51 protein-coding genes and 4 pseudogenes (1 of these 55 running past the window's edge) are annotated in these 57,671 nt (G+C 58.2%); 24 read left to right on the top strand and 31 right to left on the bottom strand.

Features of this window, described 5'->3' with window-relative positions; translation table 11 throughout:
- The 5 genes from nifE to IVB54_RS33905 all read right to left on the bottom strand — a co-directional run bounded on the left by nifE (window position 1) and on the right by IVB54_RS33905 (window position 7,274).
- Window positions 1-1,635: a nitrogenase iron-molybdenum cofactor biosynthesis protein NifE gene (gene nifE, locus IVB54_RS33885; RefSeq protein ID WP_247480500.1), complete on the bottom strand. Its 1,635-nt coding sequence runs from the start codon at window positions 1,633-1,635 to the stop codon at window positions 1-3.
- A 119-nt stretch (window positions 1,636-1,754) separates the two neighbouring features.
- Window positions 1,755-3,314: a nitrogenase molybdenum-iron protein subunit beta gene (gene nifK, locus IVB54_RS33890; protein ID WP_247299153.1), complete on the bottom strand. Its 1,560-nt coding sequence runs from the start codon at window positions 3,312-3,314 to the stop codon at window positions 1,755-1,757.
- Between the two features lie 80 nt (window positions 3,315-3,394).
- Entirely contained in the window at window positions 3,395-4,897 is a 1,503-nt protein-coding gene (gene nifD, locus IVB54_RS33895) for a nitrogenase molybdenum-iron protein alpha chain (RefSeq protein ID WP_018457672.1), read from the bottom strand.
- Between the two features lie 1,811 nt (window positions 4,898-6,708).
- A complete protein-coding gene (locus tag IVB54_RS33900) occupies window positions 6,709-7,008 on the bottom strand; it encodes a hypothetical protein (protein WP_247531109.1) in 300 nt (99 codons plus the stop codon).
- Window positions 6,981-7,274, bottom strand: a complete 294-nt coding sequence (locus IVB54_RS33905) for a hypothetical protein (RefSeq protein WP_247285925.1) — start codon at window positions 7,272-7,274, stop codon at window positions 6,981-6,983. The genes IVB54_RS33900 and IVB54_RS33905 overlap by 28 nt, the downstream gene beginning before the upstream one ends.
- 2,027 nt (window positions 7,275-9,301) lie before the next feature.
- Here IVB54_RS33905 and IVB54_RS33910 point away from each other — a divergent pair.
- On the top strand, window positions 9,302-10,369 hold the full coding sequence (locus tag IVB54_RS33910; RefSeq protein ID WP_276577062.1) for a cytochrome-c peroxidase: 1,068 nt from the start codon (window positions 9,302-9,304) through the stop codon (window positions 10,367-10,369).
- Between the two features lie 385 nt (window positions 10,370-10,754).
- Here the strand turns inward: IVB54_RS33910 and IVB54_RS33915 are convergent, their stop codons facing one another.
- The 3 genes and pseudogenes from IVB54_RS33915 to IVB54_RS41865 form a co-directional block, all read right to left on the bottom strand.
- A complete protein-coding gene (locus IVB54_RS33915; RefSeq protein ID WP_247776923.1) occupies window positions 10,755-11,042 on the bottom strand; it encodes a DUF6538 domain-containing protein in 288 nt (95 codons plus the stop codon).
- Window positions 11,043-11,761: 719 nt separating this feature from the next.
- Window positions 11,762-12,044 (bottom strand): annotated as a pseudogene (locus IVB54_RS41580) (MFS transporter); the annotation flags it as partial.
- Window positions 12,045-12,263: 219 nt separating this feature from the next.
- Window positions 12,264-12,471, bottom strand: a pseudogene (locus tag IVB54_RS41865) (DNA polymerase IV); the annotation flags it as partial.
- A 595-nt stretch (window positions 12,472-13,066) separates the two neighbouring features.
- Between IVB54_RS41865 and IVB54_RS33935 the strand changes: the two are divergent.
- The 4 genes from IVB54_RS33935 to IVB54_RS33950 all read left to right on the top strand — a co-directional run bounded on the left by IVB54_RS33935 (window position 13,067) and on the right by IVB54_RS33950 (window position 16,474).
- Entirely contained in the window at window positions 13,067-13,972 is a 906-nt protein-coding gene (locus IVB54_RS33935) for a hypothetical protein (RefSeq protein ID WP_247336245.1), read from the top strand.
- A gap of 12 nt (window positions 13,973-13,984) precedes the next feature.
- Window positions 13,985-14,404, top strand: coding sequence for a hypothetical protein (locus IVB54_RS33940; protein ID WP_247336248.1), 420 nt, complete (start codon window positions 13,985-13,987; stop codon window positions 14,402-14,404).
- 585 nt (window positions 14,405-14,989) lie between these two features.
- The gene (locus tag IVB54_RS33945; protein WP_247336252.1) at window positions 14,990-16,177 is read left to right on the top strand and encodes a S8/S53 family peptidase; all 1,188 of its coding nucleotides are present in this window, start codon (window positions 14,990-14,992) and stop codon (window positions 16,175-16,177) included.
- 48 nt (window positions 16,178-16,225) lie between these two features.
- On the top strand, window positions 16,226-16,474 hold the full coding sequence (locus tag IVB54_RS33950; protein ID WP_247336255.1) for a hypothetical protein: 249 nt from the start codon (window positions 16,226-16,228) through the stop codon (window positions 16,472-16,474).
- Window positions 16,475-16,480: 6 nt separating this feature from the next.
- Here IVB54_RS33950 and IVB54_RS33955 read toward each other — a convergent pair whose 3' ends face one another.
- The 5 genes from IVB54_RS33955 to IVB54_RS33975 all read right to left on the bottom strand — a co-directional run bounded on the left by IVB54_RS33955 (window position 16,481) and on the right by IVB54_RS33975 (window position 20,946).
- A complete protein-coding gene (locus IVB54_RS33955) occupies window positions 16,481-16,840 on the bottom strand; it encodes a hypothetical protein (RefSeq protein WP_247336258.1) in 360 nt (119 codons plus the stop codon).
- 143 nt (window positions 16,841-16,983) lie between these two features.
- Window positions 16,984-18,411, bottom strand: a complete 1,428-nt coding sequence (locus tag IVB54_RS33960; RefSeq protein ID WP_247336261.1) for a hypothetical protein — start codon at window positions 18,409-18,411, stop codon at window positions 16,984-16,986.
- Window positions 18,398-19,453 carry a caspase family protein gene (locus tag IVB54_RS33965; RefSeq protein ID WP_247336264.1) on the bottom strand — a complete coding sequence of 352 codons (1,056 nt, stop codon included), beginning with the start codon at window positions 19,451-19,453 and terminating at the stop codon, window positions 18,398-18,400. Before IVB54_RS33965 ends, IVB54_RS33960 begins: the two co-directional genes overlap by 14 nt.
- Window positions 19,453-20,133 carry a M12 family metallopeptidase gene (locus IVB54_RS33970; protein WP_247336266.1) on the bottom strand — a complete coding sequence of 227 codons (681 nt, stop codon included), beginning with the start codon at window positions 20,131-20,133 and terminating at the stop codon, window positions 19,453-19,455. The genes IVB54_RS33965 and IVB54_RS33970 overlap by 1 nt, the downstream gene beginning before the upstream one ends.
- 123 nt (window positions 20,134-20,256) lie before the next feature.
- Window positions 20,257-20,946, bottom strand: a complete 690-nt coding sequence (locus tag IVB54_RS33975; protein WP_247336278.1) for a hypothetical protein — start codon at window positions 20,944-20,946, stop codon at window positions 20,257-20,259.
- A 702-nt stretch (window positions 20,947-21,648) separates the two neighbouring features.
- On the opposite strand from IVB54_RS33975, the gene IVB54_RS33985 reads away from it, so the two are divergent.
- Entirely contained in the window at window positions 21,649-22,089 is a 441-nt protein-coding gene (locus tag IVB54_RS33985) for a tetratricopeptide repeat protein (RefSeq protein WP_247776924.1), read from the top strand.
- Window positions 22,090-22,231: 142 nt separating this feature from the next.
- Here the strand turns inward: IVB54_RS33985 and IVB54_RS33990 are convergent, their stop codons facing one another.
- Genes IVB54_RS33990 through IVB54_RS34015 form a run of 6 tightly spaced genes read right to left on the bottom strand, consistent with a single transcriptional unit; the run spans window position 22,232 to window position 29,458 of the window.
- Entirely contained in the window at window positions 22,232-23,212 is a 981-nt protein-coding gene (locus tag IVB54_RS33990; protein ID WP_247336391.1) for a CHAT domain-containing protein, read from the bottom strand.
- Between the two features lie 26 nt (window positions 23,213-23,238).
- Window positions 23,239-24,801, bottom strand: a complete 1,563-nt coding sequence (locus IVB54_RS33995; RefSeq protein WP_247776925.1) for a hypothetical protein — start codon at window positions 24,799-24,801, stop codon at window positions 23,239-23,241.
- Window positions 24,798-26,576 carry a tetratricopeptide repeat protein gene (locus tag IVB54_RS34000; RefSeq protein ID WP_247336396.1) on the bottom strand — a complete coding sequence of 593 codons (1,779 nt, stop codon included), beginning with the start codon at window positions 26,574-26,576 and terminating at the stop codon, window positions 24,798-24,800. The genes IVB54_RS33995 and IVB54_RS34000 overlap by 4 nt, the downstream gene beginning before the upstream one ends.
- Window positions 26,573-27,103 carry a hypothetical protein gene (locus IVB54_RS34005; RefSeq protein WP_247776926.1) on the bottom strand — a complete coding sequence of 177 codons (531 nt, stop codon included), beginning with the start codon at window positions 27,101-27,103 and terminating at the stop codon, window positions 26,573-26,575. The genes IVB54_RS34000 and IVB54_RS34005 overlap by 4 nt, the downstream gene beginning before the upstream one ends.
- A 43-nt stretch (window positions 27,104-27,146) precedes the next feature.
- Complete coding sequence (locus tag IVB54_RS34010) at window positions 27,147-28,637, bottom strand: caspase family protein (protein WP_247776927.1); 1,491 nt, start codon at window positions 28,635-28,637, stop codon at window positions 27,147-27,149.
- The gene (locus IVB54_RS34015; RefSeq protein WP_247336403.1) at window positions 28,637-29,458 is read right to left on the bottom strand and encodes a hypothetical protein; all 822 of its coding nucleotides are present in this window, start codon (window positions 29,456-29,458) and stop codon (window positions 28,637-28,639) included. Before IVB54_RS34015 ends, IVB54_RS34010 begins: the two co-directional genes overlap by 1 nt.
- An 807-nt stretch (window positions 29,459-30,265) precedes the next feature.
- Between IVB54_RS34015 and IVB54_RS34020 the strand changes: the two genes are divergently transcribed.
- Window positions 30,266-30,427, top strand: coding sequence for a DUF2934 domain-containing protein (locus tag IVB54_RS34020; protein WP_247336405.1), 162 nt, complete (start codon window positions 30,266-30,268; stop codon window positions 30,425-30,427).
- Window positions 30,428-30,658: 231 nt separating this feature from the next.
- Here the strand turns inward: IVB54_RS34020 and IVB54_RS34025 are convergent, their stop codons facing one another.
- The gene (locus IVB54_RS34025; RefSeq protein ID WP_247776928.1) at window positions 30,659-33,001 is read right to left on the bottom strand and encodes a CHAT domain-containing protein; all 2,343 of its coding nucleotides are present in this window, start codon (window positions 32,999-33,001) and stop codon (window positions 30,659-30,661) included.
- Window positions 32,884-34,539 carry a tetratricopeptide repeat protein gene (locus IVB54_RS34030; RefSeq protein WP_247776929.1) on the bottom strand — a complete coding sequence of 552 codons (1,656 nt, stop codon included), beginning with the start codon at window positions 34,537-34,539 and terminating at the stop codon, window positions 32,884-32,886. The genes IVB54_RS34025 and IVB54_RS34030 overlap by 118 nt, the downstream gene beginning before the upstream one ends.
- 487 nt (window positions 34,540-35,026) lie before the next feature.
- Between IVB54_RS34030 and IVB54_RS34035 the strand changes: the two genes are divergently transcribed.
- The 4 genes and pseudogenes from IVB54_RS34035 to IVB54_RS34050 all read left to right on the top strand — a co-directional run bounded on the left by IVB54_RS34035 (window position 35,027) and on the right by IVB54_RS34050 (window position 37,262).
- Window positions 35,027-35,950 carry a Ku protein gene (locus IVB54_RS34035; protein ID WP_247336410.1) on the top strand — a complete coding sequence of 308 codons (924 nt, stop codon included), beginning with the start codon at window positions 35,027-35,029 and terminating at the stop codon, window positions 35,948-35,950.
- A gap of 20 nt (window positions 35,951-35,970) precedes the next feature.
- Window positions 35,971-36,216: a hypothetical protein gene (locus IVB54_RS34040; protein WP_247336413.1), complete on the top strand. Its 246-nt coding sequence runs from the start codon at window positions 35,971-35,973 to the stop codon at window positions 36,214-36,216.
- Between the two features lie 27 nt (window positions 36,217-36,243).
- Window positions 36,244-36,392 (top strand): annotated as a pseudogene (locus tag IVB54_RS34045) (cell envelope biogenesis protein TolA); the annotation flags it as partial.
- A gap of 153 nt (window positions 36,393-36,545) precedes the next feature.
- Complete coding sequence (locus IVB54_RS34050; RefSeq protein ID WP_247776930.1) at window positions 36,546-37,262, top strand: hypothetical protein; 717 nt, start codon at window positions 36,546-36,548, stop codon at window positions 37,260-37,262.
- A gap of 90 nt (window positions 37,263-37,352) precedes the next feature.
- Here IVB54_RS34050 and IVB54_RS34055 read toward each other — a convergent pair whose 3' ends face one another.
- Window positions 37,353-39,425 (bottom strand): AAA family ATPase, encoded by a 2,073-nt coding sequence (locus IVB54_RS34055; RefSeq protein ID WP_247776931.1) that lies wholly within the window; start codon window positions 39,423-39,425, stop codon window positions 37,353-37,355.
- A gap of 174 nt (window positions 39,426-39,599) precedes the next feature.
- Between IVB54_RS34055 and IVB54_RS34060 the strand changes: the two genes are divergently transcribed.
- The 5 genes from IVB54_RS34060 (at window position 39,600) to IVB54_RS34080 (ending at window position 44,871) form a co-directional block, all read left to right on the top strand.
- A complete protein-coding gene (locus tag IVB54_RS34060; RefSeq protein WP_247776932.1) occupies window positions 39,600-40,733 on the top strand; it encodes a hypothetical protein in 1,134 nt (377 codons plus the stop codon).
- 665 nt (window positions 40,734-41,398) lie between these two features.
- Complete coding sequence (locus IVB54_RS34065; protein WP_247336425.1) at window positions 41,399-41,893, top strand: hypothetical protein; 495 nt, start codon at window positions 41,399-41,401, stop codon at window positions 41,891-41,893.
- A gap of 163 nt (window positions 41,894-42,056) precedes the next feature.
- Window positions 42,057-43,250 carry a hypothetical protein gene (locus tag IVB54_RS34070; protein ID WP_247336427.1) on the top strand — a complete coding sequence of 398 codons (1,194 nt, stop codon included), beginning with the start codon at window positions 42,057-42,059 and terminating at the stop codon, window positions 43,248-43,250.
- The gene (locus tag IVB54_RS34075; protein ID WP_247336430.1) at window positions 43,243-43,584 is read left to right on the top strand and encodes a DUF2958 domain-containing protein; all 342 of its coding nucleotides are present in this window, start codon (window positions 43,243-43,245) and stop codon (window positions 43,582-43,584) included. Before IVB54_RS34070 ends, IVB54_RS34075 begins: the two co-directional genes overlap by 8 nt.
- 588 nt (window positions 43,585-44,172) lie before the next feature.
- Entirely contained in the window at window positions 44,173-44,871 is a 699-nt protein-coding gene (locus tag IVB54_RS34080; protein ID WP_247336433.1) for a hypothetical protein, read from the top strand.
- A 398-nt stretch (window positions 44,872-45,269) separates the two neighbouring features.
- Here the strand turns inward: IVB54_RS34080 and IVB54_RS34085 are convergent, their stop codons facing one another.
- The 9 genes from IVB54_RS34085 to IVB54_RS34125 form a co-directional block, all read right to left on the bottom strand.
- Window positions 45,270-45,416: a hypothetical protein gene (locus IVB54_RS34085; RefSeq protein ID WP_247337775.1), complete on the bottom strand. Its 147-nt coding sequence runs from the start codon at window positions 45,414-45,416 to the stop codon at window positions 45,270-45,272.
- 83 nt (window positions 45,417-45,499) lie between these two features.
- Window positions 45,500-45,943, bottom strand: a complete 444-nt coding sequence (locus IVB54_RS34090) for a hypothetical protein (RefSeq protein WP_247337776.1) — start codon at window positions 45,941-45,943, stop codon at window positions 45,500-45,502.
- Window positions 45,918-46,742, bottom strand: a complete 825-nt coding sequence (locus IVB54_RS34095) for a ThiF family adenylyltransferase (protein WP_247337777.1) — start codon at window positions 46,740-46,742, stop codon at window positions 45,918-45,920. Before IVB54_RS34095 ends, IVB54_RS34090 begins: the two co-directional genes overlap by 26 nt.
- A complete protein-coding gene (locus tag IVB54_RS34100; protein WP_247337779.1) occupies window positions 46,739-47,356 on the bottom strand; it encodes a hypothetical protein in 618 nt (205 codons plus the stop codon). The genes IVB54_RS34095 and IVB54_RS34100 overlap by 4 nt, the downstream gene beginning before the upstream one ends.
- Before the next feature lies 1 nt (window position 47,357).
- Window positions 47,358-47,732 carry a hypothetical protein gene (locus IVB54_RS34105; RefSeq protein WP_247337781.1) on the bottom strand — a complete coding sequence of 125 codons (375 nt, stop codon included), beginning with the start codon at window positions 47,730-47,732 and terminating at the stop codon, window positions 47,358-47,360.
- Window positions 47,729-48,040, bottom strand: a complete 312-nt coding sequence (locus IVB54_RS34110; protein ID WP_247337783.1) for a hypothetical protein — start codon at window positions 48,038-48,040, stop codon at window positions 47,729-47,731. The genes IVB54_RS34105 and IVB54_RS34110 overlap by 4 nt, the downstream gene beginning before the upstream one ends.
- Before the next feature lie 118 nt (window positions 48,041-48,158).
- Window positions 48,159-48,863 carry an ImmA/IrrE family metallo-endopeptidase gene (locus IVB54_RS34115; RefSeq protein ID WP_247337785.1) on the bottom strand — a complete coding sequence of 235 codons (705 nt, stop codon included), beginning with the start codon at window positions 48,861-48,863 and terminating at the stop codon, window positions 48,159-48,161.
- 3 nt (window positions 48,864-48,866) lie between these two features.
- Entirely contained in the window at window positions 48,867-49,196 is a 330-nt protein-coding gene (locus IVB54_RS34120) for a helix-turn-helix transcriptional regulator (RefSeq protein ID WP_126261718.1), read from the bottom strand.
- A gap of 160 nt (window positions 49,197-49,356) precedes the next feature.
- On the bottom strand, window positions 49,357-49,593 hold the full coding sequence (locus IVB54_RS34125; RefSeq protein WP_247337786.1) for a helix-turn-helix transcriptional regulator: 237 nt from the start codon (window positions 49,591-49,593) through the stop codon (window positions 49,357-49,359).
- A gap of 130 nt (window positions 49,594-49,723) precedes the next feature.
- Between IVB54_RS34125 and IVB54_RS34130 the strand changes: the two genes are divergently transcribed.
- From IVB54_RS34130 to IVB54_RS34165, 8 genes and pseudogenes are all read left to right on the top strand, one after another.
- A complete protein-coding gene (locus IVB54_RS34130; RefSeq protein WP_247337787.1) occupies window positions 49,724-49,897 on the top strand; it encodes a hypothetical protein in 174 nt (57 codons plus the stop codon).
- A 43-nt stretch (window positions 49,898-49,940) separates the two neighbouring features.
- Window positions 49,941-50,312 (top strand): hypothetical protein, encoded by a 372-nt coding sequence (locus IVB54_RS34135; RefSeq protein ID WP_247337789.1) that lies wholly within the window; start codon window positions 49,941-49,943, stop codon window positions 50,310-50,312.
- Window positions 50,313-50,426: 114 nt separating this feature from the next.
- On the top strand, window positions 50,427-51,179 hold the full coding sequence (locus IVB54_RS34140) for a protein phosphatase 2C domain-containing protein (RefSeq protein WP_247337791.1): 753 nt from the start codon (window positions 50,427-50,429) through the stop codon (window positions 51,177-51,179).
- 358 nt (window positions 51,180-51,537) lie between these two features.
- Window positions 51,538-52,602, top strand: coding sequence for a hypothetical protein (locus IVB54_RS34145; RefSeq protein WP_247337792.1), 1,065 nt, complete (start codon window positions 51,538-51,540; stop codon window positions 52,600-52,602).
- A 256-nt stretch (window positions 52,603-52,858) separates the two neighbouring features.
- A pseudogene (gene istA, locus IVB54_RS34150) lies at window positions 52,859-54,349 on the top strand (IS21 family transposase); the annotation flags it as partial.
- An 8-nt stretch (window positions 54,350-54,357) separates the two neighbouring features.
- Complete coding sequence (istB, locus tag IVB54_RS34155; protein ID WP_346658622.1) at window positions 54,358-55,221, top strand: IS21-like element helper ATPase IstB; 864 nt, start codon at window positions 54,358-54,360, stop codon at window positions 55,219-55,221.
- Between the two features lie 67 nt (window positions 55,222-55,288).
- Window positions 55,289-55,711, top strand: a complete 423-nt coding sequence (locus tag IVB54_RS34160; protein ID WP_247776933.1) for a hypothetical protein — start codon at window positions 55,289-55,291, stop codon at window positions 55,709-55,711.
- A 150-nt stretch (window positions 55,712-55,861) separates the two neighbouring features.
- A protein-coding gene (locus tag IVB54_RS34165) for a PD-(D/E)XK nuclease family protein (protein WP_247776934.1) crosses the window boundary here: on the top strand, window positions 55,862-57,671 show its 5' portion. Its footprint extends 854 nt past the window's final position; the window shows 1,810 of its 2,664 coding nt (coding positions 1-1,810); it begins with the start codon at window positions 55,862-55,864; its stop codon lies off the right edge, out of view.

Below are 57,671 nucleotides of genomic sequence, written 5' to 3' on the forward strand. Positions count from 1 at the left end.
CTACTCCGCCGCCTGCAGCGCAGGGGGCTGCAAATCGGAACGAATGTCCTTACAAGCAACGCACCGTGCGGTGGAATTGGTGCATGGCTTGGCGAGGTTCAGGCCATGCGCCGCAATCGCGCTCTCGCCACCGCTGGCCTCATTTTCATTCGAGAGACTTATCGTATTGACGCCGTTCTTGCTCGCGTCTCGAACTGGATCAGCGGCTTGCGCATACATCTGCGCAACCGTCCTTGCCTGACGCTTTCGGTCGAACTCATCCCATGGCGCGGCTTGGCGGAGCTGATCCCATATCGGATTGTAGAGCGCTTTCTCGATCTCCTCTATGAGCTTGACAATCCCGATATAGCCCATATAGGCGTGGCAGCGCTCCTGGTTGATATCGAGCCACGGCATCGCCGCCTTTAGTGCGACGAATTGCGACTTGCCGCCGGAGAGCATGATGTCGGCTTTTGCGTCCTTTAGCATCTTGTAGATCTCGCGAGGCGACATGTCCTCGATCATGTGGGCGTGCTGGCCCATTAACTCCTTGATACGTTCCTTGTCCTTCTTGGTCGATTTCTTCACGGACGTGCCGACGATCTCGAGCCCGGCCTCTTGCAAAGCGGACACCATCGACCAGGATTTCACGCCACCGGTGATGAGAACAACCCTCTTTGCGGCAAAGCGTGGCTTGAAACGTTCAATCGCAGCCCAGGCTTTGGTCTCTTCGCGTGCGATCAGGGCTTGCGTGCGTTCCATCAGCTCGGCCGGCGCGCCGCGTTCGATCAGCATGCGCGCGATCTGGCGTAGTGAATCGCTGGAATCCTCAATACCGTAGAAAGAGCCTTCAAAAAACGGGATGCCGTAGCGCTGCCTCATCTTGCGTGCGACGTTGATCATTGCCTTTGAGCAGACCATCATCGCGGCTTTGGCTCGGTGCGAATAAGCCACCTCGCGATACTTGCCGTCCCCCGAGATGCACGACAGGATCCGGATTCCGAGCTCATCGAGCAGCGGCTTGACCTGCCAGAGCTCGCCGGACAGGTTGTATTCGCCGATGATGTTGATGTCATACGCAGTGGTGTAATCGGGCTCTCCGGTACCGATGACGTGCTCCAGCAGTGCTTCGCCTGCGAGCTTGTTGCCGAGGTTCTTCGACCCCACAAATCCCGGTGCATTGATGGGAATGACCGGTTTGCCAAGTTTGGCGGAGGCTGCCTTGCAGACCGCATCGATGTCGTCACCGATCATTGCGGGCACGCATGTCTGGTAGACGAAGATGGCCTGCGGGTCGTATTTCTCTGTGATCTCCTTGACTGCCCTGTACAGCCGCTTCTCGCCGCCGAACACGATGTCGGTCTCGCTCATGTCCGTGGTGAAGCTTCTGCGCCAAAGATCGGAGCCGGAGGAGGCGGAACCGCGATTGTCCCAAGAATTGCCCTCACAGGCGATTGGACCATGCACAAGATGGGCGACGTCGGTGAAGGGCTGCAGTGCGACTTTGGCGCCATCGAAGGCACACCCACCGGCGACGCCGCCCGGCTTCAGCTGCTTGGTGCATCCATTCTTGCGCTCGACGTTCGACTTGCTCGCATTCCTGGCGCAGCCCGGTTCGTTAAAGACGTCCTGTATGGTCCTGGGAAGCGAAGTCATGGTGTCTCTTTCGGGGATGTCAAGACATTCGCACAGACCAAGAGGATGGCCCGGCGGAAAACCCGGGATCCCCGCCACAGCGCCGCTGTTCCTGCGGACGATGAGGCGGGGCGCTCGCCTCAACGTATGATGTCGAAGCTGTAGTCTGTCTTGCCAACCGAGCTGGTTTTTCTATCGATCTCATCAAAGATCTTGTCGAGAATCTTGACCAGCACATTCATGCTACCCTGATAGCCCCACACTGGATAACGATGGTGATGATGGCGATCGAAGATGGGAAACCCGATGCGGATTAGCGGCGTTCCGGTGTCACGCTCGAGATACTTGCCGTAGGTGTTACCGATCAGGAAATCGACTGGTTCTGTGAACAGGAGCGAACGCATGTGCCAGAGATCCTTGCCCGGGAAGGCGCGGCAGTTTCTACCGAACGGCGAGCTCGCGAACAGCGCCTGCATCTTCTGCTCCCAGCCCTTACTTCCGTTGGTCGAGAGCACGTGCGTCGGCTCAGCGCCAAGCTCCAGCAAGAATGCGGCAAGGCCATAGCAGAGGTCGGGATCGCCGTAGATCGCGAACTTCTTGCCGTGAACATGCGCGCTAGAGTCAGCCATTGCGTCTACCAGACGCCCGCGCTCCCGCTCCAGCGCATTGGGAATTGCCTTGTTGGTGATACGCGACAGCGTCATCAGGAAATCGTCCGTGGCGCTGACACCCAGAGGGTGATTGAAGGAGACGACCTCCTGGTCGTGCCCCTTGATGAAGGGCAACGTCTTCTCCGTACAATATTGCTGCATGGAAATGGTTGCCTTCGCATGGACTGCGTTCGCGGCATCCTTTAGTGTCGTGCCGCCATCATACATGCGGAACTCGCCGTCGGTGGGGGTATCGAACACATCACTGTTATCCGCGAGGATCGTGTAGCCGATCCCCATCAGCTCGAAGATGCGCTTTATCTCACGGATGTTTCCGACAGTGTAGCCGTCGAAGCCACCGATGAAGTTGATCCAGTTGTTCGCCTTGCGCTGGAGTTTAGGCGCCGTGCCGGCTTTGCCATCCCAGAAATGCTCGAGGATGCCCTTGAGCGCGTTGTCGTAGCCCGTAATGTGACTACCGACGAATGCAGGAGTGTGAGCGAATGGTACGTCGTAGTCCGCGGGGACTGAACCTTTTTCCTTTGATGTTTTGATGAAGGCGTTGAGGTCGTCGCCAATGACTTCCGCCATGCAGGTCGTGGCGACCGCGATCATCTTCGGCTTGTACATGTTGTAGCTGTTGGCAAGCCCGTCGGTCAGGTTGTTGAGCCCCCCGAACACAGCCGCGTCTTCCGTCATGGACGAGGAGACGCACGAAGTCGGCTCCTTGAAGTGCCGCGACAAATGGCTGCGATAATACGCGACGCAACCCTGGGAGCCGTGGACGAACGGCAGTGTGCGCTCGAACCCGAGCGCGGCGAAGACCGCACCTAGCGGCTGGCAAGCCTTCGCCGGATTGACGGTTAGCGCCTCGCGGGCGAAGTTCTTCTCGCGGTATTCGGGCGTCTTGGACCATTCTCCGATACGGTCGACTTCGGCGGGATCGTGCGGATTCTCAAATAGCGCCTTCTTATTGGCCAGCATCTGCTGGTATTCGTCTCCCCGGAAAAGCTCAGAGTGGTCGAGGATGTGTTCGGCGTTCTGTGTCATCATGGCACTCTTCAGGTTCTTGTGTTCGTTCTCCTGCCCTTCCCTCCTCTGCGGAAGAAAGGGCCCGAGCGTCGGCTTTCCTATTCCGCCGCCATGAGGCTCGGCCGCGGAGCGTCCTTCCAAGGTGCGGTGGTCTTCCCCCAGATCGGGGAGTTGATTGCCATGTCCATGTCTCGGGCGAAGATCGCGAAGCCGTCATAACCGTGGTAAGGACCGGAGTAGTCCCAGGAATGCATTTGGCGGAACGGCACGCCCATCTTTTGGAAGACGTATTTTTCCTTGATACCGGAGCCGACGAGGTCGGGCCGGATCTTTTCGACGAAGCGCTCGAATTCGTAACCGGTGACATCGTCGTAGATCAGCGTGCCGTCCTTGACGTAGTGCTGGGCGGTGCGCTGATAGTCGTCGTTGTGACCGAACTCATAGCCTGTGCCGACAACATCCATGCCGAGGTCCTCATACGCGCCGATGACGTGGCGAGGACGTAGGCCGCCGACGAACAGCATTACGGTCTTGCCATCGAGCCGCGGCCGGTATTTCGCGGTCACCGCATCGACCAGCGGCTGATATTTCGCGATGACGCGCTCGGCGCCCTCCTTGATCTTATCATCGAAGAAGCTTGCAATTTTGCGCAGCGACTCCGCGATTTTGGAAGGCCCGAAGAAGTTGTACTCGCACCAGGGAATCCCAAATTTTTCCTCCATGTGCCGTGAGATGTAATTCATCGAGCGATAGCAATGCAATATGTTGAGCTTCGCTTTCGGCGTCGCCTCCAATTCAGCGAGAGATCCATCCCCGGACCACTGGGCGATGACGCGCAGGCCCATTTCTTCGAGCAGGATCCGTGACGACCAGGCGTCGCCGCCGATGTTGTAGTCACCGATGATGGCGACGTCATAGGCGGTCGGCTGAAATTTAGAGCTGGCTTCTGGGGCGCTCTTGTCGAAGATCCAATCTCGAATGGCGTCGTTCGCGATGTGATGGCCGAGCGATTGTGACACGCCACGAAAACCCTCGCACCGCACAGGCACGATGGTTTTGCCGCCATATTCCTTTGACTTTTCTCTGGAGACTGCCTCGATATCGTCACCGATCAAACCAATCGGACATTCGGACTGAATGGTAATGCCCCTGTTGAGAGGAAACAGCTCCTGCAGCTCGTCGATGAGTTTGGTGACCTTTTTATCTCCGCCGAACACGATATCCTTTTCTTGGAAATCGGAAGTGAACTGCAGTGTCACGAACGTGTCGATGCCGGTCGTGCCGACGTAGTAGTTGCGCCGCGAGCCCCATGAGTACTGACCACAGCCGACCGGACCGTGGCTAATGTGGATCATGTCCTTGATCGGCCCCCAGACCACGCCCTTGGAGCCCGCGTAGGCACAGCCGCGGATGGTCATTACGCCCGGAATGGACTTGATATTGGATTTGACGCCACAATCGGACTTCCCCGCCTCGTGAACACTCAGATGCTTGGCGCGCCTTTTGGCAGTCTTCTCTGGGTAGACCTTCAACACCTCATCAATTAGCTGCTTGTTGCGCGCCTTGATCTCTGCGACGCTTTCGGTAGTTGCTCGGCTCATACAAATTTCCTTTCGATTGTCGTCTCAAATGAAGAAGCGGCGCTTTTCCGGTAGACCGACGGATTTCCGATGCGGCGTTGAGGTGTAAAGCGTGCAATCTCCCTGGCCGGTCCTACCGGACGCAACTCCGCGGGGTTCTGGATCATGCCGCAGCGTCGATCAGAATGTTGCAGCTCATCTCGGCTAAGCGCTTGCGAGCGCCGTGTGTGACGCTGTTGATTTGTCGATGGAATCGCTGACCAAGACGCGTCTCGGTGATGTCATGCCTGCCCTCCAGCCTTGGTCATATCGGCATCTTTACTCGCTCGCGTGCCATCAGGGGGCGGCCTGCCCCTCTGCATGTCGATGCAAACGCTAACAGCCGCCTGTTGCACAGGGGTTTGCAACGAGTGTGCCAGCGCTGGTTGAACACAAAAACCCACGTCTGTAGAACTAGATAGCTGGCAGGATGCGGATGTTATAAACCCGACCCTGCGTGGCACCGACAGGCGTACCCGCTAACGCTCTGTCTGAAACAAAACAATCACTTGCGCTCTCCGCCAGCGAGATAGGTAGAGTCTTCCCGCGCCGGCGTCACTCCGGTGCGCAGGTTTGCTTGGCGCCCCCATCGAGCGATCGCAAACACGATCGGCTCGAGAGAGTTCAGCGCACGTAGATGCGCCCATGGTGTTTGCGATCGATACGGAGCAAGTGATGATTGAGCGCTGCAGCACCTCTTCTGGATGACTAAGAGAACTCAGTTGTCAGCAGACGGCGTTGTTTCACTTACAGGCGATCTTTCGGTTCGCTCGTCATTCCAGTTGATCTCGTGGAGACGCGCTCTAAGTGGCGACACCCGATCTCGTGGAGAGCATTGGGGCTGATCGATTCTCAGCCCGCGATAGCCTTAAAGGCGCAAGCTCGTGGCCCTTGGTCATTCGGGGTAAAGAGGTCGGCGTTCTACAATGGCCCGTCCTTGTCATTCGGCAGTCCAGTTGCAGCTCGCTTCAGCATCTCGGTAAGACAGGCCGCGACGCAATTCGGCGCTTCGATCGGGCGCGCGTCGACTTTCTTTTATCACCGCTTGCGGAAGCGTGACGCGGTGAGCCGACGCCGGCACGCGGCACCGAGTGCAGCGACAACGAGGCCTGTCTGATAATGAGCGCGAGGCGCTGCTCCCACTACAGACGGACACCACTAGAGCGGCTCGATCAGCGCGGGCTGCCTTCAAGTGCGCGTTGAGCGTTCATCCTCCGTCAATGAAGCTTCCCATATTCTCTGTTCGGCAAATAGGGCCCGTGGATAGCCTACTTTTATCTACTTCCCGGCGCGAAATTGATGCTTTCCAGCCTTTGGCCAACGGCATGGGACAAAACAAACCCCGCCGGGTGGACGGCGGGGGTCTGAAGCGAGCATGATGGGTGCGAGGTCTACGGAGCGGCTCGGCTACTCATCGTCCGGCCGATGTTGCCGAGGTTGAGATTACACCGAGGGCGACCTAGCGCTGCATTCCGGCGTTATCCTTCTATCAGCATCGATTGAGGCCGTTTCGCCGCTTAACCACGCTGATGCGTCCATCGCGTGCGTCATCTTTGGCCACCGCGGAACCAGCGCTTCTTCTGTTCGCGCTTGCGCTCAGGGCTTTTGCTCGGTCGATTGGGGATGCATACCCCCCAATGCTCTCGCAGCGCCGGCCTCGTTGCTGGCAGAGTAGAATCCGGCGTCAGTCGCCACCAGCCGCGGCACGCCCCCTGGTGGGTTGCGATGGCCGGGATCAACAGATCGCCATTGGGCCGCCGGGCATAGAGTTAGTCGACGATCTTGCAGCTTGATCATTTTGCCGAACTCATTGGGCTTGCCGGCTTGTCCTTACGGATGATCTCGGGCCGGCGGCTCGAACACGCCGAGAACCTTATCTTCCACATGAGTGTCGCCGTGGAAGATGCGCGCCCGGGCTCTTGACGCATCACCCGCAGTACCAGCGGCAACATCCTATCGAGCTCCGCGCGGAGCCCCTCCAGTGCGATCTGCTGCAGAATGTCCGTTGCCTTCTTCACTCCTTTGGATATTTCTGCGTTTGCGGAAATGAAGCGTAAGACACGAGTCACTTCCAAAAAAGAGATTCTGGCCAATCTGTGAACTCCAATTCGAAGCTACGTAGGCCAGTAAGTTTGGTGGTGAATTTAAGGGTCTTCCCTGAAAGGGCTGCCAATGAGCCAGATGCGAACTTGAATACTGTCGTGCCGGAAGTTGCGACCGCAATGCCTTGCTCCCCTTCCATGCTAGAGAAGCCGGTCGCCTCGGAGAGTTGCCCAATTGCAACTCCCTCCAGCGCGCGGTGAAATTCCAGGGACGCTAGGTACGTTCCTTTATCAGCAGCCCACTCGCTGACCGACACTGCTGTAATCCCCGCGTCACGCGAGAGACCATCCGCGATCCGGCAGCCATATTGAACGGTGAGAACGACCCGCTCGCTCCGAACTCCGACCGGCTCTCGATCGGCGGCAGTGATCGTGCACGCGTACCGCCTTGTGTCCGCAACCGCGCTCGCGCTTAGCCCGAGCAGCTCGAGAGCGGAACATAATGCAAAAGCGATAGCGGCTCTTCTCATTCGGCTACACCTAGTCTGGAGTATCGTTCGCCTGCTCTGTACAATCTGACGCTACGGCCGATTCAAGCTTCTTCGATCGCTCTGTCGGATGAAAGCTACTCATGGTGACCGCGGTTTCGCAGAAACGGCGCAATCGGTGTCCCCCAGCCGTGGTCCTGGATGGCGGGCCCGAACGGTTTCATTATCGGCGCTCACCGTGCGCCGCGGGCCAGCACATCGGTGAAAAGGCTGAGGACCGACGCATTTCAGCTCGGCGGCGGCCATGATGGCGCGGCGGTCCGCGGCGACGGAGCCTACGTTTCTGACGCAGGCGCATGCGTTCTATGAGCCGACGCCATTTTGCGCGCCAATGACCTGCGGCTCCCGAATTTTGCTTGACAGTGTCAATGTAAAAGGAAACGTAGTCGCTAGGAGCCGTTCAAAGGCAGATTGCCGCTCAAGCAGGCGATCTTCGAGAACCTTACGCTCGAGATCACTCAGCTCGCATTTAAGCCTTCTTCGACAGCGCCAAATGTCATTCCGCACGTGTCGGATCTCATTCAATCGATCGTCAATCGAAGCCATCGCCGACGCCATATCTAACTTGAACCAGCCATGGACAACTGGTCAATCACGTCCTTCCCTCAGTAAGACGCGGATAAGATCTCACGACCTGGCCACCTGCGGACATGATGTAAAGATCTCCTACCAACATGTCCTCTTGTACGGAAGTCTTTCAACGCAAGAGCACGAAGTGACCATTGCTTCTGCAGAAGTTCAGCTATTTTTGCGACCAGCGCGTAGGATTTCAAAAGCTGCCACTCGGCCGTGAGTGGGTCGAAATGGTTATCTTATCCCAACCCACACGCGGCCCGATCAGGTGTCAGGCCGGCACTTCAGCTGGTGTCGAATGGGAATATCCGAGTAAATCGGACGGTCGTACCGTCAAACTCTAGTCTAGGTAACAGATTTGAGATGGGCAATTGCTATGCCAGCGAACCCCAGGTGGGATTCAAGACAAGCCATGTTCAGGCTTCGGGGCTCGTCTGTTACAAACGAGCGCGATTTCGGAGGCGGCTCGCAAAGAACCGACCCGGATATGAGTCGGCGAGCCTTCATTCGGCAGGGCGAGGCGAAATCGTGAGCGATGCGCACCGCCGGGCGCCTCGGCTCAGTGTCTCGCCGTAGGCCAGCGTTGATCTTTGTACCGCCGTGCCACGTGTGGCCGGCAAGCCTGGCAATCGGATCTCATCACAAAACTTTCTGTGCGATGATGTCTAGCCGGGACTGGCGCTTGTCGCATCTGTGACACTGTATGTATTCATCAAAGCAAGACATCCGACGTTGTTCGGCAGCCCGGACTCGTTTTGTACCTAAATCAGCAGCTTGCATGTCAGATGCAAGACTGGCATGGGGGTTGCTATTGTCCAGCGACACCGTGAGCGCTGAGCGCGACCAGCGGTGCAACACGGATAGATCAACTTCGCTGGAGCGTATTGGCCACCCAATCGCTCAATGGAGAACCGATGCGGCCACCGGACAGATTATCCTTTTTCGGCACGCTTATTGTTGTCAGATCGGCCATCATTCCGAAGGTTGCGGCGCTAGTCTGATCTACCAAGGTCGTGATCTAAGCTCAAAGCGAATTCGCGAATCAAATAACGGCTTAAAGCCTCTTGGGCGAACGCCGGCAGCGAGCACCTCGAAATCGAACATTTGATGCAGCCTCGCTTCACAGGGGCCGGTGCATGCTGCGCCGGCCCGTTGAGGGAACAGAGTGTGGCATCGCTTTCGACTGTTTCCTTCGTATCAATCAGAACTGATGAGGCGGGTGTATGAACAAATCGATCCGGGAGCTTCGGCTTGTGGCTGAAGCATCTGTTTTGGCGATTGGCCTGTTGATGTCGTCAGGAGCTAGCGCGGACGATGATCTGATGAGAACCGCCAGGCAGATCTTCCATCCGATCCCCTCAATCATTCCTGCGGTAAAGGACAATCCAGTCACGCATGAAAAGGTCGAGCTTGGCAAAATTCTGTTCTTCGATCCGCGGCTATCGGCAAGCGAGATCATTAGCTGCAATACGTGCCACAATCTCGGCAGCGGCGGAGTCGATGCCGGTCCGACCTCAGTCGGTCACGGCTGGAAGGTCGGCCTACGTCGGGCCCCAACCGTCTACAACGCGGTGTTCAATTCGGCGCAATTCTGGGACGGACGCGCAGCGGACCTCAAGGCGCAAGCAACTGGCCCTGTGCAGGCGAGTGCCGAAATGAATGCGACTCCGGATCATGTGCTCGACACCTTGAACTCAATGGCCAGTTATGTCGTCTTGTTCAAAAATGCTTTCCCGAACGAGGCGAGACCGGTCAGCTTTGAAAACTTTGCGAAGGCAATCGAGGCTTTTGAAGCCACTCTCATCACACCTGCGGCCCCGTTCGATCAGTATTTGGAGGGCAATACACATGCTCTCGATGATCAGCAGAAGTCAGGGTTGGCGCTGTTTATGGAGAAGGGATGCTCCTCTTGCCACAATGGAATCAATGTCGGTGGACAGGCCTACTTCCAGTTCGGCGTGATGAAGAAGCCGGACGCAACCCTGCTTCCGCAAGCCGATAAGGGCCGATTCGCGGTCACCAAGGCGGTCGGCGACGAATATGTCTTCCGCGCGGCGCCGTTGCGGAACGTTGCTTTGCGAGCCCCTTACTTCCATTCGGGCCAGGTTTGGAGCCTGAAGCAAGCTGTTGCCCTGATGAGTGAAATCCAGCTCGGCGCCAAGCTTAGCGATGGGGAAGAAAACGATATTGTCGCGTTTCTGAATTCGCTTACCGGGCGGCTACCTAAGATCGAGTATCCGGTACTACCCACCCGCACCAACACGACGCCAAAGCCTTCAATAGACAGATAGGATTAACAGCACCGGCCTCATGCCTCGCCGAATAATAATAGATGCGACGCAAGAACCCGGCGTCCCGCAATGACGTCAAAATGAATGATCCCACTCATAACCAGGCAATCGGGTAGGAGGAAGCCTCACGGCTTCCCCTTACCGCGGTTCGTCAGGCACCATTGAGGTGGCGGTGCAATCCAATGAGGGACGGCAGCCCGAGTTGCACGAAGAAGGCGGCGCGATAGGCATCGTTCATGTGGCTTGCCCCGGCATCCCGCCCGTCATCAATCCAGCTTGAGCGCCTTGTGCGCAACCCAGGCGGCCCGCTCACCCGGCTGCTGTTCAAACTGCTCAACCCACGGCTCGTGAACCAGACCAGCCAGCCCTATGATCTGCTTGTGCGTTAGCGGGCTCGGCAGTGTCTGCGTGCCGCCCAGAGCTTCGCGAGTGCGACGCCAGCTTGGTTCTTCCGTATTTCGGCGATTGCGACTTCGCGCGTCTTAAGTGAGAATTTCACCTCAGCGCCAATACGGGCACTCACGACGAACGCGGGGCTGCCCATGCACTGCTCGAACGTCAGCAGTGCTCGGTCATTATCCAGGGCGCGCAGAATATCGGAGGGCGTGCGCGTCCTGAAGCTCCAGAACGAGGAGTCGTTGTCTTTCGATAGATAAGCCATTCGATAGTTCATCGTCGCTGTGTCCCGGTTCTGTGTACCGGTCAGCGGCTCAAATTCCCTGCAAATTAGCGATTTCAATCGCTTGGATATGGTGTGGTGCCCAGGAAAGGACTGGCACTCAATCCGCCAAAAATCGGCAAAAACAGATACTTAACTCCGCAATAAGTCTGGCGCTTGTACCACTCCAATGTGCTCGTGTCGACCTTGTGGTCTCCGGCGAACCTCGCGCACTGACGGGCAGCAAAACTAGGCTGGAGGAGCAGTTTGGCATGACGGCCCCCGGCTCACTTCGTCCGAAGCGCATCGTGTTTGCCCAAAGAGGCCGCGGCCATCCTCGCGAAATCCTCGCCATGGCGTCCATAAACCGGGCGACTTGGCGGACCGGGATACCAGGGCCGGTTGGCTGACTCTCGCTTCGCGGCATTTATTGTGTCGCGGCGGAGCGTGTCGGAGACCAGCCGCGCCCGCTCGGAGGGCGACATGGGACCATAGTTCACGCACCATCCGCAGTGTCAAGCACCGCAAGATATCCGTGCGGCCCGAGAAAGTAAGTCTCCAGACCCGCGATCCCGCCGAGGCCAAAGTGCGGCACGCGAAGGCACTCGCGGAGCTCGAAGCTCGCTGGGCCAATCTGCGGGCTGGACCGAAAGCTCTTACGGAGCGTGACGCGCATCAACTTGCGGCGGTTTCATATGAGCGATGGTTAGAGCAGTACAGGGACAATCCTACGCGATCGACCAGCAGACGTGGGAGAGCGCGAATTGGGCTGCGAACAGGGCCGGTCTGTCCGCGGCGGCTGCCGAGCGGCGCAGCAGGCGCCCGGAGGGCGTCAGGACCGCCGAGTAGCCGATCCCGAGAAGCGTCCACGTCGGCAGAAGCGCGTACCAGAGGCGTCCGTCGCCTCCGGACAGGGTCATGACCGATCCGAAGGCGGCCAGCATTCCCGCCGATGGGAGCATGACTGCGGTCGGGAAACCGGTCGAGCAGGCGAGGCAGCAGGAGCGCCGCCGCCACGAACGTTGTACGCAGTCAGACATGGCTACCGACACGCTCGAGGTGGACTTGGAAAAGTTCGGATTGCTTTGGCAACGAGGGCGGGATTCGGCGCGCAACGTTTAGGCAAGTTCTCGGAGATTTTTGATTTGGGAGAGTTTCTAATGAGGATTGAAGAGAAGTAACTCGAGACGTGGGCGATCCTCGAAGCGCGGCTTCACGAGATGAAGTCCGGACATGCCGCTCCGCGGTGACCGACGGCACGCGGACGCTGAACTTGCGCGCTTCGTAGCTGGCTGCGGCCACCATGCCGCGCTCGCAAAATCTACCGACCGCGACCGGCTTGCCGCTGAGATCCGGATCGTTGCGCTGCTCGACAGATGCGTAGAAGGCATCCATATCCATGGATGATCTTTTGCGGCGGTTTGATTTGATTCGTATCGCTCATGTCAGGCATCGGACGACGGTTTCCTAAACTGTGCACTCGCATCGGAATGCGTCGCTAAATCCCGGGACAATCGTACGGTTTCGGCAAACTCTGCACGATCTAGACATCCCTCTCGGAGATCACCATCTCGGAGATCACCATCGCGCACTTTCCGACGATCGAGCGGCGGCCAGCCTCTTGAACTTCATCAACAAGAGGCGCGAAAAACTGCGTCTCCACGCATGCGTGCAGATGGAAGGCAGCCGCGGGGCGGGCGGATGAATGGTGCCGAGATCGGTGCTGTACGGTATCGAGGCAACCGCCCTGCCCAGCTTTTGCAAAGTTTAAAGCTATCGACATTCGAATGTCGGCCTCGACGCGGCTCCGCGGTTGCGATTGCTGACGAATTGCGCAACAACTGTTGCGTGCCAGCTACAGACTCGCAATCGCTATTGATGCAGTCTCACCAAGTAATTCAGTTTATAGCAACAGAGCCATTCCTCGGGAGAGCGCCGTGCTTTTGCGGATCTTGCCGCTTACAGCGGCCGTTTTTGTCGCCGGATGTGCAATTCGACCGCTACCCGAACACGTATCCGGGGTCACAACGCCAACTATCGTGAAGCAGATCCGCTGCGAAACGCGGCAAGCCATCATCGACCTCACGCTCGGCTGGCTAACGGCGGACGAAAACCTGAAGAATCGCCGTGTCGATCCTCAAGCCCACGCCATCGGGTGGGAGTTCAAAGATAGACGCCGCCCGATCGGTCATTTTGAGCCGAAGCTCTTCCACGGCCATGTCAAGGATGTCGTGGATACGTTCTACACGGCGGGCGTTGCCTACACGTTCGACCTCGAGATGACCGAGGCAAATAATCTCCGTGCGGAATTGAATCTTCTCAAGCCGTTCACGGACTCGAATCTGAAATTTGGCCTGAAGGGCGAGGCCGACCGCTCCCGCAAGAACCAACGCCTCTTCACGCTCACCGATAATTTCGGCGGACTTCTAAAGCTGCCCGAACACTACTGCAGCGGGGAGTCGATCGGACGCAACTACACTCATCTCGTTCCGCCGGACTACATCTACCCGATCACCGGCAATATCGGCGTGAAAGGCTTCCTGGCCGATTTCATCAATATGTCTATCTTTGATAACCTTGGAGGACCAAAGGAAGAGCCGAAGGGTCCCCCAACTCTGGTCGATGCGCTCGAATTCCAGACCATGGTCAGCGGCGGTGTCACGCCGTCACTACTGTTCACGCAGGTCACCCCGGGCCTGCAAGTTGTGGACGCGTCGTTCACTGGGGAGGTTATCCGAACGGATCTGCACAAGATCACCATGGGCGTCGCCGTGACCAAGCCTGGATTGCGCTCCCTTGGACAAGTTCGAGCATACCCAGCGTTTCCGAGCCTGCTGCTCATCAGCGCTCGCCCGAGGACGTCCGCAGAGGCGATCGCCGCCGACGCAGTCAATCAGGCCCTCACGCTCAACCTATTCCGAACCAACATCGTTGTCGCAAGGTAGAGGAGTATCACCATGTCGAAAACGACCAAGAGCGAAGCGAAAAAGACGAGGGCTTCATCTCCGAAGCGAAAGGCCAAACCAGTCGAACCAGTCACCCCTCAGTATGTTCCGGAAAATGCTTCGGTCGTGATGGCACTTCACGACGTGATCAAGGTCTTTAAGATGATCGCGAGCCACGACAAACTCACGGCGTTTACCAGAATAGTCAAGAATAGGGGGGCCGAGGTACGCATCCCGGCGCAAACGGTCAACTTGGTAAAAGATTTCGTTGCCACGAAGGGGCTTCACACAAACGCGGTCGGCAAGCAGATCGTCAATGCCCGCAAGAAAAGGCTGGCGAATACGATATTCAGATCTGCTTCCGTCACCGCCGCTGCAACCGAAGACGGCGATCCCAACCAGTGCGTTATGGGACGTGTGGAGCGCGGATAAGCTGTGATCGCGCGGCGTCAGGCGCCGGCAACAATATCGCGCGCGCGAATTCGAGCTCAAAGCAGGCTGACGATCGAAAGCAGAGTGAACGACACCGCCAAAATCGGCGTGATACATGCCAGCGACCAAGTCTAACCCAGCAACGCCTCAAATTGGAAGTGGGAAGATTTCTGAACACCGTACGTGCTTCCTAGTGGATGTGCGACGTCGGCGCGGATCGCGCCGACTTTGCACATTGTTTGGCGACGAAGCGCGAGCAGGATTTCCGAGAACGGTCGCCGCGCCGTGCGGTTAGTGTTGTTTCGATGAGGGGAAGGCAGTCGTGGAAGAGGAAGACAGAGCGCATGAATCCCCCTCTGGCTCTTCACCGCCTCCGGGCGATCGACGGTGGTGAGTTGCGAATGATCATCATTTCAGCCGTTGAGAATCTCTCCAGCGAACGATCTGGCGCTACCTCGCGAAGGCTTAAACTCTTGCTGTTGCGCAACATGGGTGAATAGCGGGTGATCTCTGCGCAGTGATGTACGAGGGCCTTTCTTTTTTCGGAAGCCGACGGCATTCTCGTGCTTATCAGGAGCGCCCAGCATGGCTGACGATGAGATAGACTTCGCCGTCGAGGACGAGAATGGCAACGGAGTAGCCGCGGAAGTCTTTCTCCGGATCACCCCTGCCGGCGGTCATGCGATCGATCTTACGGGCATGTCGGACCACAGCGGAATGGTGTCTTTCAAGGTGCCGCCGTTCGCGACATTCGAGTGCCTTCTGGTCCGGGCCGTCGGCTTTTGGTCGGCCTACTCGGAGGACATCGAGGATTGCGGCTCGATCACGATGATACGGCTGCCCGATGTCGAAGAACCGGCCTGGTGGCTGGAATGCCTGGGTATCGACACGGGCGATTTTAACCGCGGGGCTAACATTAAGATCGGAGTGGTGGATACCGGTTTCGGCAAGGCTGAAGGCATCCAGCACGTTCGGGAGGTGGTGGGGGCCAAGCAACGGGAGGAAGACGATTACGACGGGGCCGGCCATGGAGAGATCGTCTGTCGGGTCCTTGGGGACCGCAGCGAACGGGCAAGACGATGGATGTCGGTGGCGCCCGGGGCCGAGATATTCTTTGCCGATGCGTCGCACGACGACGATCGGGAGACTATCAGTTCGCTGCGCGCCCAGGTCGCGATCAATCTGCTGGTCAGAGCCGGTGTGGATCTGATCAATCTCAGTTGGGGTGAACCATTCGAAGACGAAGGAGTGCTTGCGGCGATCGAAGCCGCCAGCCGATTGGGGGTCACGATCATCGCCGCTTCGGGCAACGACCCGAACGAACAGCGGGTCTATTTCCCGGCACGACACGAAAGCTGCATCGCTGTTTCCGCTTTCGGGCGATCGGAATGGGGAGAGCCCGGTACGTTGGTGGCCTACGACCGGACGAACAGCAATTCCATCGGCACGTCTCCCTCCGGGGACGAGATCTATTTGTGGTGCAATAATACCTGTGGATCGGAAGTCGATGCGATCGCCCCTGGAGTCGGCATCCTCGTGCAGCGCAACAATCGGATTCATGCAGCAGTGTCAGGTACTTCGTTCGCAGCGCCGCTGGCCTGCGGCACCCTCGCGGTTGCGCTTGGGCAGGACGAGGCGTATTTAAGGATGGCTCGCTCCGAAGATCGAACCCGGTATGCGAGAAGAGCGTTCTTGAAGATGTGCCGATCGGTAGGGTTCGACCGTTTGAGTGAGGGATCCGGCTCCCCCTTCGCTGCTGCAAGAGGGCGTTAAGGCCCTTTTAGGAGAATCGGTTAGCTTGAAGGCGGGTTGGAGGTTTCTATGAAAGAGAAACTTATCGTTTGTCTCAGCTCGGATCTGATGGTCGCCAATTCGCAAGGCGCGCGTCACAACATCCATGAGATGGTCAGGTCCATTCCCAGCATCAAGATCCTGTCCGGCGATCCATCGATTTCCATCAGCCTCGAAATCGATAATCGTTATACCGATCGCCTTCGCGACACTTTGGACGGTCGTTGCACGGTAGGCCCGGAGCGGACGTTCAGGACGCTGGGATATCGTCGCTCTTGATGCGCATCACGGCAGTCGCCTTCCGCTGAAGCCGTCTGTCGCTCGACTGCCCGAGGGCATCGGAAGACCGCTGAGCTCGCTGTAAAGCAATCCGCTGACGAACTGCGTACGCAGGCGGTGGATCGAGTCGGGGCGCTCGATCGCGAATTCCATCTGCCAGGAGATATCGGCCGGCGTCGTCGCTACACCGAACGAATTGAGCGGACTGACTCCTGCCTCATCTTCGACGCCATCGACCACGAGCAGCCGCAGCGACGGCAGCTCGCGGGTCGCGATGCGCAGTCGGCGGCCATCGCAAGCGCTTCCCCGCGCTTGTACCGAATCCGACAGCTGCAGGGCTATCCAGACATCCTCGCCCGCCGCCAAAGGCGCAAGGACGTCCGTCTCGTCGCTGCTTTCGTTCAGGACATGGACCAGGATCGCGCCGCGGTTGGCGTCCAGTCCCTGACCTACGCGTCGCTGGAAGGACAGGGCCCATCCGTCGCCGGTGATCTCGTGGAGGGGCCCCTTCAGGGAAAGAGCTTTCGTAGCATCGTGTCGAGTTTCGACGCGGGAATGCCGAGCACCTTGGTCAGTTCTCCCTTTTCGTCCAGACTCAATTCCGGCATCGAATTCCGAACGGTCGACGCTGTACCGCGAACCACATCTAGACCGTGGGCAAGCGTTCTGAAGGTCGAATTCAATCGAGAGCGGAAGGGATTGGCGGCGTTCGACCTCGCGATGTCCGCGCGAGATCGCGCCGCGAAGAAATCCTGCAGCGTTTCCTCCAGCCTTTTGTCGGCGGCCGTCGTCCCTTCGACGGTGGCCGATCCCTTCCACAGAAGCCAGGGGCTGCCGGGCAGCACGAGGGCCGACAGCCGACCAGCCTCCGACTCCTCGGGAAAGACGTCCTTCTCCACTAGGCTGTGGGCCACGGCAAGATCCCAGCTCGCGCGCAGCATGGGCGGAGACGCGATGTGACGAGGCACCATCGGCGAAGGCGTCGCGCGCGCAAGAAAGAGCGCCCGCACGTCCGGATGGTCGCTACCCAGAATGTTGAGAAGATTTCCGGTCACCGTTTCAAAATCCGCGACGTTGTCCGGCTCGTCGCGAAGCAGAAGATGCGCGCCCAGAAGACCGAGCATGGGGGCGTCGAACTTGGCGCGCAGGATCTGATCGAGCACGTCCGGCGACAGGATCTTCCTCTTCTGGGTGAGCGCATAGCGCGCGACTTCAGCCAACCAGGTCTGCTCGCTGTTCGGATCGAACGACTGTCGGGGCGAGATCGAAATCGCCGCGTCCCCGATGTCGAGCTTCGCCTTGTCTTGCGCCCCTTGGCTCGACGCGCTCCGTTGCAGCAGGAACGCCTGTGTCTGCTGGTTGCTTGTGGCGATGATCGTCCGCGTGACGCCGGCGCGCTGCAGTCGGTACGACCCCGGAGCGACCTCGGCCGACCAGGCCGCTATCGGATCGCCGTCGAACTCCCGCTCGGCGAGTTTGCCGAGGTCCAACTTGAAGCTCGAGGACTCGCTGCTGAACGTCAGGCCTTCCGCCGGGTTGATGGGGGCCGAATGGCCGAGGCGCGACCAGACGCGTGCGACAACCAGTACCGACGCTCCCTTTCCGAGGGTCTGCGTGAAGGTCTCGCTGACCCGACGCGCCATCTCCTGATGGTTGCCGTGCGAGCGGCTCGTGTTTGCGAGCGGGATCGGCGAGTAGAGGTCCGGCGACGCGTCGATCCTGAGTTCCTGATCTCTGTCGAGCGCGACGATCTTCTCCTCGACCGTGGGCCCGACGCGAATTCGGACCTTGTAGATGTCGGAAGGCAGCTCCTTGCTCAGACGCCCTACCGAACGCGCGACCGTGTTCGCGCTGCCGTCGAGCACGGAGATCTCTGCCGGAGCCGAAGCTTCGACGACGAGCGTGTTGAGCTTCGGCGGGTCGCTAGATGGAGACATCTTTAATCACCGGGCTGCCGTCTGCCTTCAAAGCCCCCGTCACCTCGAATGTCTGTTCCGCTGCGCCGTATCTTACCCTGTAGAAGCCTCGTGGCAAAGTCAGCGACCACACCGGCGGTGCCTGATCGACCGACGCGACCGTGGCGAAGCCCGCACCTTCGATCCAAATCTTGGAGTTGGGATTGGCGACTGCGATCGCGACGGGGAAGGCGGCCGCTGCGTTCCAGCCCGGTGGTGCTGCAAGGATGTCGAAAGGGTCGGGATCGTATACTTCAGGGCACTTGGCCACCTCGTCGTCGTCTAGTTCTTCGTCGGAAAGCAGCTTTTTCATGTTGTCCTGCAGGAACAACTTCAGCTGCGCCGTGGTGATCGCGCCCGTCTTCGGATCCCGGGCATCCCCACCGAGTCCTTGCATCAGGGTGGCGGAAAATACGCCGTGCATGCCGTTCTCGAACGGCTTTTCCTTGGAGATTAGGCGGTCCTTCGCCGAAAACGCGTAGAAGCGGCGGCGGGTCTGGCCGAGCGAGGCTTGCTTCTTGCGGAGAAAGGGAGGGGTCAAATCGACGTCCGGGATCGACGTGCGGCATGCGTCCTGAAAAAGGATCACTTCGTCGAACCATCCGCCTTCGTAGAACCTGTTGGCCCATAGCATTGCGGCGATGCTGTGGACGCGTTTCAGGCTGGCGTTTGCCATCAGAACGGCCGACCTGTCCAACGACGGCGAGAACCCGTGACCGGAGAAGAACATCCAGAGGCGGCGGCCGGCTTGATGTCCCGATGCGGCTTGATTGTTCGCTTCGGCTGCGTTGTCGATATCCGTGAAGAAGCGCTCGATCTGCTCTTTCGCAGGCCGCTCATCGTCGGCATTGGCTGACGCGGTGAAAGAAGAGCTGGTCAGCAACAGCGCGTACTTGGTGTCGACTTGGCCGACCGACGTCACCCAGGCATGGAATGCCTTGGCGTCGTTCTCCGCGCCGGCAAGCGCGGAGATCGCTGGGTATCTGTCGATCCCCACCACGAGTGCTCGGTCGGCCAAGGGCATCAGTATTGCTTCTTGATAAACCTCTTGTCCTCCTCGGATAGCTTCGAGTTGAAGCCTACCGAGAAGCCCCCGATCGTCCAGGATTCCGGGATAGGATACATCATGATGGAGTTCTTATCGAGCTTAGTTCCCGCGATCTCGTTGGGGGGATAGGTCTCGAACATGTTGTGCTCGATCGTCGCTTCGTCCCAGTTGTTGGGCGGGCCCGACAAATCCGCGATGACCGCGGGCTTGTTCCACTTGATCGGCTGATCCGGATTTTGGTGCTCGTGGATCAGTCCGAGCGCGTGACCGAACTCGTGGAGAATCACCGCACGCGCCTCGTCGTCGGAGATGCCGGGCGTGAGCCACCCGAAGTTCATGGTCGGCTCGCCTTTCGGGACCTGCCGGCAGGTCGTTCCGATGACGGACCAGGATCCTTCGTACTTGAACGAGATCCGGATGTCGCCACCGGTGGGTACCCACGAGAAGGTCAAGTCGGCCATGCCGGGGGCAATCCACTCCGCCGCGAACCTTCTGACCAGAGCCTTTTGTTCGTCCGTTCCGTCAAGGAAGCTGATTCTTATCTCATCGCCTTTTTGCCATTTGCTGTCCTTGACGAGCGCCGCTCTTTCGTTGCCGTCGGTTGGCGCCTTGTCCTTGAACCAAGCAAAGCACCACCGCTTCGTCTCGTCGGCCATTGCAACCTCCTAATGAAATCTCAGATCGTGTCGTCGACCTCGGGCCGGCCACGTCGAGTGTTGCTAATGGCAACCGGCGCTGTGAGGCCGACCGCACAATGATGACGCACCCTGAGCGGGAAATCAATATAGATTGCGCGGGACCGGTGCGGGGCCGGATGCGGCAACACCGCGCGGCGACCCGAGTGCGCTACCTTGAGGCCCGTGGAAACCCGGCGGGCCCGTGGCTGGCGTCACTTCGCGGCGAATTCGAGCGTGCGGCGTGCGAACCGGTTGCCCTTCAGCAGGAAAATCCACCGTCACCGGCAGCGCACCCTCTTCCGTCGGAACGACGACGAACGTCGCCGTCGCGCCATCGGCTCCGGTTGCCAGCTCGAGGATGCTTTCGGTGGGCAGCTCGATGCGGGCGCGCGGAGCGCCGACGCGTATCGAAAACTTGAGCAGGGATTGCCAGGGGTTCAATTTTTCGAGCGTCGTGTTCTTGTCGCGACCGTCGGCCGCGCGGATGAAACGGCTTAAGGCGACTACGATCTTCAAGGACTGGCCTCGGCCGATCGCGGTGAATTCGGAATGATCGGTCGTGATCTCCGGCACGTAGGGAACGCGCTCGGATGGCAGAAAGCCGGCCACGGTCTGCTGCGGCGAGAGCTCCTTGACCGCGATCGACAACAGCGTGAACGAAGCTCGCCGCTCGTGATCAGAGCCTGCGATCAGGATCGGGACGGCGGCTCGCGCAGCGGGGTACGCGAATCTGCCGGCGTGGCTGACCCTGGCCTCCCATCGTTTCCGTCGCTCCAACGGTAGCCGCGCCACTTGAGCGCGTCTCCGAGGTCGAACGGCGACTGCTCGGCCCACACACACTCGCATCGTCTTTTGCGAGCCTGCTCGAGTAGGATGTCAAGCGACGGCGGTCGGTTAGTTCCAACGCTAGGATCTCGAGGAGAGCGTGGCAATGCCAAGCGCCCTGTGAGCCTGGTGAAAGAAACCAGCACCGTTCAGCAGGTAGCTGACGCGATCCCTCGAAACCCTGCTTTCGCCATTCGATCTCGGTCGCCGACCCCCCAAGCTGCAGCGTTAGACTAGGTCTTCGGGCAGGCATCGCCAATCGAGTCCAGCACATCGTGAAGCTCAGCTAGCGCCACTTCCGATGATGCCCCCGACGGCGGTTCTTGGCGAGCGATCTCGAAGACGCGCCCGCGCGCATAAGAGCAGGAGCCCCGCACCGATTAAGCTCCGCACTCCTGAGCTAAAGCCTGCCACGGGTATAGAACAAATCTTCTGTCACAGCCGGCAAGCGCTCGAAAACAGAAATAGCGGTTGTGTTTGACGCCCCTCTATACAAAACCGGCCGTACGACGCGGCCGCTTTAGAGCAGAACCATCCCGTGAGACGTCCCTAACTGGGTGATCTCAGGGTCACTCGTCCGTAAGCAGGGCCTTACCCGGCGTCACAACCTGTGATAGGTTTATTCACCAGAATTGCGACCGGTTTGAAATTTGACAAAGGATTGTGGTTATGACCAATCAGTCAAATGACGCAGTAAGCAAGTTGGCGGATCTGGTTGGGCGGGGACAAATCGAGGAAGCTCTGAATCAATATCCTGAGCAAGAGCCTGAAATCAGGATGCTACAGCAGATTGCAAGCCTTCCCCCACAGTATGTGCGTTCATTGCTCGAGAAAACGGTTCAGGCCAACGCCAAGCATCAGCAAGCCTTGCGACTTTCAAGGGCTGGAATGCTCCGAGAGGCGGAGGTGGCGTTTGACCAAACTTTACAACTAGTTCCAGAATTCGTTGCCGTCTACATGAATCGCGCGATCTTATACGCAAAGACAGGCCGAGATTCTAAGGCTATAGCCGATCTTCAAACAGCTGTGAGGCTTGCTCCGCGAAGCGAACGAGCGAGGGGCATGCTCGCCCAAGCGCAAGCAGGCGGATGGAACAGGTTTAAGATCTGAGCAGGGCTGTACTCTTCTCGATGGCTTCGGTGGCGAACATTCCGAACGGGGTATGTTGAAATCTTCACCTGGGCTGGGTCGTCTCATCGCGGGCCGCGATCGATACAAGAGCATAACGCTCGCCGACAGCGCACCCTCGATGTTAATTGAGAGATGAACTGCCTATCAGGACAAATGGGCCCCAGAAAAACGCAGAAGCCCACTCCTTGTTTGCTCGGGTCTTGAGTGCAGCTTGGCGAAGTGCGTTCGAGATTGATGACTCGGGTATTGCATCGATGATGCTGTAGAATTCGCTCATCAAGAATGCAGTGGCGCGATCTTCAACCCGCCAGAGACTTGCGACTAAGCTGGAAGCACCAGCGTAGAACAGAGCTCGCGTGAGACCAATCAATTCGTCTCCTTGCTTCAACTCGTTGACACCGGTTTCGCAGCCGCTCAGAACCACCAAGCCAGATCCAAATCGTCCAACTTCAAATATTCGCCTTGCAGTTAGTGTCTTGCCCTCTGCAAGGGCAATACCTGCGTCCAACGGGTCGGTCGCCCCGAGTACGCCATGGCCTGCGAAATGAACGATGGAGGCGCCTACTGCGGCGCTTTCGACTTCCTCTTGAGTCACCCTGTTGCCAAGCATCGGGTTCACTCCGAGGAGGCGCGCAATTTCGACAGCTTCCGCGCTTGCGCTCGGCAGGTCCCCGCGAGAGTCGCCGAACACCACAACTTTTCTCGCGGGCGACTTGGAAACTTCCTTACGGCGCTGGCATAATCGAAGCGTTGAAAGGCTCGGAGCGTAGGCGACCGTATTCCGCTCAATCAGCATGCGGCCGGCCACCTGCAACAGATGTAGAGGTAAGCCATGAAGGAATCCGTGTGGCAAAAGATAGATGAGGTCACCCTCTTCGCTCCATGTCTCTGCCATGGAGACGAGGAAATCCCATTCTCGCCATTCCGACTCTACAGCAGTGAAGCTATCAGCATCGCATACTCGATGCAGGTTAAGCGCGGGCGCCCCCTTGTTCGGATCGAGGGGGTAGGAGACGGCACGAACATTTTCAAACCGAGTTGAAATCCCGAAGACGTGGATCCAAGTGGTTGAGATCATGTAATCGAGGATGAGCGTGTGCATCGTTACCCGCCTCCCTGCGTAGCTCACTAATTTAAATGCTGCCGAGTATCTGACAGTTCGTGCAATAGATCACGGCAGTCGGCATAGACGAGGGGCGTTCCTCGCCTAAGCGCCACATACTCAGGTGCGTATTGCTCCATAGTTAACCAAATTTCATCGAGCTCAGACATGCATGCCGAGAGCGTGGTGGGAGCGCCAAGTATCTTCACAGACGCATCGGCGGCTGGCCGAGTTAAGTCTCGCTGCTTGCCGAGCAAGTAAGACTCCCGGGCGGCCAGCTCCGCTGGAAGGCTCTCGGGCGGCCTTAGGTCTGTACGCGCAAGCAGTTCAATAAGCGTGCGCGACTTTGCACGCTCGACCAGCTCCAACGATTGCTGAAGAAAGCTGTTGTCACATTGCAGATCTGCCACGATTCGACCGAGGTCGACCGCAAAGCCATATATCTCAGTTCGCCCAGCAACGAAGCCAATCTTCGTAGCTTCGCTCGTCTCTTCTCCTCTCAGCGCCTCAAGGTCGGCAACAGCGGCTAGCGCAAAGCGCAGTGCTGGCTCATAATATCCTTGTGCTGCCAGCGCTTGGCTGACGAGGCATTGCCCCCTGAACACACCTTCACGAAAGTTCGCGGCCCGTCCCTCGTCAATTGCGTCTAGCGCTCGCGACAACCCCCTTTCCACGTGTCCTTGCCGAAGTTCGCGGACGGCCTCGATTATCAGGTCGTCCGCGATTTCGAACCGATTCGGGTTGACCCGAGGAAATCCTTCCAGGGCCATAACGGTAGAAGAGGAGGCGGCCTTCTGGCTTGCTTCGGAAAACTTCCCGCGTCGGCCCTCCAGTGCTCGTTCATTGCTAGCGAGAGCCTCGAGCAGGCGCGGGACCAAGTCAGGCTCCCGCAAATCGGCAGGCCACGTCCGAACTGCTTCACGCGCGGCCGAATACGACTTCTCTGCCGCATCAGGCAGGTTAGCAACTGCGAGGACAATACCGATTTCCATCAATACCTGCGCCTGCTCCACTCCCGACAAGCGATCAGCGCTCAACTTCCGAGCCTCTTCTAGCACCTGAAGAGCGCGCTCGAGATCTCTACGTCCGAGCTCCAGTTTGGCAAGCCCCAGCAAGGCATGAAGTACTCCCTGGGTGTTTCCTGATTCGCGCGCTATTGCGCGCGCCTGCTCAAAGCTTTCTTCGGCGAAGCCGAGCTTTCCTTCGATCAATCGGGCAAGACCTGCGTTCACAAGAGCCTGAGATTTCTTTAGCGGGTCTTGCGTAGATTCCGCTGCCTCTGAAAAGGATTTGGCGGCGGAGTCGCGGCGGTTGGCTCGCTGGTCTATCTCGCCTTGCCAATAAGCTAGGTCGGCTCGAAGCTCTGGATCCGACGAAAATCCATGCGCTGCTTTGAGCTCTCCAAGTATCCGCTCAGCTTCGATCAAACGGCCTCCATCGAGATACCCAGCGATAACTTGAAAAAATGCTTGCGCACCGCTTGGCGTAGTGGCCCCAGCCAATTCTAGCAGTCGAGCAGCATCGATCAAATCTAGAACTCCCGGTGCAAGCCCAGGTGTGCCCTTCGAATTTCCTGCATCATCGCTCAAGTGTGCGGCTCCGACATTGTTGCGCGGCCCAGCTTTCGGTCGATGGAAGAAAGCATCTGGTCATCCACGGCTATGGAAGCGGCCCGCCCGAGGACTTCGTGGACCTGCTTTGCCCAGCGCAAATAGCGCCACGCGGAATCCACATTTCCGAGCACCTCATCAACTGTCGCAACATTTGCAACTTGGTTGGCTTGGCTGGCAATGTTACTCGTTTCGATTGCCAAATCCAGCGCGAGTATATGACAGGCCTTCGCTTGCCAAGCGAGCCGAAGAGCGCCTGCAGACATCGCATTGAATACTAGCTCTGGAACTACAATTCCTCTCTTCAATGACCTCGTGCTCTCGCGAACGCTAATCAAGTCAGCCCTCAGAAGCGCCTTCGCTTTCATTCGATAGACGATACCAAGCCCATTTAAGGCTACGATTCTTGGTCCACGTTCTGATTGCCCGGCCATCAACAGACGCAACGCGAGACGATAGAGTGACTGTGCATCATCCCAGTTTTCGCTCTTACGGCTGGCATCGCCCCTGTTGATCGAATCTACGGAAAGTCTTATCTGCGATTCTTCATCCAATTGGCGCAATGCAGATGGCGACCCAATTGCCAACAACCTGCGACTGAAATCCACTAGATGAGAGGCACAAGCCGCCACTCTGCCGATTGGGTCAGCGTCCTTGGGCACCTCGTGTAAAACTACCCCCATGTCTACTTTGGAAGTTCGCTCCTCAGAGGACCATACAGACGGCACTACCGCGTCGCGGGTTAATTTCGGCCAGCCGGATTGCTGTTCAGCCTGAGTTTCTTCTTCTGTCTCCTCCATCAGCAGAAGAGCATCATCGTGGGCCGGATCGATTTTGACCGCTCGCGCAAAGTCACTTATCGCTTCCTCTGGCTGACCACAAAGACGATACGTCTTACCTCTGTTGTACCAAGCGTCGGCAAATGTGGGCGCGCGCTCGATCGCACGACCGAACATTTCGACCGCTTCCCGATACTTGCCTTGACGGCCTGCGACTACCCCCTCATGGTTCCAATCGGAAGCGGATTTCGCCGCCTCTTGGATTTTCTCACTAGTAAGAGTTCTAGGCCTTCTGCGCATCATCTCCCTTGTAGACGCGAGTGGCCGGTCGTATTGCCGCATCAGCTCCGTCAGCCCTTGCACGTGCGCAAGGGTGGCAATGGATTCGCGTCTTGTAGCTCTGAGATGCTCGAACGTCCCAACAAGCTCGACTGTCTCCTGGCCCGGAAGATAGGATGGATCGCGTGCGGCGATCTCGCCAGCGTCATGAATGGCGGCTGGCAGGTCTTCCAGTTCCAAGAAGCATCGCGCGCGATTGCAGTAAGCCGGGACAAAGCCGTCATCTGCTCTCAATGCTTCATTGAAGTGTAGAATGGCTTCTTTAAAGTGACGCGCCTCGGCAAGCATCGAACCGCGATAGTTGCAAATAGTGACGATCTCGCTTGTGCCCCGGCCGTCGACTGAAGCAGGACCGAGCGCTTCAGTTTCCAAGATCTTGAGCATTTCGACAGCGTCGCCCGCTTCGAAAAATGAGGAGCATTCCTGGAATAGAAGCTTAATTCGAAGTAGACGAACCGTCGCTTCCAAAGAGAGGTCATCTAGAGAGGTTCGGATTTCCTCTTCAAACGCACGTAGCAGGTCACTTGCATTGAGCGATGCGGCTTCTCTGACCCAAGCTCGCGAAGCCGCAAAGTCATCGCATGCCAAAGCATTGCGGAGCGACCCGAGACCTGATTTTCCTACCAAATCCGTCATCCGCCACCTTTGCGAAGCGTTGGACTCTGCAGTCGACTTATTAAATCGCCAAGATCTATGTCCGCTGGCAAAGGCCCAAAGGTCATGAACACACCGTCGACGCGGCTGAAGGGAATGCCAGCGGCCAAGCGTGCAGCGACGGGCTCGAGGCGAGCCAGCATTTGGGCCGACGCTTCAGAAACCTGCGTGGTCAGGTTCACGGCGGCTTCGAACGCTGCGCTCAGTCGAGGTGCGCCGCAGACATCGATCTTCAGAAGAGCTTCACATATCTCCTCCATGTCTTGACTTCGGCGATCCGCGCGACTCCAAAGCACGTCAGCCCACAATACCGCACCCTCTACCAGATTGTGCCATTCCATTGTCCTTTTCGGCCATATGCTTGATTGGTCGAACACTCCCCCACGTCGAAGCTTGAACCCTGCGATGGTTGCGGCGAGCGGAGAAAGACCCTGGAGTAAGGCGCCTTCTACCGACGGTGGTAGAAGCAGCAGCCCAGCTCCCTGCTTCAGCGAGAGGCTCTCATCCATTTCTTCAAGCTGCCATAGCTCGCCCCAAAGCTGCGCTGAACGGTCAAGGGCTCTCCTGGTTGGAAGAGGCGCAATTTCCGCGGTGAAAGCTGCCAGGGTTGAGTCGTGGCTTTCGTCGGTGGTGAGGACTAGTTCCAAGCGTAATGGCACCGTACCGTTGTCGAACGGTACGCAGGTAACAAATCTTGGCCATTTGGTCGGCGGGCCACCGGCGCATCCAAAGAGTTGATTCTGACGAAGCTTCCGGGAGCAAGAAGTCCATCGCGACAACTGTCGACAATGGGCGCGTTAGAACGCGCACATCCATGAGTCGCGGCTCTTCTGCAGGCGGTCCTGTCCTAACGATCTGCAGTGATCGAATAAGAGGATCAGTAATCCACTCGTGTCCGAATGCTCGATGAGCCTGCGGCGCGTCCTTTAGGAAGGCTTCAATTGGCTGGTTGACGTGCCTGGGCGCCCCAAAGCGGTCCCGTTTTCGCGCCGTCTGCGCAAACGGCTTAGACGATCGGAGCGAATTGCGCTCCACAGGAGGCTCAGTTGTTGCCGAAAAGGCAGACTTGGGAGCTTCAGCCAGAACAATCTCACCTTCGTAAGGATCGCCGCCAGCTCTAACAAGTTGCCGAAGGGCGGGATTTATCGACGCCAGAAGTTCAGGCGTGCGATTCTTGACATAGATCTCAAGTTTCGAAAAAAACAGCTGACTAACGTTGCTAGTCAGCTGATAAGGGCGCCAATCCGGAGCAACGCCCGTTAATCCCTCCAAGAGAGCTTTCCCGAAAAACGTGCCGTCCGCATCCGGACTGGACGGCTGATATGCAAACGCTCCGGGCGTCGTCGCTTGCAGCCAAACAACAGCGTCTGGCGTTATAGAAAACGTAGCGAGCGGCTTCAAAACAGGATCGCCGACAGGATTGACCTTCATCAAATCTGGTGGCGCGTTGCGACACGCATCAATAAAATAGAAACTAGCACCCAGGTTGTAGGTCTTAAGTGCGTCGCGCATTCCGTTGATTGCTATCAAGTTCTGAAGTCCGGCTTGCCCAGGGCCCGCAAGGAAATCCAGCGGCACGAGGCTCGGCGACGACAGATGCTCAAGCCCATGGCCGGAAAAAACGAAGAAACTCACATTCTGCTTCGCTTTCGCGGGGTCAACGAACAGAAATTCCTTCGACCACGCCTTGATAGCAACTGCCAATTCATCGAAGCTCGGCGTACCGTAGTGCCCGCGAGTCAAGGCCTGGACGGCCGAAGTCTCGCCGCCAGCTTGCGGCGCGAGCAGAACGCGGCAGGACAGGAGCCGTTGTCCCGCGATCTCGTCGCGCTGCAGCACCCAATCGAAAATTTGCGCTGCCGTCTTGGCGGAGACCAACAGTTGGCCCATTCCGTAGTTGCTTTGAGCGCTGGCTGCCAGCGTACCGCCGCTCATGTACGGATAAGCACTAATCCCGATGATTAGAGCGTGGACGCCCGCCTCGCTCGCTGCGACGCCGGGGGCTCGCCACAATCCAGGCGCGCCTATGACAGGCTCAAGCATCACGGTTTCAACACCTTCGCGATTTCCGCGAAAAAGCTTGGACGCGAGAGGTAGCCTGTATGGGCTAGCGCTAATCCGTATCCCGTGTCGTATTCTCGATCCTGAACTCCTTCGAATACCGGCTCCATAATGAAACCTACGAAATCGTTGAGGTCGTAGAAATTTGTCCACGAATCGACTCGGTCAGGCTTCTTCAAGCGCCGCGGCGACCGAGTCGTCATGTCAATTCCCGGGAACTGGCCGAGCTCCGCAAAAAAAGAAACTTGGCTTCCGAACGAAATCCAGTGAGCGATGCGGACGTCTTTAAGCTCGGGGTCATCATCCATGAAGGTGGTCACCGCATCGAAAAGGAGTTGGCCCCCCATTGAATGCGTAAGGACAACGATTGGCTCTCCAGGGGCCTTGCGGACCACGTTTCGAAAACCGTCCAGGACGCGTGTCGGGATTGGCCCGGGAGCCCCCTTGCTCCCTCGAGTGGCCAGGTAACTTAAGATGTCGCCAAGGAAATTTGCAACGAACGCGTTAAGAACCGGTCGCGATTCAGCTAGGAAACTGGAAATGATATCCCCGGGAGCGGACACCGCTCTTCTCACAATTTCGTCCGCGCGGCTGAGCCAATCTTGAAAACCCGCAGCCGTCACTCCTGTCACCTGGGCATCCACCGTCGCAAGCATGCTCATAAGCCTCTCATGATCGGGCAACTGCCCTACGGTCCACATCTTCTCTGTGGTGTCGGCTGCGGCGGGAGCCACCCGCGCCATCTCAACCGGCGTTAATGGGGAACCCGCCGCATCTCGGAGCCCAATGTAGAGATCGGTCAAAACATCCGCTCGTCGCCCTGGGTCAACTGACGATAAATCGAAGGAGGATGCGAGTGGGGTAGCGGGCCCTCCGATGACGGGGCCTGCCGAATTTGACAGTTCGTAACTTGAACCGGCTTGCTGAAGGGTAAGCGGCGCGCTGCGGACCAGAGAGGGATTCGGGGGCGCTGCGCCCATTCTAAGAATCGAAGTCAGGGGGCGCGACTTTAGCGACCATCGAAAGTCGCTAGCAATGTCTCCCCAGAACACTGGGTGATAAACAAGGGGATCCGACCAGTCTACAACGGGACGGACCCAGCGCTTCAAACTTCCAAGGAGTTCTACACCGAAGGAAGGCTCTCTTACATTGACGCCGTGGATATAGATGATCGACATCTGAACCTCCGACCGCAAAAAATACGAGAGATATCGAAGTATATCTGGGGTAGTCGATGCCAGAAAGGACAACTAGGCACTTCAAAGTCCAGGGATCGATTGCGTGATGACCATGGACGGGGGTATGATTCTGCGAACGACAGATGTTGCCAAACCATTCGGATACAGCGGTCGATACGGTTGTGACTTCCAATCGGGAGCATAGCTTAGGCCAACTATAAACGTTTCGATTTTTTTTCCTTGTGACAAATTTCACAAAATCCCGTTCACGACTTAGCTAATGCAGTCGCGGGTGCCGCTATTCCGAAGAAAATCACAACACCGGCGACGCGGCTTCGTGCTCTTATTTCATGCGAGCACATTGAGTCGAGCTTCCGCCTTCAACGTCCGCCACTTAGGGTGCTCTGCGACGCTGCGGAGAAGGAACATTCAATGACCAAACCGACGGAGAAGGAAATCGCCGCTCGAGCATACAAGCTTTGGGAAGAAGCCGGTATGCCTAAGGGCAAGGATGACGAGTTTTGGCACGCCGCCGAGCAGGAACTGCTAAACGGAGACAGGTCTAATCCAATGCGCGCACCGGACGCGCTGTGATTACTTCGGTGTCGGGTTTACCTCGAACTCACGCGCGCTCATCAATAGGGCGGTGACTTCGTTCTGATTCTTGGTCACTTCGATGGGAATTCCCCGCACTGACGGCGCAGATAGGGCCGATCGCTTCCGACCACGACAGCCGCTCGGCGCCACAATCTTCAACTTGACCGCCCCAAGGCGTTCGCACAGGGCGGGCTATATGGCCGCCGTCATTTTCTCACTGGCAGTAAGTCACGCACCTACGTAGGTGAAGGCGGCCCAAAAGTGTGGATGAGCAAACGGCTGTTTTTCCGGAAAAGAGGCAAGCACTGTCCTCATACTCTCGGCTGAGTTGTCGTTCCGAGCTTGCAACACGGAGAACGACTCGCCCACAAACTGACTTATCTCAGAAGCCGTCGCATCTCTGAGCCATCGCTGGGCAGCCCTCATTGCAATCTTCGGTTCGGCGCCGTTATGCCGCCAGACCCAATAAAAGCGAGCCATTAGAATCGCAGTGCTGAGATCCGCAACCGCCCAAAGTGAAGCAATTATGTTTGATGCCCCCGCATACAAGAGAGCTGTCGGAAGGCCTATCATTTCATCCGGAAGCTCTCGGCCCGGGATAGCAGTCTCGCAAGCAGACAGGACCGCAAGCCGAACATTTTCGAGACGAATTTCCAATAGGTTTTGGACTGTTATCTCCTCACTGAAAGCTACAAGGAGGCCGCTCTTTAGCGGTTGAATGATATTAGCGTTAGCGTGGCAAGCGAAGTGGACTACCGCGAACGATGGAAGGGAATTGAGGATCGCGTTACGCGTTGCAGTGCCATGCCGGAGGACGTGATGAGCCGCGAACCCGCTTAGTGCTGTCTCGACCTCGATTGCCGAGTAGACCAATGACTTGGCTTCCACTGGTTGGGGATCTTCGACGACAAGAATATTTCTCGGCGGCCCGTCTTCTCGTGATCGAGCCCCGACGAGAGCACTGGCGTTGGGCAGGTACGTGATACAAATCTTGTCCATCGCATACAGCCGGGCAGTCGGCGTCTCGGGGTCAGGAGTCCACGCCGCGTGGAGCGGCAAGAGCGCAAGTCCGCCAATTGGCACAATGTAAACTGTCGAACCCGGCTCAAAAGCTTCCACCATGTGGCCCATGATCCAACGCCACAAAAGCTGAGTGGCTCGATCGAGTTCAGTCTTCCACTGCTCGAGTCCTCCGTCCACACCGTTAAGCCAACTTTCGTAGGCCTCCCAATATTTTGTGGTCATCTCTTCTAAGGCGCGCCCCGTGAGATCTGGCAACCAGAGCACCTCCGGTGGCGCCCCGCTTGAGCGAATCAGCAAGGCCTGTCCACCCGCGTCCGTTGCTGTAACGTAAACAACAGCGGCGTCGCCAAGCCCGGCACGGATCTCATCCAGCGCTGGAGGTTCCAGGATGTCAGAAAAACCTTCAATCTGTTGGATCTTTTCCCTAACCTCACTCAGAGTTTGCTGCGCCTTCCTCAGTTGCTCGATCGGATAGTTGGCATGAGGTGCGCCAGCTATAGTTTCCAGCCAGGAGCTTTCGGCCGCTAGTCGACGACAGAACGCAATCTCTTCCATGCATTCAAGGAGCGCATCGCCCAAATCTGCGTGGCCTTCCTCCTTCAGCGTCTCAGCCGCCACTCGGCTAAGTTGAAGTTGCATCGTCAGCAGCCGCGCACTTCCAAACTCGAGAAAGGTTAAAGCGCTTGCAAAATCTCCAAGCTTAGATGCCGCGTAAGCGGCTCGTGCAAATACTCCTTGCGTTTCCCGAAGCCACAATTCACTTCCCCGTCGAAGGGTTTGGGTCTGCATGATCCGATGGAGAGCGTCACGGACATGGCCATAAGCCTGAAGAGCTCGGGCCCACGACTCGTTTCGAAATTCCCAATCTCCCCAATCACGAGCTCCAATTAGTGCCGCCTCCACGTGCGCATCCATCGCGGGTTCAAACGAGTGTTCGAGGGTTGCAAGCACGGCGTCATAGTCCCGCTTGTCCCTTGTTAAATTGTAGCGGGCTCGGAGACATGATCCCAAGTTGATCCTTGTTCTAAAGTCCAAGTCATCGCGGGATTTATCTGCAATGAGCCGATTTTGAATTTCAATTGCTTCGTTTAAAGAGCCCAGATTCAACGTAAGCCGCAAGGCGTTCGCCAAATTCGCCTCGTATTTGGCTGCCATTGGAGTTGACTGGGCGAGAGCGCACGCATTTCGATGCGCTTGAATGGCCTTCTCGATATCAGCGGTATCGTGCAAGGCCCGAAATCGTTCCTGAAGCAGGATGCCGAGCAGGTCTAGGTGTTGGGATGAAGATGCCGTATCGCGGCCGACTGCTGCTTCAACCAGGGCGATTGCATGATCTATGTCTGCAACGTCACGAGTCCTTCGGAAACGTTCCTTGAGCGCGATTGCGAGATTTCCCGAATATCTCTCCCACCTTCGGCTTCTAAGGCTTGTCAATGGGATCGCTTGATGCCAAAGGCCAATGGCCTCATTGAGATCGGTTGGGTCTCCCAAAGCAACGAATCTGGTGCAGCGCCAAATCGCCAGCCCATTGAGGGGAGCGGGATCCATCCCGCTCCGCCAATCCCGCACCGATCGTTCGGATACGGCACGCCGCGCTCGAGGTCAGCCGGATCGTAGTATCGAGTGTAACGATACCAGAACGCGGAACTTAATGAATTTACTATAGCGTTACGAGCTTCTGGTTGCTCGGCTCCAATGGCGAGTGCTTCTTCGGCGAGCTTAACCGAACGATTCAAATCGTCCGGCCGCCCCGTTCTCTCGTACCGCTTTCTTAGCGCGATGCTAAGATCGTTGGGAGGACTCGATTCGTTGTCGTCCGCTTCGCATGCCCGTTCAAAAAAGATGATTGCGATATCGAGAAGTCCAATGTCATTTCGTTGATCAGCTGCCTCGGATAAGAATGCGCCTAAGCGCGACCAAACGAATGGCAGCCAGACAGTCCAAGGACCTTCCGTTGTAACAGCGTCAGTGTTCTGGCTGCATAGAGCAAGTGCACGTTCCAAAGTTTCGTCGCCTCCCGCAAGTTCATGCTTTTCGAACAAAGCAAGTGCTAGCAAAAGGGAAGCGGGCGTGACCCCGTTTCCGACTTTGCTCGCTTCTGACTGTGCTGCGGTTGCTACGATAATAGCCTGGTCCAAATCATTGCGGCGCCCCTCCTGAGCCCCATAGCTGATCTTCAACCAAGACATACAGATATCGCAGAGGATTTTGGGACGTGCCGCTGATATAAACGCGTCCCTTTGGACGAGCTTAAAAGCGTACTCGAGATCCTCCCGGCTTACATCGTGCTTATCGCGCCGGACCAGTTCAAAGATCAGTCTCAGCTGTAGCGAATGACCCCTTTTGTCATTTGCTGCGACCTGCCGAGATGCCTCGATTGCCTCGTATAGTTCGCCCCGATCTCCCGTAACGAGGAAGCTATAATGCAAGGCTGTCGCGAGATTGCTAAGGAACACGATGCGAGACGAGATCTCGCCATTTCCAAGTTGAAGTGCTTCTCGCAAAAGCGGAAGGGCCGTCTGAAGATCATCAAAATGTGATGCATGTTCATATCGGTCAAGAAGCCTGGCAGCCAAAGTATTGAGATCAGCGGCGTGGTCTTCGGCATCGGGTGCGGCGAGGCGCAATGCTCGCTCCGCGGCTTGAATGGCAAGATGTAAATCATTCAGCTCGCGAGTTTCCTCGTATCGATCCCGAAGTCCATTGCCGACAGCTCGGATATAGCCGACGTCGGTCAGTTTATCTAGCTGATCTGCCGCCTCATCAAGCCGCTTGCTTTGCACCATCCTCATATTTGCAAGCGTCTGCCCAACTATGTCGCTTTCATCACCCCATCTATTGCGGGCGACCGTCAAGTTTTCATTCAATGCTTCAAGCGCCTCCTCATACTCCGCGCGCTCGAAGTATAGAAAGGCGAGGCTCGACCTGCCTGCTAGGACTGCCTCATGACTTTGCCCCAAAAGCTGAGTGGCAAGATTGTTTGCTTTCTTCAAGAACGCAATCGCCTGCTCAACCTCGCCGCAGGCTCGCAGCTTTTCAATCACCACACCAAGTCGCGCCAGTTCTGCAAATTGGGCTTCAGTCATCTCAGACCTCCATCCTACATGTTGCGAAAGACCCTCTCGGAACTTCAGGCCGCTCCCCCGACTGCGCGTCGCCAATCAAATTTTATCGTGACGTCGCTCAACTTGAGGGTCGCCAGAATAGTTTGCAGTGCAGTTGGCGAGTTCTTCTGATGCTGAGTCAGAGAGGTACATCGTGTCGAGACGGCAGCTATAGTGGCTGTCGTTGCTGAATGAGTATGGTTCTCGCCGAGCTTTCTCGTCCTCATGGTAGGAGAAATCCATATCGGCGGCACGCTTTTGCGGACGCCAGCGGTGATTTTTCCATTTGCTTGGGGGTCGGCGTGCGCCAGCTCGCAAGTCGATCGGTCATATCTAATTAGAACATAACCGGAACATGAGAGTCGAGTCCCGGACCGAAAAAATGGGCCGTATGACGAGCCGCGGTTGTCGGAACCATGGTCTGCCGTTCGTCTTGAATCCAGGCCTCTTGAACCGGAGTTCTGCGTACATGGCCCCCCGTGCCAACTGGAAAGGCTTCCTGCGCTTATCGCTCGTGACGTGCCCTGTGGCGCTCTATCCGGCCACATCCGAGTCAGAGAAGATCAGCTTCAACCAGCTCAATCGGCAGACGGGCCATCGCATCAAGTACCTGAAAGTCGATGCCGACACCGGCGACGAGGTGCCGAACGAGGACATCGTCAAGGGATACGAGTTGGACAAGGGGCAGTACATTGAGGTCACGAAGGAGGAGCTTGAGGAGCTCACGCTGGAGTCCACGCGCACGATCGAGATCGATGAATTCGTCGACAAGGCCGATATCGACCCGCGGTACTTGATCCGCCCCTACTACATCCGTCCAGACGGCAAGGTCGGGCACGACGCGTTCTCGGTGATCCGTGAGACCATCCGCGAGATGGACAAGGTCGCGATCGGTCGGGTGGTCCTGACCAACCGCGAGCACATCATCGCGCTCGAACCGCTCGACAAGGGTCTCGTCGGCACGCTGCTCCGCTACCCCTACGAGGTGCGCGGGGAGCAGGAGTATTTCGACGAGATCCAGGACGTCAAAGTGACGAAAGACATGCTTGATCTCGCCCGGCACATCGTGAACCAGAAGGCGGGGCGCTTCGAGCCCGAGAAGTTCGAGGACCACTACGAGACGGCGCTCATTGACCTGATCAACAGGAAGCGCGCCGGCAAGCCGATCACGCCGAAGGAGCGGCCCGCCGCAACCAACGTGGTTGACCTGATGGAAGCGCTGCGGCGGAGCGTCGGCCGGGAGGCCACGCCGGCGAAGGCCGCAAAGCCAGCCAAGAAGCCGCGCAAGGCATCGAATGGTCAGAAGGAGATGCTGATGCCGATCGACGGCAAGAAGCCCAAGGAGACGGCGGCGAAGAAGCCGGCGGCCAAGCCGCAGCGGAGGTCAGCCTGAGGTCGGAATAGGAGGACCGCATGGATGTGAAAGAAGCTTCCGCGATGACCGAGGCCTCTGGCCTGGTCGGCGACCAGGACACTATCGGCGCACCGCAGCCGAGCGGCCAAACCAAGTCAGCCGAGACCCGAAGGTCGCTGCGCCAGCCCTCAAATGATGCGGCACTGCGCTGGGCCGAACGGCTGCGCAAGGTGATGGTGCAGGCCCCATTATCCTCGCTCTTCGTCGCGTTCCTACTTGGCACCTGGGTCGCGCGCCGGCACTAGGACCGAGCCGCAGGGCGGCTGACATCGATGGCAAGGAAGCTCAAGACATTTCAGACGTCGCTGGGGTTTTACAATCTCGCGATCGCGGCGCCGTCGATGAAGGCTGCGCTCGAGGCTGGGGCGCTGGCAGCAATCTCTTCCTTCAGGGCGTCGCCAAGAAGACGGACGATCCCAACACATTTGCCAAGCGTCCTTGGCGATAAGGGTAGCGGTTCAAATCACACTTACAAAGTGCCGAACCCATCCATCTGATATGCCGACTTGCAAAATGATCAATAGAGGGCAACATCGGCACCGACGTGGAGTTCTTAACACGCAGGACTTGCCGCATGGTTGATGTGAAGAAACGAACGTTGCAGTGGCAAGAAAATCTCGAACTGGCGAAGCGTCCCGAGGGCCGCGAACGTCAGTACCCGCCGGTGGAAGCGACGACCGCACCTCGTCACTATGAAATATCGGCACAATTGGCAGCCCGTCTCAACGCAGAGATCGCAAACTACAATCGCCACCGAAATGCACTCTCGCTTTGGAACGCTCTCGCAATCTGCCTTGAGAACAAGATTCCTGTTCCCGACAAGCTGAGCGAATTCTTTCTGGATATCTCGCAGAAGCTAATCGGCTTCGCTCGCGACGGCGAGAAGCAGGCAAGTCGATCCATCTCAAACTTGGTGTTGGGCACAATCAGCGAAGACGGCGGACGTGGCAAGTTTCGATCCTTTCAGGACGTCGAGCAGGAACGCGAGATCGTACGCAGAGCCGGCGACATCATTCTCCAGCGAATTGCCGGCGAACTTCCGACGCTTAGATCATTGGAAGCCATCTATGAGACGGTAGGGCAGGAGTTCGAGGTCGAGCCCGAGCACGTCAAGAGGCTCTTCCGGCTCTATGAAGCGGACTCAGGCAGCTTTGGCTTTCGGGAGTTGTTCAAGGCCGCACCAGCCCGCCGCAGGTGTTCGCCACCGGTCTCGACACGACCCACGCGCGTCCCGACGACGACATTCATTCTGAAGACTAATCAGATTGAATTTTGTAGGGCCTCAGCTTGAAAGAAAGGGAGACGTGTCCGCAACTGGCGCCCCGCACATCCACTTGAATCTATTCATGTTTTTCAACGCCCCGCTGCCCCCGCCCCCAAACTAGCCGGGTTTGACCCTTGTCTCCGGCAACCACCAGCCGGACCAACCTCGCTGCCACTCCCTTGGGTTCGAACTCCAACTCGACTTCAGAAGCTCCATTTCCAGGCGAAGGCTTTCGCGGCGCGAATCGTCCGCGCCCGGAAGCAGCGCGGCGAGCTTGGCGATAGCAACAGCGCGACGCTCCGTTTCCGTCTTGCGCGCCTCGTACTCTTGCAATTCCCACCCAGTGTCGAGCCCCCGCCACGCGCCGTCCTCAAGGGCGGAGAGCCAGGCCATGCCGCTCCCGCCATCCCGCTTGGCCTGACCTGTCAGCGAGGCCGACATCCCGCGAGCCTGCACATTTGAGATGCGACGAACCTGCGCACGCCACTGAAGCGGAATCTTCAGGAGATCCACCAAAGGGGAGGCAGGGCCGAGATCGGAGCGAGCGGTGAATCCCGGGGCAAGGCTCCGACTCAACGCGCGAACGCCCTGCCAATGAAAGCGCACGCGGTCTTTCTGAGACATCACAGGCCGACAAGCGATCTGAACCTTAAGATCAGATGTCCGGCAAATCCTCGGGACGAACTTCACGCGCAGCCACGCGAGCGCCTCAACGATATGTTTATCGGGGACGGACAGGAGAATCCGTGTTCTGTGTCCCCTCTCGTCGTCCCATTCATGACGGTACATCCAATGCAAAACCGGCGAGGCCGTACCGCACCAGTCCTTGAGCCGCATGCCAAGCTCGTGAGTGAGCTTGGTCACAAGTTGAGCATTCACGCGAGGATCTGGCCGATCTGGTTCCGAGGGGCTGAGAGTGAGGCGGAGGTTGAAGAGGACCCCGTATCGTTGCGGCAGGAGCGAGCCCGCTTGCCAGTGAGGACGTATCTCGTCCCAGGACAGAAACGTCCGATCTTCGACTGCTGATCCCGACGATCGAATGCGCAGGACGGGTTTCGCGGATTTGGTCCGCAGCTTTCTGGCCCCTCTTTCGATCGGGGACACCGGGTTGAACAGCCGGTTCACCCTGCTGACGATCATTGCAAGGCTATGTTCGGTGACTTTCGTGTTTGAAGTCAGCGCGTCGATGATGCTTTCCCAATATGCCTCCGGCTCCCGCCCTGACGCGCTGGCGCGGGCGGCGAATGCTGCGACCAACTGCTCCTGGGTTTCCGCACCTATACTGCGCATAAGAGGATCTTCCCGACGAAAACGCCGGCAACCATCGAAGTATTGGAACACGAAAAACTGGTGCAGGAAGCCGAGCTTGCGCTCGGCGCTATCTGGCCATTCTTCGATTTCCCGGAACTGCCGGGCCAAGTCGCCAGCTATCAGAGCTCGCGTGAACGCCGTCAGCTGCTCTTCAAAATTAAGGTTGAGCGCAAGACGCACATGCCTGCCTTCGATGGGACCGAACTGGCTGGTCTTTTCCACCGCGCGCAGCATTTCGCGGGGGGCCCCAGTTGCAGCCTTGAAGATAAGACGAAATCCGTCTTGGTCGTACGGCAGACCCTCCCGATCGCAAATATCCGCGAGCAACCGAAATGCTTCAGCCTCATTCAAGGTGCTTAGTTCAAAATTCGAGAGCCTGCTGCGCACCGCCGGTGAGATCAAGTTCAAGCGATAGGTCAGGAGAATGAAGGTAGCCCACTCCGGTGGCGCCTCCAGGATGTCCAACAAGGCATCCGAGGCCCGACGCGAGAGATTGTGCACTTCGTCGAGCATCAGCACACGGCGGGGTGCAAGAAAGGGAGCCACCTTCGCCTTTTCAAGAAGTTCCTTGGCCTCCTCCACGGTCGAATTCTCGCCGCATTTCAGCGTGTGGAAGCTGGGCACGTTGCGCCTGTCCTTTGTGAACTCCTGGCATTGATCGCACGCGCCGCAAGCCTCGCCCTCGAGCGGGCTGTCGCACAAAAGGCTCCTTGCGTAAATCAACCCCGAAGTCGTCTTGCCGGTGCCGGCGGGTCCCGCGACTAACACCGATCGCCCTGCACCCGAGCGGACTTGCTCCCGCATCCAGCGCACCAGGGCATCCTGCCCGATAACTTCAGAGAGCCGCCCGGGACGATATTTCTTAGCAAGATCAGTCACTTGAATTTCCCAGCGCCCGCATGCGCAGTTCCGGTGACAGCAAACATTCAGTCACCGATCGAGGGCCTGAGCCGAATCAGCTCAGGCCCCAGCCAAGACAGAAGGCCTCGATTAGAAGGCGAGTTTCCCACCTCGCATCCACGCTCCCGTGATGCCTTTCTGGAGTTTTCCACCATGCTTCAAGAACAAGTCCTCGTCCCCATCCGCGCGCCTGTCAGAAAGTTCGTCATCCACAGCGACCAGCTGAAGGCTGCCGCGCGCGCGATCAGCCTGCCCAGCCGGTCGAGCGGGGTGATCACGATGACGCTCTCGGCCGACGCGCTCAATCTGTGCGAAGCGACCGCGGACAACGGCTTCTCGGTCGCCACGACACTTGATCTTATTCGCTCGAACATTGCGGAGGGTGAAATCATCGGCCTTGAGATTTCAAAGAAGATCCTGGCTTCGCTGGGCCATCACTATGATTGCGAGCTATCGTTTGAGCTGGACAGGGACGATGGCGTCCTGACCTGGAAAGCGTCGGGACGCTCTTTTCATATGAGGACGGCCGTTCGCTTCGTTGACGCGAAGATTGGCGCTGAAGAAACTCGGCATCTCGCCGAGGTCGATGCCCGGGTGCTCTGCGACGCGATCGGCTATGCGGCCCTCCTGATTGAGAAGCGAAACGCCAATACCCAGGCGTTTGACGGCCTCCAGCTAAGCGGCGGCGGGGCGAGGAGTGGATATCTGGGTGGCGTCTCGCTGTACCGGTCAGCTGGATTGCCCGACGCCCTAAGCTTCATTTTGCCCAAGCGCAATGTTTCCAACGCTTACGCAGCGATCGGCAAGATGCAAGGTGCAGTGGTCGTTGCCGAGACCGATGATATGTTCTTCATCAATTGTGGCGGTACGAAACTGTCCTGGGCGCGAGCTGGCCGATGCCGAGCATTCGACAGCGTCTTCGACGCCGCCACGACGGCGGCTTTCACGGTAGTCGTTGCTGAAGCGCTCCGCATCGCAACTATCGCCAGGATAGCCTCCGATAAGGGGCGGATTGTCCTTCAAGCCTCCGAATCCGGTCACTCGCTGTCGCTCAAGTCGATTTCGCCAACGTCCCGATACGAAGGGGCCTTGAATGGCGAGTTGCGCGGGTGCAGCCTTACGCCGAGCTCAAGCGTTGAGTTCAACGTCGACCTTGCCGATCTGCACCGGGTGTTGCTCAGCATTCGAACCCACATCGCCGAAATCGCGATTAGCAAACGCGGTCTTATCATCAAATCGGCAGGCGCCGATTACATCGAGACCTCTGCCCTCAGCGCTCTTCATTGATCCATACAGGGCCCCCGCCGAACAGGGCGGGGGCCTGCTCGTTTGTCAATTTTCCGTCGACTCAAACTTAAACATTCATATCGTCACCGGGACGTCGCTCGGCGACTGTGATCGCTGTCTGAGCCATCGCGTCAGTGCAATTCAGATTTTGCCAAGGTCCGCGCAAGCGCCGCTTAGACGGCGAACATAGCAGCCCCTAGCGGGCCCCGCTCTTCCGGCTATCCAGGTCGTGGAGATCAAGCGGTGAAACGTCGAAAGGCATCGACACAAGCAACCAGCGCAAGTTGGATGCAGGAGCAGGCTCCGGTGACTCCCGACCTGCAGCAGTTACGTAATTGACGGACGTGTTGCGTAACAGCCCCGCCAGATGAAGCGGCGCGTAAAGGCCGACCGGCTGACCCCGGCCTCCCCGTAGCAGGGTGCGCTTATCCGAAGACTGACCGACGGCGTGGCTCCGGGCTTCGGGCACCCCATCGACAGCAGCTTCGCCCTCACAGGCGAAGCTGTGCCCTGCGGGCACAGAGACCTCCCTCTGACGTCCACCAGGTTTCGGGAACGCGCCACACCTGCTCCTCCGATCTTCCTTCCCTCTGCCGTTCCCCTATCGGAATACACTGAACGAACGCGACAACTGTCAATATTCCTAGCCCAAAAGGAGACGTCCAATGATCGTGGGATACAATCATCACCGCTTGGAAAAGCGCATAGAGGCAGCTCTGCTCAAAGGCATGCCGGATTCGCGCGAAGCTTCGTTCTTGCAACAAATGTCGCGACACATCCTTCTCAGAGGAGGCGATGCTTCATTGTCGAACCGCCAAGCCGCGTGGCTGTTCGCAATCCTCGCCCGTAATGAAACGAAGAACGCACCGATCACGAAGCCGGCGCCGGCCCCTCGACTGCCCAAGCGCGTGCCGGCAGCGAACAGACGGGAGACGATCGACATCGAGGACTGCTTAGTCCGCCTCCAATCAACGCCTCAACAATCGCAGAGCCAAGCGAATGTCGTTGTCCAACCCATTACAACCCAGTCGGCGCCAGCTGCAGAACCGAAGCGAGCGCATCAGCCCGATATGGCCCGCATCTTAAAACAAGCTCTCCAGAAGAATGAGAACTTCCGTAAACGCAGGGAGCGGCTCGAGCGGCAATATCTGAAATTGTGATCGACTTCGTCTCATAGCTAACTGCCTGCCGAATGTCTCAGCCAAAGGCCGATCGGATCTAATTGTGGGCCGCGGCTGCCCGGTTCGTCGGCTGAGGGAACTCGTATCATTTCCCTCCACCCGTCATCGAATCTTCTGCGCTTTCAACAACGCGGAAATTCAAATGGCAGACACCTCACGCAGCTCTTTCCCCAACCGCACTAGCCTTTCATCGGGCCAGAGATACAACCAGCTTTCGCGGACGCCATTCGTCAGTGACGCCGTGGCAAAGCATTACGAGTCGCACTGTCTGATCGATTCACGGTTCAGACGGGCAGGGCGCATCTTGCAGATACTCTGGATGCGCGAAAACAAGATTCCGAACGCCACGTTGGACGAGCACGGCGCCCATCTCGGTTCTTACCTCCGAGCCGACGCCGCGGAGGCAGGCCGCAACTTCATCTCCCCCGACGTTCATCTCCTCGCACTCCGCGAGCTCCTCCTCCGCGAGGAAGATGCAGCAATCGACGAGGATCGGCTTTTGACCAACACGCTGAGCTCGATGCCACTCGTCTTCAATGCCTTCGGGCCATTGGCTTTGGACACGAAGTTGGCGACCGCGGTCTTCCGGCAGCTGCTCCCGGACTTCGTCCAATCGGTCGAACGAATTACCTTCGAACATTCGCCGGGCCGGCGGGATGTTCGGTATCTTGCGGACAGATCCGCGTTCGATCTCGCTGCAAACATCGTCACCCCCGAGGGGGAGGCCGGCATTGTCTATGCCGAGGTCAAGTATTCGGAGGACATGGCCGGCCGCGTGGCAAGGTGGCGAGAGCGCTATGATCAAGCCCTGCGAGAGGTCCGCCTCTACAAGAACCCTGACAGCCCCATCCTCCGGTCAGCCCCTCTCGAGCAACTCATGCGGGAGCATATGCTCGCGCAGCTCTCGGTCGATCGCGGCATCGCACCAAGGGCGATGTTCATCGGCATCGCGCCGCGCCTCAACCGACGTGCGATCGCCGCCTTCCGGGTCTACGCAAACGAGCTCTTGCCGGTCCCTGATGATGACCAGACGCGGGTCAGTTTCCAGCATTTCACCTTGGAGACGCTGATCGACGCGATTGACGTGGCGGGTGACCAGGCAACGGCAGACCAGCTTTGGAAGCGCTATTGCGACTTCCAGCGCGTTTATGACGCTGCTATGGCAGTTATCGCGCCCAAGAAACCGAGCAGTAATCCACCGAATCCGAGCGCAGCTGCACCCCTAACCGGCGTCAAGAACAGGGCAAACCGCCGCAAGGAAGCCCCCCGCACCGTAGGTTCGCGAGCCGCCGATCAAGGGCACGTCTCCGAGACTGAGGGCGTATCTCATGACTGACATTGATCTGCTCACCGTTGAAGACCGCGTGCGGCTGTTGGTCAACGCGTTAGCTGGCGAACGCGACCACTTTCCGGTCGTCAAACTCTTCACGCCAGACGCCGGCGCGACGTGGCTCATCAGCGAAGCTGATCCAGATGAAGTAGATAGGTTTTTCGCGTTGTGTGACCTTGGTTTGGGACACCCGGAGCTTGGCTGGGTCAGTCTAGCGGAGATCAAGGCGGTGAGAGGAGGCCTGGGCCTTCCCGTGGAACGGGAGCTTCATTTCATCGCGGACAAACCAATTTCGGCATACGCGGCGGAAGCCCGAGCCTATGGCCGCATCGTTGCGTAAGAAGCGAAACCAGTGCGAGCATCAGTGGGACTACGAGTCCCACTGTCAACCTGCCTTTATCAACAGCTACGCGTGCGCGAGCTGCGGCAACGCGTGGGAGGACGCGTGGTCCTGCAATTGCGATGACGACTGCCCGAAGTGCGGGGTAGATGCGCACCGACTGACAGTCAGCAAGTCGCCCCCTGCGCTTGTGACTACCTCGGGCACTGAGACCACACAACGAGCCCAACCGGCTGCCCGCACGTGCTCGTCCTCCATGCATTGCATTCAGGACCACAAACGGAGAGCTTGACCATTCGGTCCACCAACCACGCAAAAAAATGCAACTGCGAACCCGCACGAAACGGCTATATTTTCTTGCCCCCGCCCACCGCCACCCGCCTCCGCCCACCTACCTACCTGCCTTCCCCTACCTACCCGATCACCCCGCCCTTTACGTCACAGCTACATTGGGAAGCTCCAGAACGACGCAGGCACATGGCCCAGACCGGCGCGGTGCAACTTCCCGCTCATAGATAAGCTGCGCGCGCACGCAACATAACGATCCCTCCGCCGAATTCGTGAGGACCACTATCTGCGTGAGGAACGATGACTGCCCCGACGATCAACAATCCACGTTTGTGGAACGGAAGGGCCCTGGCCGGCGACTGGACGGTCTCGTTCAAGCTCGATGGCGTTCGTGCAATTTGGCGCGACAAAGCCTGGATAAGTAGAGCGAACAAGCCCCTGCAGAACATTCCCCCTTGGCGAGACGGCCAACCAAGTGATTGCGAGGTCTTCGTCAACAATTTTCGCGACACGATCCGCGCGACCAGGACGAAGCGCCTCAAACAAGACACGCCCTCCATCACACGACAGCACCTCTACGGCCTCGCCCCTCTCGATCCACGCCTTCATTGGGGCAGTCTGAGCAATCCCACTCCCGCCGACATTCTCGCCAAACTCCAAGGCGCCAACGATCTAGGCTATGAGGGTCTTGTCCTTCGTCGGGGCGAGCAGTGGCTTAAAGTCAAACCGACGGAGACCCACGATGTCCTCATCACCTCGGTCTCAGAAGGGACGAGCAAACACCGCGGCCGGCTAGGCTTCGTCACAACAGCCAGGGGTGCCGTAGGCGCGGGCTTTACAGACAGCGACCGCGAAGTCCTGTGGGGTGAAGCCAAGGCCGGGCGACTGGTCGGCCAAGTCATCGAAGTCACATGCATGCAGCTGACGGACCATGGCAACTTTCGCCATCCGGTCTTCATTCGTATGCGCCCCGACAAGTCGATTGATGGTAGTGCTTGATCCATGACGGCCCGACGCCTGCGACCGTATCGCTCTGACCATTGCGCAAAATCAGCGGCAAGGACTGCTGTCACATCGGTATATTTTTTGCCCCCACCGCCGCCTACCGCGACCCACCCCTCACCCGCCGCCTTTCCCCTTCCCCTTCCCCCCTGTTCAGGTAGTCCAGGAAGTAAGGGATGGCAACAGACTGAACTGCCCCTCAACTGCCCCTGCCAGCGTCCCCTGCCCTAACCGATTGAACCAGCCCGCTCCAAGCCATAGCCGCGCGCACACACGGACCAGCGCGTCGTTGTTCACTTCCCGCGCGATCATTGGCCCAAGGCGCGGCCGAACGAAGCGGTTCAGATGACGGGCCATTTCTTCGTGGGCCCGGAGGCCCGGCTTTGCTTTCAGGATCACGCCGCTTCGGTGTGGCGGCGCAGTGTGATATCCTCCGCGCACCACGCGATGAGAAGATCGATCTGCATATCCATCGCGACGAGCTGCTGCGTGACCTGAACAGCGCGAAAGCCGCCGGTGCTGATCCCCGAGGAACGCGTCAAGGCGGACCGCGCGATCCATCAGCTGCTGTCCGATCTGGCGGTCGAGATCGCGAAGGAAGCTATGGGCAACTACGATTGGATGTTCACGGGCCGCCGGGAGGCGAGCCGCTGAACCGCAAGGCCATGGCCTGCGCGCTGCGGGCAACAAGACGAAGCGAAACGGCAAGGTGCTGGTGCGATCCGTTGGGCTTTGCGAGCAGCTCGGCAGCCTGAAGGTGCCGCGCTCCATCATCTCGATGCGGCTCGACCATACCGTTCATAAGGACGAGCATGGCGAGGTCTCGGCGGGTACCGGCAAGCATTACGAGAAGGACCCGCGCATCGCCGAGAAGCGCGAGGCCCTGCAGAACCTGGCCGACGAGATCAGGCGGATCGTCAGCGCGCCCGGGGGCGCTGTGAAAACCGCGCTCCTTCTCTTTTTCATCTGCAAAGCCGGCGGGAGCATGGCTCAGGTTACGTGCAGCTGCGCGTACGTGTACTGGCTGTGCAAGCTGCCCTCCCTCAGGATCGACGAATATCGTATCCAATTTCGCCGAGCCCGTTGGTCCCGCCATGATGTGGGCATACTGTTACCCGCCGAAAGTAGTCTGGCTGTTCGCTTCGCGAGACGGTTTGAGCATTACCGTCCACCTCCAGCCACGTATAGTTGTCTTCGGAGGAAAACCACGGTGTAAAGAGCTTTGCGAATGCACCGACGGCAAGCGAGGCCAGCATACCGTTCGTCCAGACCACCTGCGGGTTGATGCCCACGTCGCCATAGCGATTCTCCTCCCGGGCCAACTTGTCGGGGGTCAGGAAGCCTAGGCAGCGCATGCAGGGATTGCCCGGCAAGGTCATGATCATCTGCCCTGCTACCGCAAAACTGGCGTCATGCAGTTTGGTCACGTCCATTCCGATGTCAATGTAAGGCAGACCAAAACGTCGTGCGGCGGTCTCCAAATAGTCGCGTTGCTGATAGCCGTCGACGCATCCGAACAGGACGTGCGCATCCCGGATCAGGTCGTCCGCCTCCTGCCACTTCGCCTTCCTGGAGATAACTTTCGCCCAGGGTCGGATGCCAAGAATCGTACGGGTAGCGATCTCCACTTTGGAGCGCTTATGATCGACATCATCCTGGGTGCCGCCAACCAGACGGTTTAGGTTACTTGCTTCGATCTTATCAGAGTCGATTAACCGGAAGTGTCCTATGCCAAGGTGGGCGAGCTGCTGCGCGATGTGAGAGCCACCGCCGCCAAGCCCAACGATAGCCACTCGCAAGTTTGCGAACAGCTCTTCGGAATGTGCACCGAGGAAGCTCTGGCGGCTAAAATCGCGGTCGTTTGTCATGCGAAGAAATCTGTGCTGCCGTCCGCCGCAGCGCGCCTCACAGTTGAGCGAGTGCCAACGATGTTGAACTCGTCGATGTTCTTCACATGGGAGGGGGCAGTCCATATGCGTCCGGCGAGAGCCTTGTCGTTGAGAACGACCGCTCCATGCGGCATCTGCGGGCAAACCTTAAAGAAATCAGGTACGAACTTGGCTTGTTCGCGCAGATCGGTAGAGCTGAACGACAAGCGCGCCGAAGGGAAGTGCATATGCGCATGGAAGACGCCGACGCCTTGCAGGAGCGCCAGCTCCAGTGCCTTGCGGAGTGCTTCTTGGCCGATCATGGCACCGACAGTATTGTCGCGCACATACTCGCCATCGGCGACCGGATAATATTTCTCCGCCAGCAAAACCAGTCCATCCGCACCGGACGCGGCGCGCACGGTAATGAAGCCGACCCGCTCATGCGCGAACGCATGGGGACGGGATAGATCGCGCCGTACCTCCTGAATAAACGAGCTCGTGACCCGAAATGTCGAGAAATCGCGACGTCCAACCGACCTTTGGTCCGCTGGCGACACTGCAGGCGATGACGGGGATGGGCGACCGAATAGCGCCGAGAGAAGCCGCCACATGCTAGGCTGCCTTTCCCTTGCTCAGCGCTGAGAGATGCGAGGCAAGAATATCGACATATGGCTGGTCTGCCGGCACATCCTTCCAGGAAAAGGTCTGCCAGTTGCGGCCGAGTAAGTATGCCTGCTCGTTCCAGTTCAGGCCTTCGCCACCCACGTTCTCCGCCAGATAGAGTTTCGTGGGATAGGAGGGGTTGTCGTAGTTGAGGCAGAGGACCGCATCCATGACGTGACTGCTGGAACCGACCCTGAAGCGAAGCTTCGCCATATGAATCAACTTTCGCCATCCGTCGGTTTGGAAAGACACCTTTCCATCGCACAGCTGCGCGATGGGCCGGAGGCTTTCATCGAGACCGTCATTGGTCGGCCCGGTGCTCATGATGAACCGCCCTTACGCGCATGACTCATGAAGCGCATGCCTTCCTTCACGTCGATATGAGCCTCGTCTTCGAGATCGACGAGCCCTGTCGGAGTGATCTCCGCAAGCACCTTGGCGGCGTCAACACCAACTTTGTCCTTGAGGTCGCTGACGAGCCAGTCTCCCGCCCTTACCGACTTGTTGTGCCCATCCACCTCGATATGGACGTTGGGGCTGCCGTGACCCGGGTTTCCTCCGCCGCCGGGATTGCCCCCGCCGCCGGAATTCCCGCCCCCGTGGCCGGGATTATCATTTTCATTGCCGCTCACGATGACTCTCCATCCAGTTTATACGTCCCGCGTTGTCCGTCGCGAAATCAGCAGATACGCTGATTGACGTATTTTAGGGCCGACCAACAGGAGAGTCAACGGGCAGCTAACGCATTGATCAGGTGAACAGATTACCGATGGCCTGTTCTCGACCGAGGTAGCCGAGGATCTTCAGACGAACCGTTGCCGCCTCTCGAGAGACAGCGAACCCACTCACGACAGCCTGAATCAGCGCTTCGCCATTAGCACTGCCAGGCTCGCACGGGCCGTAGATGTTGCGTGAGTGTTGAAGGCCGGCAACAGTCTTCCGGAGGTAGGATTTCGGCATCAGCGCTGCCCCGGAAACGTATCCTGCCTGCCATTCCATCCAGTCAGTCTTGCTCGCGGAAATCATCGTGTCCCGCTTGCAATAAATGGCGTTGGGCTTCCGATTGCCGTCCACGGCCAGTTGGCGCTGCTCCAGCGCAAACAGGTAGGAGTGGAGTATCACATGCCCGTATTCGTGGGTGAGGGTGGTGCGCAGCCGGTTCTCGAACCTATGGACGTCGTTGGAGATCGAGACCCTTGGCTTTCCGGCGCGGGCAAACTCGGTGACGCCTTCAACGCCGGCGCCGTACATGGTCAGGTCAGCATATTGGTCCAGATCGGTAACGTCCCGCTCGATCAAGGTCGTGATATCGCCGGTCGAAATAGGAAACTCGACCTTGCCATGCTTGCTGCGCAGGTGGTCCGCCACGAGCTTCTCGAACATGGAATCAAGTTCGGCGGGCTCGTAGTGAGGCCTCTCCCGAAAACCATGCATCGTGTCGCGGACGTACTTCAACTGCTATCCTTTCAAGTGTCTCCGAAACGCAACGAATGCCTGGTTGACTTGGTCAGGAGTGGATTTTCTTATTAGCTTTCTGTCCTGCTCCGGCAGCATTCCGATCACGCCGTACAAAGCCAGCGGATCTATCTTTAGGACCTTTGCAAACTCGCTCACCAAATGGTCTGAGGACGGGCTTCTGCGATCGTGCTCGATGTCGTTCAAGTACTGCGGCGTTATTGCCTCGCCGTCCTCCTTCACGATCTTAGTGGCGAGTTCCTTTTGGCTCATGCCCTTCTCCTTGCGCGCGGAGGCAATTGCACGTCCGAAGGACGACATATCCAGACCCATACCGTAGAACCTCTCCTATTTTCTGGAAGCTTATCAGCTAATTAGCTGATTGTCATTATGAAATGCCGTTGAAGCCCCAGATGCTGCAGCTTCGTCGGTCTCAGCCGCCGGTGTACGCCCGCGCATTCCAGCGGCGGGCGCGGCCGAAATATTGTGCGAATCATCGTTTGCTCAGCCTTCGTACGACCTCGGCTGGGTCGAAATCCAAGATGCGGCCCAACTCTATGAGCTCGACTACATCGATGCGGCGTTGCCCTGACTCCAGGTGCGTAATCCAACTTTGATAGACGCCTAGCTTCTTGGCAAGGTCCACTTGGCGCAGGCCAGCCTCCTTCCTGAACTCGACCAGCATGGCTGCGAGCTTCTTCTGAATCGGTGACGTGACCGTCTTTGGCATCCAGCCTCCCGGAGGGGACTAGAGACATAAACCGACTTTTCAGATACCTATAAAATCGGTATTCATGACCACAACTGGCCGAAGCTTTGGCTGAATCCCACACGTTAGAGCTTACATTCTGAGGGGACAAATGAACAACCTGATGAAGCGATGCTGGCCGTTGTGCCTATTGATCGGAGGCGGCGTGTTCCTCTGGCTTCTTGGCTACGGCACGCAGGATCGGGCCGCGATCATCTTCATGGCTCTCCTGATCACGGCAGCTGGCGGCTACCTCATCTTGATCGAGCGACAGAAGCGTCACTGAGGCCCGTGGAAATCCACCGATAGCGCACCAGGAGCTGCCAACGATGACCGATACCGCTGAACCGTCTATTCATCAGTCTCACCCGAGCAAAGACCGAGGCTACGCTTTTGCCGTCTACGCCCTTTACGCGCTAGGCTTTTTTACCGTCATCACGACTGTGATGGGCCTCATCATCGCTCATGTGAAGGCGACTACCGCTAGCGGCCTTTGGCTCAGCCACTTCCAATTTCAGATCCGCACGTTCTGGATTGGGCTCCTTTATTTCGTCGCAGGCTTTTCCCTCCTGTATTTCTACATCGGCTTCTTAGTTGTACTTTGGTGGACGATTTGGACGTTGGTTCGGATCATCAAGGGGGCGATCCTGCTGCATGACGAGCGCCCGATTGCCAAGCCAAGTTCGTGGCTTTTCGGTTAGCCCCATGAACTTCGCCGCGGAGCACCTATTGGCGTGCAGCGGCAATGATCGTACTGACAGCGGGTGCTCACATTCCCCGCGCGCACCTCCAAACCGCATCGAACGACCGAAAGAATGCCGAACTGGACGATAGCTGCATTTACCCACCGTGGCCGCGTACGTCCGCACAACGAGGATACCGTCGGCATCGGCAACCGTATCCTGACCGGTGACATGGACTCACCGTTGGTCATCACGGCACAGACCGGTTGCGCCCTCCTGATGATCGCGGACGGCATGGGTGGTCACGTGCATGGCGCGATGGCTAGTCGAGCAGTCCTCGATTATTTGGTCGCAGCCGGCGATCGGCTTTCAGATCCTGCCTCCTGTGCCCAAGCCATCGGGGACGCGAATCAGCATCTGTTCAAGATCATGAGTGAGCACGAAGAAGCACTCGGCATGGGCTCGACCATAGTGGGAGCCGTCCTGACGGCCGAGCGACTGCTCGCATTTAATGTCGGCGACAGTAGCTGCCACCTGTTAAGCGCAGGCCAATTGGTGCAACTCAGCCACGACGATGTGCCCCAATGGGAGAGCGGCTATTTCGGTTCCCGCCGATCACATGCTCTCACCCAGGCTATGGGAGGAACCTCGTTCCCCGTTCCGGTCGAACCCCACGTCTCCGTCGACCCTTGCCTTGCACCCGGAGAGACGCTGCTCCTTTGCAGCGACGGACTCACCGATTTGGTCGATAATCAGGTCATCGGCGAGAGCTTGAGAGATACCAAGACGCCCCTCCAGTCTGTGCGAAAGCTCGTAGCCAAGGCATTTGCTGCCGGCGCACGAGACAACATCTCCTTAATCGTCGCGCGCCGTTCGGACGCATGAAGCGTCCCCTAGGCACACTTCGTAGGATCTGCAGAATCAGCGCCTCTTTCGCCAATCTTGGGCGCGGCTGACGGCTTCTCCGGAGACCTCGGATAAGACAACGCGCGGCCTGGCTCATGGGGCGTTGGTAAAAATGCAGGGTGAGCGCTCTTGTCGGACCGATCGGGCGCAGCGCCGAACTCCAAACGCCCAAACGCTGGTCAGGCAAGCCAAAATCGCATCGCGAAGCTGCCTGCATTTCCAAGCCTCGAGTGCTTTCGCTTGATGGTTTCAGCAGACGACCTGCTGTCTACCGTCCGGCAAACACGTCCAAATCTGTCGTACAGAAGCGGTACATGAGCTCAACCAGGAGCTTATGATGAAGAACACAATTATTGAACTTGGTATCTTAGCTTCGGCCGAAAGACCGCCCGGCTTTCTGCTCGAACCGTTCAAATGGGCAATCCCGAAACTCATAGCTATGCTTCGGGATCAGCCCGAATATTTGGCAGATTTGATCCACGTCAGCCGGACGCGGATGCATCTGATTGGAACGGCCCTCGCACACGTTGAAGGCACGCCGAGTTCAGAGTTAGCGAGGGTCCTTTTTCGAGGATCAGCCGAAATGATCCTGGACACAACCGTCGGTCACCAGCCGTCGGGTCTCAAGCGTGCTGTGAGCGTGATGCCGAGTTTCCTGATGGAGGCGGAGAGCTACCGCGGACTTGTAAAGCTCCTTGCTGATCCGGACGCAGCGCGGCTGATCCTTCACACCTTCGAGATCCAAGATTCGACGATTAGGGCCATGAAAGATGTTCCGGAAGCCCTGCGCCGAGTCGTTTTCTCGATGCATGAGAATCTCGGAGACATGAGCTCTTTCTCGCGAGGGCTGCGGTGCATCGCAATGCGTAGCGGCAAGCTAAGCTTCGATCAGGTTGTCGCTGAGCTGGCACGTGCCCGGCAGCCCAACCAGCTGCTCGCAAAACTGAAGTCTATTGTCGAAAGCTTGCCGCTCCCTGACGCTCTGCCGCCGGCTCGCGTGGAGCACGCGGAGCGCATCGATTCCGGACGTCAGCTACGGGTTCTTGCGAAAAAGTGGCGCAACTGCTTGGAAAGCTACGTCTGGAACGTGGAGCATGGGCAGTGTGCGATTTACCTCTGGCAAGATGCTGGCCTACAAGCTGCCTGCTCGGTCACCCGAAGCGGTCGTCTCGGTTGGTTTCTGGACGAGGTTAAAGGCCCCGAGAACACCGATCTTGAGCCTCAAGATCACGATAGGATCCTCAGCGCGTTCGAGGCTGTCCAAATTCCTTCTGAGGCAGTTATCAGCTCGATCGCGCAGATCGTTGCGAACGACAATCTGACTTGGAGGCCCCGGCCGCGACGCCGGCGGGTCAGAGGCGCTCCTCCGCCGGTCGAAATGTTGTTGCCGGATCTTACGTGAGCCCGCTTGGCGAATCCGGCTATGCCCCCGTAATATCCTTTTCTGGGAAGGGCTCGGGGACCAGAATGCGGTATGAGAAATTGGAGGCACTGCTTCGCGTCGCTCTCGACATGCGCGGCAGTGCGGAAGGGTTTTCGCTCGATGTCATTCGGCCTGCAATATTGACCCCCTAAGCCGGGGGATCGGCGTCCAAAATTGACCCCCTACAGGTTGGTCTGTTGCGCTGCCTGCTTCGTCATGAAGCAGGTGGTCGGGGATGCTGATCGTGGAGACAATCGCCCGGATACGGCGCGAGCACTTCATCAAGGGCAAGACGATCAAGGAGATCGCCCGTGACCTGAAGGTGTCGCGGAACACAGTCCGGAAGGTGCTGAGATCGGGAGAGACCTCATTCGAGTACGAGCGTGTTGTCCAGCCGCGGCCGAAGCTGGGACGATGGGCAGCAGAACTCGACGGGTTGTTGTCAGGGAACGCGGGCAAGTCCGCTCGCGAGCAACTGACATTGATCCGGATGTTCGAGGAGCTGCGTGAGCGCGGCTATGACGGCGGTTACGACGCCGTGCGGCGCTACGCCAGGCGATGGAGCAAGGAGCGCGGACAATCCACGGCCGCTGCCTACGTCCCGCTTAGCTTTGCGCCCGGAGAAGCTTACCAGTTTGACTGGAGCCACGAGGTCGTCCTGCTCAATGGCGTGACGGTGATGGTGAAGGCCGCCCATGTCCGGCTCTGCCACAGCCGGATGCTGTTCGTGCGTTGCTATCCGCGCGAGACACAGGAGATGGTGTTCGACGCCCACGACCGGGCGTTCGCCCTGTTCAAGGGCACCTGCGTGCGCGGCATCTACGACAACATGAAGACGGCGGTGGAGACGATCTTCGTCGGCAAAGGGCGTCTCTACAATCGCCGCTTCATGCAGATGTGCAGCCACTACCTGGTCGATCCGGTTGCCTGCACGCCAGCGTCGGGTTGGGAGAAGGGCCAGGTCGAGAACCAGGTTGGGCTTGTCCGGGAGCGCTTCTTCACGCCGCGGCTGCGGTTCAAAACCCTCGACGAGTTGAACGCGTGGCTGCTGGACAAGTGCATCGCCTACGCCAAGGCGCACCGGCATCCAGAACTGGCCGAACAGACGGTCTGGGAGGTGTTCGAAGCCGAGCGGCCGAAGCTCGTTCCCTATGCCGGCCGGTTCGACGGATTCCACGCGGTGCCGGCATCGGTCTCGACGACCTGTCTGGTGCGGTTCGACAACAATAAATACTCGGTCACGGCCAACGCTGTCGGGCGGCCTGTCGAGGTTCACGCCTACGCCGACCGCATTGTGATCCGTCAGGACGGACGCATCGTTGCCGAGCATGCTCGCTCGTTCGGCCGCGGCGAGACGACCTATGATCCCTGGCATTACGTGCCGGTACTGGCTCGCAAACCCGGTGCCTTGCGCAACGGCGCTCCCTTCAAGGACTGGGTGCTTCCGGCTGCGATCGAACGTGTGCGGCGTAAGCTTACCAGTGCCGACGATGGCAACCGGCAGATGGTCGATATCCTCAACGCGGTTCTGACCGACGGCTTGCCGGCCGTCGAAGCAGCCTGCGCCGAGGCGATCGCTCACGGCGTTCATTCCGCCGATGTCGTGCTCAACATCCTGGCCCGCCAGCGTGATCCTGCGCCGCCAGCCAACATTCTCACCCCGGCCGCACTGACATTGCGCCACGCCCCGATCGCCGACTGTGCCCGTTACGACAACCTCAGGAGAACCATCTGATGGAACGTACTCAACTCTTCGACCTCATGGGCGAGCTCAAACTCTACGGCATGAAGGCTGCCTTCGACGAGATCATGGCGACCGCTGTCAAACGCCAGCACGAACCCCAGCGCATTGTCGGCGACCTGCTCAACGCCGAGATCAACGAGAAGCAGGCCCGCTCGATTAAGTACCAGCTCACCATCGCCAAGCTGCCGCTGGCCAAGGATCTCGAGGACTTCCAGTTCGAAGGCACACCCATCAACCAGACGCTGGTCAATGATCTCGCCGGCGGCGGCTTCATCGCCCAGCAACGTAACGCCGTGCTGATCGGCGGTACCGGCACCGGCAAAACACATATGGCCATCGCAATCGCCAGAAGCTGCATCCGATCCGGTGCCCGCGGCCGCTTCTACAACGTGGTCGACCTCGTCAACCGTCTGGAGATCGAGACCCGCAATGGACGGCAAGGTCGGATTGCCGAGCATTTGACCCGGATGGACTTCATCGTCCTCGACGAACTCGGTTATCTACCGTTCGCCCAATCCGGCGGCCAGCTCCTGTTCCACCTCGTCAGCCGGCTCTACGAGCGCACGTCCATCGTCGTCACCACCAATCTCGCGTTCGGTGAATGGCCCAGCGTCTTCGGCGACGCCAAAATGACCACCGCGCTTCTAGATCGCCTGACCCACCATTGCGACATCGTCGAGACCGGCAACGACAGCTGGCGCTTCAAAAGCCGCGACGACGATCACGCAACCCGCGCTCGCACCGTCTCCGCAACCCCGACCAGCTCCGACGGTGCGAGCGCTACCGCCAAAACCCGCCGCTCGAACGGGTCAAAATTGGACGCCGATACGGGGTCAAATTTGAACGCCGATTGACACCCTCAGCGACAAACGACGTTTCGACGCGCGGAACGCCAAAAATTGAAGCTGCGGAGATAGCGAGTTGGTCACCAGCCCGCGCAGCGCGCTCGGGCGTACCGCCCCAGCCGTTAAAATTCCAATCGATTGCCACGACCTGTCTCTGACCGCGATCAGCATGGATAGCGAAGGTCGGCATGACGTCTCGCATCCAGAAATCATCTACCGGCGCTTCAATGACGGTAACCGTCGAACAATCCACAAAGTGCTCGCTGGCCTCGCGAAACGCACGACCGCGCGGAGCCAGCAGGCGGACAGGCTCAAAGCGAGCGATCGCGTGTACGACTTTAGTCAAATCGCGCTTTATTCTGGCGGCGTCGCGAGCGCTCCACTCGCGATGAACTGCCCAAGCCATCCAGCAACACTCGTGGGATTCCCATTCGGCTGGAATCCGTATGCATGCCTTGCGAATCTTGTCTTGGGCCATTGGAAGCAGCTGAAGTCCTGAAGAGAGGCGAAGTTTTCCACTGCAGCACGTCAGATTTGGACGCACTTAACCACCTTCTACCTGAGGCTTCCTATTGGCAGGGCTTCTAGGATGAGGAATAGTGCTTCGAACAATTGATTTTCTATGACTTCTTTGCCGGGTGGGGCTCTTGTGAGCGCAATACTGCCAACGCGCCGTACCATTGTCGTCCACACAAATTTTGCAGCCCACATGGCCCGGGTGGCGGCGGCGCGGCGGGGAGAAATCGGGCTGCAGATCATGAGCATGGGGCAAGTTGCCGGACGCCTTGCGGGCGGCTTCCTTGGGCCTATCGATATCGATTCATTGCGTGAAGCCGTCCGAAACGCGTTGCCCACCATCTCTCTCGGTGAGCTTGAGCAAATAAAGAGCCTGCCCGGGATGGTCCGCGCCGTCGTTAGCGCTCTCGACAAAATCTGGCGTGCGGATATCGATCTCTCCACCTCCGAGCACCCTCGACTCCAGGCGATGGCCGCTCTGGAATCCCAGGTTTTGCAGCGGCTGCCGCCTTCAATGAAAACGCCGCGGGTATTGGTTGATCTCGCGCTTAGCCGGCTCACCCATGCGCCCGCGGTGTTGGGCCCGGTCGAAATTCACAGCCATAGTGAAATGCCGGTTTGCTGGCGCCGATTACTTCTCGCGCTTGCGCATTGCGTGCCCGTGGTTTGGGTAGCCGGTCCGCGGTCAGTCCCAGGTTGGGTCATCGGCGAGAAGATCGAAATCCGGCAAAATCCGCCATCGGGAATTGCGCCAGATGTTTACTCTTGCGCCACGCCGCAGCACGAGGTTTTAGAAGCCTTTCGATGGATGCGATCGCTTCTTGCTGATGGCAAGGCAAGGCCGGAAGATATTGCCATAGCGGCCGCGAGCCCCGCCGATTACGACGACTACGTCTCGGCGCTATCTCACGAAACGAACATTCCGATTCACTTCGTGCAAGGCATCCAAGCCGTCGCAACCCCGGCAGGTCAAACCGCTGCGGCGTTGGCTGACGTTCTCGTCAACGGGATTTCCCAAGCGCGAGTTCAGCGTTTGCTGCGCCGGCTGGATGGCACCGAATGTCTTGCCGGATTACCACGGGGCTGGACCCGCGTTCTTCCTGCCGATGCCCCTCTTTCAACTCTCGAACGGTGGAAGCAGGCGTTCTCCTCAGTGGAGCCTGCCGCTTGGCCGGGCGGGGTCGACCGGTCCGAGACCGTGCTTGACGTGTTGCAGATTCTTGAAAAAGGCCCCGCAGCAGCCCAGGAAGCTGGAGAAAAGCTGCTCCCAAAATTGCCTTTGAAGCTTTGGCAGCTCGCACTTGAGGATGGGCCGGCCACAGCACTTCCCGTTACCCTCACTCGGCTTCGCATTGCTGACGATCTCGAACCAGCTTCGCATCCAATTTGGACACCGGCCATTTCACTTGCGGCCTCACCTCGACCATTCGTTCGCTTGCTCGCACTGAATGCCGGCCGGTGGCCGCGCCGAATTTCAGAGGACCGCCTCATCCCCGATCACATCATTCCGATCGAGGATCTGGACCCACTACCCGTGTCAGACGCGGACCGCAGTGATTTCGCGACCATTGTCGCCAGCGCTACCCAAGCATCGATCTCCTTCAGCCGGCGTGACGTCGAGGGGCGCCTGTTGGGGCGTTCACCTTTAGTCGGCGAGTTCAAGGAGGCCTACCTAAGTTACGGCAGGGTCCCGGAACATGCCGCAAGCGAGCCAGATCGTTTAACCGCTCGGCCGACGGAATTCCGGGCTACACCGAGCGCGCGGTCCGGGTTAGCGGCGTGGCAAGATTGGTATAGGCGCCAAATTAACTCCCACGACGGCCTTGTTCGCCCAAATCATCTGCGGCTCCATAAGATATTTCAGCAGCCCATGTCTGCCACTTCCTTGCGGTTGCTATTGCGAGATCCTATTCGCTTTGTCTGGCGATACGCTCTGGGATGGC

Source organism: Bradyrhizobium sp. CW1 (assembly GCF_023100665.1).
Classification (GTDB): Bacteria; Pseudomonadota; Alphaproteobacteria; order Rhizobiales; family Xanthobacteraceae; genus Bradyrhizobium; species Bradyrhizobium canariense_D.

Excerpts from the sequence above, each read along its gene's own strand:
- nifE (WP_247480500.1), bottom strand. The coding sequence starts at position 1,635 with ATGACTTCGCTTCCCAGGACCATACAGGACGTCTTTAACGAACCGGGC.
- nifK (WP_247299153.1), bottom strand. The coding sequence starts at position 3,314 with ATGACACAGAACGCCGAACACATCCTCGACCACTCTGAGCTTTTCCGG.
- nifD (WP_018457672.1), bottom strand. The coding sequence starts at position 4,897 with ATGAGCCGAGCAACTACCGAAAGCGTCGCAGAGATCAAGGCGCGCAAC.
- IVB54_RS33910 (WP_276577062.1), top strand. The coding sequence starts at position 9,302 with ATGAACAAATCGATCCGGGAGCTTCGGCTTGTGGCTGAAGCATCTGTT.
- IVB54_RS33915 (WP_247776923.1), bottom strand. The coding sequence starts at position 11,042 with ATGAACTATCGAATGGCTTATCTATCGAAAGACAACGACTCCTCGTTC.
- IVB54_RS33940 (WP_247336248.1), top strand. The coding sequence starts at position 13,985 with ATGTCGAAAACGACCAAGAGCGAAGCGAAAAAGACGAGGGCTTCATCT.
- IVB54_RS33945 (WP_247336252.1), top strand. The coding sequence starts at position 14,990 with ATGGCTGACGATGAGATAGACTTCGCCGTCGAGGACGAGAATGGCAAC.
- IVB54_RS33950 (WP_247336255.1), top strand. The coding sequence starts at position 16,226 with ATGAAAGAGAAACTTATCGTTTGTCTCAGCTCGGATCTGATGGTCGCC.
- IVB54_RS33960 (WP_247336261.1), bottom strand. The coding sequence starts at position 18,411 with ATGTCTCCATCTAGCGACCCGCCGAAGCTCAACACGCTCGTCGTCGAA.
- IVB54_RS33965 (WP_247336264.1), bottom strand. The coding sequence starts at position 19,453 with ATGCCCTTGGCCGACCGAGCACTCGTGGTGGGGATCGACAGATACCCA.
- IVB54_RS33970 (WP_247336266.1), bottom strand. The coding sequence starts at position 20,133 with ATGGCCGACGAGACGAAGCGGTGGTGCTTTGCTTGGTTCAAGGACAAG.
- IVB54_RS33985 (WP_247776924.1), top strand. The coding sequence starts at position 21,649 with ATGACCAATCAGTCAAATGACGCAGTAAGCAAGTTGGCGGATCTGGTT.
- IVB54_RS33990 (WP_247336391.1), bottom strand. The coding sequence starts at position 23,212 with ATGCACACGCTCATCCTCGATTACATGATCTCAACCACTTGGATCCAC.
- IVB54_RS34000 (WP_247336396.1), bottom strand. The coding sequence starts at position 26,576 with ATGACGGATTTGGTAGGAAAATCAGGTCTCGGGTCGCTCCGCAATGCT.
- IVB54_RS34005 (WP_247776926.1), bottom strand. The coding sequence starts at position 27,103 with ATGGATGAGAGCCTCTCGCTGAAGCAGGGAGCTGGGCTGCTGCTTCTA.
- IVB54_RS34010 (WP_247776927.1), bottom strand. The coding sequence starts at position 28,637 with ATGCTTGAGCCTGTCATAGGCGCGCCTGGATTGTGGCGAGCCCCCGGC.
- IVB54_RS34020 (WP_247336405.1), top strand. The coding sequence starts at position 30,266 with ATGACCAAACCGACGGAGAAGGAAATCGCCGCTCGAGCATACAAGCTT.
- IVB54_RS34025 (WP_247776928.1), bottom strand. The coding sequence starts at position 33,001 with ATGGATCCCGCTCCCCTCAATGGGCTGGCGATTTGGCGCTGCACCAGA.
- IVB54_RS34030 (WP_247776929.1), bottom strand. The coding sequence starts at position 34,539 with ATGACTGAAGCCCAATTTGCAGAACTGGCGCGACTTGGTGTGGTGATT.
- IVB54_RS34035 (WP_247336410.1), top strand. The coding sequence starts at position 35,027 with ATGGCCCCCCGTGCCAACTGGAAAGGCTTCCTGCGCTTATCGCTCGTG.
- IVB54_RS34040 (WP_247336413.1), top strand. The coding sequence starts at position 35,971 with ATGGATGTGAAAGAAGCTTCCGCGATGACCGAGGCCTCTGGCCTGGTC.
- IVB54_RS34050 (WP_247776930.1), top strand. The coding sequence starts at position 36,546 with ATGGTTGATGTGAAGAAACGAACGTTGCAGTGGCAAGAAAATCTCGAA.
- IVB54_RS34060 (WP_247776932.1), top strand. The coding sequence starts at position 39,600 with ATGCTTCAAGAACAAGTCCTCGTCCCCATCCGCGCGCCTGTCAGAAAG.
- IVB54_RS34065 (WP_247336425.1), top strand. The coding sequence starts at position 41,399 with ATGATCGTGGGATACAATCATCACCGCTTGGAAAAGCGCATAGAGGCA.
- IVB54_RS34070 (WP_247336427.1), top strand. The coding sequence starts at position 42,057 with ATGGCAGACACCTCACGCAGCTCTTTCCCCAACCGCACTAGCCTTTCA.
- IVB54_RS34075 (WP_247336430.1), top strand. The coding sequence starts at position 43,243 with ATGACTGACATTGATCTGCTCACCGTTGAAGACCGCGTGCGGCTGTTG.
- IVB54_RS34080 (WP_247336433.1), top strand. The coding sequence starts at position 44,173 with ATGACTGCCCCGACGATCAACAATCCACGTTTGTGGAACGGAAGGGCC.
- IVB54_RS34095 (WP_247337777.1), bottom strand. The coding sequence starts at position 46,742 with ATGACAAACGACCGCGATTTTAGCCGCCAGAGCTTCCTCGGTGCACAT.
- IVB54_RS34100 (WP_247337779.1), bottom strand. The coding sequence starts at position 47,356 with ATGTGGCGGCTTCTCTCGGCGCTATTCGGTCGCCCATCCCCGTCATCG.
- IVB54_RS34105 (WP_247337781.1), bottom strand. The coding sequence starts at position 47,732 with ATGAGCACCGGGCCGACCAATGACGGTCTCGATGAAAGCCTCCGGCCC.
- IVB54_RS34120 (WP_126261718.1), bottom strand. The coding sequence starts at position 49,196 with ATGGGTCTGGATATGTCGTCCTTCGGACGTGCAATTGCCTCCGCGCGC.
- IVB54_RS34125 (WP_247337786.1), bottom strand. The coding sequence starts at position 49,593 with ATGCCAAAGACGGTCACGTCACCGATTCAGAAGAAGCTCGCAGCCATG.
- IVB54_RS34130 (WP_247337787.1), top strand. The coding sequence starts at position 49,724 with ATGAACAACCTGATGAAGCGATGCTGGCCGTTGTGCCTATTGATCGGA.
- IVB54_RS34135 (WP_247337789.1), top strand. The coding sequence starts at position 49,941 with ATGACCGATACCGCTGAACCGTCTATTCATCAGTCTCACCCGAGCAAA.
- IVB54_RS34140 (WP_247337791.1), top strand. The coding sequence starts at position 50,427 with ATGCCGAACTGGACGATAGCTGCATTTACCCACCGTGGCCGCGTACGT.
- IVB54_RS34145 (WP_247337792.1), top strand. The coding sequence starts at position 51,538 with ATGAAGAACACAATTATTGAACTTGGTATCTTAGCTTCGGCCGAAAGA.
- istB (WP_346658622.1), top strand. The coding sequence starts at position 54,358 with ATGGAACGTACTCAACTCTTCGACCTCATGGGCGAGCTCAAACTCTAC.